The sequence below is a fragment of the Chelativorans xinjiangensis genome (genome assembly GCF_009812055.1).
Lineage (GTDB): Bacteria > Pseudomonadota > Alphaproteobacteria > Rhizobiales > Rhizobiaceae > Chelativorans > Chelativorans xinjiangense.
Window position 1 is genome coordinate 1 of sequence record NZ_WQNH01000027.1, and the last position, 54,235, is coordinate 54,235.

The following is a 54,235-nucleotide window of genomic DNA, read 5'->3' on the forward strand; positions in this document are numbered from 1 at the left end:
TGTCCCGACAGTCGGCCGATCACTCGGGCTTCCCGTTCTTCCCGGCTGCACCCAATTGGGGGCTTTGCCGGGCCGGACGAGAAGCCCTAGCGGCTTCTCCGCAATGCCGGCAACGCTGTCACCCAGCGCTTCCGGCACCGCCGGCCTGTCGCGGGCCCTCAGGCCTCCGGGTACCGAGCCCGAAGGGGGAGGTCTCCGCCGCTCTCCCTGATCCCCGGTCCGGACCCGGTTCCCGCGAGAGCGATGGGGAGGATTGTACGGGCAGGCTGGGCAGGGGGGCGTATTTTCCCGCGAAAAAGTTGGAGAAATTATTCCGAAGCGAAGGAAAACAATGGGTTGGTGGGGAAGAAAGAATTTTTGTCGCCACATTTTATCCCCGCGCAGGCGAGGCATCGCCGGCTGAGGTGAAGGGCGCCTGCCGCCTTTCCGACGCGCGTCATCCCCACCCGCGCGCGTCATCCCCACCCGCGCGCGCGGGTGGGGTGGGGATGGGCACGTAGTACGCGCATGTCGCCGCGGCGGGGATGACGCGCGGGTGGTGGGTTTCTTTGAAATGCTGGCGCCCCGTCGCGCCCCCCTCTGTCCTGAGCTTTGTCGAAGGGCCGGACATCTCCCCCACACGGGGGGGGGGGAGATCGGCCGTCATGACGGTTTTCGCCAATCATCTACGTCGCAGAACAGGCACCGGAGCAAACGGCCAGCGCAATCTCCCCCCGTGTGGGGGAGATGTCCGGCCCTTCGACAAAGCTCAGGACAGAGGGGGGCGCGACGGGGCGCGGGCTTGGCCGCTAACCTCGGTTACGGCTCCTCACTCCGCCGCCGCGTTCTCCCGCAACAGCCGTTCGGGCGCCCGGAGAGGAGGCGGGGGCTTTCTTGCCAAATGGCGGTGCGCGCGGCATAAGCTTGGGGGCGCCGAGAGGGTGCGGGCGGCGGTGATTGGCTGCCTGTGTGTCAAGGGCATGGCGGCATCCGGGGCGCGGATGCCGGGGCTGTCCACCATCACGTCCTGCTCATGGGGCGCGGAGAGCGCGCCGCCGACCCTGGAGGATGTGTTTGATCAAGGTTGTTGTCGCCGTTCTTGTGGCGCTTATCGGTTTTCTTCCGCCCGCGGCGGGGGCTTCCGAGCGCCTTACCATCTTTGCCGCCGCCAGCATGAAGGACGCGATGGACCGCGTGGTGCCTGCCTTTACGGCGGAAAGCGGGATCGAGGCCGTCGTTTCCCTTGCCGCGAGCTCCGTGCTGGCGCGCCAGATCGAGGCGGGGGCGCCGGCCGATGTCTATGTCTCGGCCGATATCGAGTGGATGGACTGGCTCACTGAGCGCGGACTGGTGCGCGAGGTGAGCGTCAAGAAGGTGGCGGGGAACGCGCTTGTCATCGTCTCGTCCGAGGCGGCGGCGGATAGCCGGCCGGACGCACTTCTTGCCCGTGGGCGCATTGCCATGGGCGACCCGAGCCACGTGCCGGCGGGGCGCTACGCACGGGCTGCCCTGACGCATCTCGGCCTGTGGGAAACGGTACGGGAGAGGGCCGTCTTTGCCGAGAACGTGCGCGTGGCGCTGGAGCTTGCACGGCGTGGCGAGGCGGCGGCGGCGATCGTCTACGCGTCGGACGCGAAGGCGGCGGGGCTTCCCCGCCTCTACACCTTCCCGCCAGAGAGCCATCCGCCCATCCTCTATCCCGCCGCCGCGACGGTGAAGGCGAAGCCGCAGGCGGAAGCCTTTGTCGATTTCCTGGCGGGCGATGCGGGGCAGGGGGTCTTTCGCGAACTGGGCTTTGCGCCGCCTGCTGCGAGGAAGGCGGGCGGGCGATGACGGAGACCGAGACGGCGATCATCCTCTTATCGGCTAAGGTGGCGATCGCGGCCACCTTGTGCGCGCTTCCGCCGGCTTTTGCCGTGGCGTGGCTGTTGGCGCGCCGGCGCTTTGCCGGGAAGGGGCTTTTGCAGGCGATCGTCACCCTGCCGCTGGTGCTGCCGCCGGTCGCCACCGGCTATGGGCTGCTCCTTCTCTTCGGCACGCAAGGTCCGCTCGGCCGGACCATGGAGGCCGTGTTCGGCCTCACCTTCGCCTTCCGCTGGACAGGGGCCGCGCTTGCCGCCGGCGTCATGGCCTTTCCGCTGCTCGTGCGGCCCATTCGCCTGTCGCTGGAGGCGGTCGACCGGGGGCTCGAGGAGGCGGCGGCGACGCTCGGGGCGCCGCGCGTCATCGTTTTCCTGACGGTGACGCTGCCGCTGGCATTGCCGGGGCTGCTGGCCGGCGCCGTCCTGGCATTTGCCAAGGCGCTGGGCGAGTTCGGCGCCACCATCACCTTCGTCTCCAACATCCCCGGCGAGACGCAGACGCTTTCGCTGGCGATCTACTCCCTCTTGCAGAGCCCCACCGGGGACGCCGCGGCGCTGCGCCTCATCGTCGTCTCAATCCTGTTGGCGCTCGGCGCGGTGCTTTTGTCGGAATGGGCGGGGCGGCTTATCCAGAGGGGCGGCGATGGGCGGGCTTGAGGTCGACATTGCCGGCAAGGCCGGCAGCTTCGCGGTTTCGGCGCGTTTCGAGGCCGAACCGGGCGTGACCGCGCTCTTCGGCCGCTCGGGGGCGGGCAAGAGCACGATCCTCAAGATGATCGCCGGCACGGCTAGGCCGGATGAAGGGCGCATCGTGGTGGACGGCCGCGTGCTCTTCGATGCGGCGGCCGGCATCGACCTGCCGGTGCGGGCGCGGGGCATCGGCTTCGTCTTTCAGGAGGACCGGCTGTTTCCCCATCTTTCCGTGCGGCGGAACCTCACTTATGCGCGCTGGGCGGGCCGGCGGGCGGCGGGAAGACCCTTGCCAGAGGTGGTGGCGCTTCTCGGCCTCGAAGACCATCTCGACCGCCTGCCCGGCACCCTTTCGGGCGGCGAGCGGCAGCGTGTGGCCATCGGCCGGGCGCTTCTTGCCGATCCGCGGATCCTCCTGATGGACGAGCCGCTCTCCTCGCTCGACCGGCAGCGGCGGGCGGAGATACTGCCCTATCTGGAGGCGGTCGCGGGCGAGACGCGCATCCCCGTCATCTATGTCAGCCACGAGACGGACGAGGTGGCGCGGCTTGCCGACAGGGTGGTGGCCGTGGAGGCGGGGCGCGTGCGCGCCGTCGGCTCGCCCGCCGAAATCCTCGGCGGAGAGGAGGGCGGGGAGATCGTCGCGCTTCTGGAGGGGCGGGTGACGGGCATCGACCCGCATTACGAGACGGCGACCGTGGATATCGGCGGCGCTACGGTGGAACTGCCGGCGCCCGGCCTGCCGGCGGGCGCCCGCGTGCGGCTCAGGGTGCGGGCTTCGGACGTCGCCATCGCCACCAGGCCGCATGACGGGCTTTCCATCCGCAACCAGCTTTCGTGCACGGTCGAGCGCGTGTCGGTGACGGGCTCAGTTGCCGAAGTCCTTCTTGCGCTTGGCGAACAGAGGCTCTTTTCGCGCATCACCGGCAAGTCCGCCGATACGCTCGGTCTTGCCGCCGGGCAGCGGGTGGTGGCGCTGGTCAAGGCGGTCTCGGTGGAACGGGCACGGCTGATGCGGCCGGACGAAGCGGTGGAGTAGCGCCGCCGGGCTGCCCACCTCCCCTCGTGGGGCAGGGCTATCGCATATGGAGTCTTTAGTTCGGCTTCGCCGGACCCCCACCCTCAATCCATCCCCTCAAGGGGGAGGGAAGCCGGTCGAGCACGCCATCGTCCCCCTCCCCCTTGAGGGGAGGGGTTAGGGGTGGGGGTCCGGCGAAGCCGAACAAAGACTCCATTTGCGATAACCCCCGGAGGGAGCCGCGTTGTAATATGGTAGCGGTTGTGAAAGGCGGCTCGTTTATCTATGCATTTCCCAGCCCATGGGGTATTCCTTGGCCGCGGGCTCAGGAACAATGACGAAAAGACAATTGAGGAGGAGTAGAGCCATGAAAATGCTTATAGGAGCGCTATCCGCCGTTGCGCTGACGACGCTGGCATCCAACGCCTATGCCCAGTGCGACGACGGCGAGATGGTCATCAAGTTCAGCCACGTGGTGGCCGCGAAGGGGCACCCGAAGGGCGATGCCGCCCAGCTGCTCGCAGAGCGGGTGAACGAGGAGATGAACGGCACGGCCTGCATGGAGGTCTACCCGAACTCGACGCTCTACGACGACGACAAGGTGATGGAGGCGCTGGTTCTGGGCGACGTGCAGTTGGCGGCTCCCTCGCTGTCGAAGTTCGAGGCCTACACGCTCAAGTACCGGCTGTTCGACCTGCCGTTCCTGTTCCCCACCCTCGAAGCGGTGAACGCCTTCAACGGTTCCGACCAAGGCAAGGAACTGCTCAAGGTGACCGAGGACGAGGGTTATACGGGCCTCGGCTACTGGATGTCGGGCCTGAAGCAGTTTTCGGCCAACAAGCCGCTCGTCGAGCCGAGCGACGCCAGCGGCCTGAAATTCCGCGTGCAGACCTCCGACGTTGCCGTGGCGATGATCGAGGCGATGGGCGGGTCGGCGCAGAAGCTGGCCTTCAACGAGGTCTACGGTGCGCTGCAGACCGGTGTCGTGGACGGCCAGGAAAACTCCTGGTGCAACATCTACACCCAGAAATTCTTCGAGGTGCAGGACGGCATCACCGAGACCAACCACCAGCTTCTGGCCTACCTGCTGGTGACGTCGACGGAATGGCTCGAAGGCCTTGAGCCGGAGGTGCACGACCAGTTCCTGTCGATCGCCGAGGAAGTGACGGAGGAGGCCAATGCGGCCGTCGCCGACAAGGAAGCGACCTGCCGCCAGAACATCCTCGACGCGGGAGGGGAAATCCGCGAGCTCACCCCCGAGCAGCGCGAGGAATGGGTGTCGACGATGAAACCGGTCTGGGAGCAGTTCGAGGGCGACATCGGCGCCGACCTCATCAATGCCGCCGCTTCGAACGGTTCCTGATCAAGCCAACGGCGCACCCGCTCCGGCGGGTGCGCTTCAGAGATCCGCGCAAAGAACGATAAGGCTCGAGCCTGGGGAACAGCGCGGCGATTTCCGCTCGGGAGGCTCCGATGACATTGCTATGGCCTTCGCTCGCGCTCGTCGCGCTGGTGGGCGTTCTGTTCGTCGCTGAAAGGCGTTATCCGGCCGGCGTCGGGCGCCTCGAGGAGAACGTCCTTTCCGTTCTCCTTGCTCTCATCACCTTCGTTTCCTTCACGCAGGTGGTTGCCCGCTACGGCTTTAACCGGGGCTGGGGCGGGGCGCTGGAGTTCACGCGTATCCTCTTTGCCTGGATGATCCTGTTCGGCATGAGCTACGGCGTGAAGCACGGCATCCATCTGGGCGTCGACGCCTTCGTGCGGCTGATGCCGAAGCCGCTGTTCCGGGCCGCCGCCATCTTCGGCGCCGTCTGCACGTTTCTCTATGCCTTCATCCTGCTTTACGCGGGCTGGCTCGCCTGGCTGGGCGCCGACGTTTCGACCAATTGGCGCCAGACGGGCGCCATCGGCTACTGGACCTTCATGTTCGACCGCGGCACGGGGCTCGACGACCTGCGCTATCCCTTGTGGATGCAGGAGACGTTCGGCCTGCAGGAGCGGATGCAGCGGTGGATCGCCTATCTCATGCTGCCGGTGGGGCTCGGGCTGCTCGCCTTCCGGGCGCTGGAAGGCGTCGTCGCCATCGCCACCGGCGAGCGCGATGTCATCATCGCCGGGCACGAGGCGGAGGACCTCGTCAGCGAAAACCGCGATGTGGTGAGGGACTGAGCGATGGAGCCGCTGATCCTCATGATCCTCGTCCTGACGCTGCTTTTTCTCGGCGTGCCGGTGGCGGTGTCGCTGGGGCTGTCGTCGCTGATCGTCATCGCCTTCTTCTCGAACGATTCCGTTTCGTCGGTGGCGCTGCAGCTCTTCACGGCCTCGCAGAACTATACGCTGCTTGCCATTCCCTTCTTCGTTCTCGCCTCAGCCTTCATGTCGACCGGCGGCGTGGCGCGGCGGATCATCCGTTTCGCCATCGCCTCGGTCGGCCATTTCCGGGGCGGGCTGGCGATGGCCTCGGTGCTCGCCTGCATGATGTTCGCGGCCCTTTCCGGCTCCTCGCCGGCGACGGTGGTCGCCATCGGCACCATCGCGATCGCCGGCATGCGGCAGGTGGGCTACACGAGGGACTTCTCGGCCGGCATCATCGCCAATGCCGGTACGCTCGGCATCCTCATCCCGCCGTCGATCGTCATGGTGGTCTATTCGGCGGCGACGGACGTCTCGGTGGGCCGCATGTTCCTTGCCGGCGTCGTGCCGGGCCTGGTCGCGGGGCTCATGCTGATGATCGCCATCTATATCATGGCCCGGGTGAAGGACCTGCCGGCGGAGAAGTGGAAGGGCATCCACGAGATCGTCGAGGGCGGCAAGCAGGCGGGGTGGGGCCTGTTTCTCATCATCATCATCCTCGGCGGCATCTATGGTGGTGTCTTCACACCGACGGAAGCCGCGGCCGTGGCCGCCGTCTACGCCTTTGCGGTGGCGCTTTTCGTCTACCGCGACATGGGGCCGATGAAAGGCGTTCCGTGGGTGAGGGGCGATGATCCCAGAAGCGCGCGCACCGGCTTCTCGGCGACCGTCTATGCCGTCGCCTTCTTCTTCGTTTGGATGATCCTCACCTTCTTCCTGACGGCCGATTGGGAATGGGTCAGCCTGCGCGGGCGCACGTTGGTGGGGCTGGCGCTTTCGCTCTGCGTCATGGCGGCCTATGCGGTGTGGCGCGACGAGGAGACGGACCCGCGCAACATCCCGGCCTTCATCGGCGCGAGCCTGCCGGTCTGGCGGCGCAACCTTGCGCTGATGGGCCGCAACTTCTTCAGGGCGTTCTTCAATGACGACACGCACAAGGTGATGGTGGACGCCTCGCGCACCACGGTGATGCTGATGTTCATCATCGTCAACGCGCTCCTGTTCGCCCATGTGCTGACGTCCGAACGCATTCCCCAGGCGATCACCGGGCTGATGGTGGATGCCGGCTTCACCTGGTTCACCTTCCTCATCGCCATCAACCTGCTTCTCCTGCTCGGCGGGCAGTTCATGGAGCCCTCGGGCCTGCTTTTGATCGTCGCACCCGTGGTCTTTCCCATCGCCATGGAACTGGGTGTGGACCCGGTGCATCTGGGCATCATCATGGTGGTGAACATGGAGATCGGCATGATCACGCCGCCGATCGGGCTCAATCTGTTCGTGACGTCCGGCATTACCGGCATGAGCCTGATCCAGGTGGTGCGGGCCGCGCTTCCCTTCGTGGCCGTCCTGTTCCTGTTCCTGATCCTGATCACCTACACGCCGGTACTTTCCACCTGGCTGCCCTATAGTCTGATGGGGCCGGAGATCGTGGCGCGGTGAGGGGGTGGCGCGGTTAAGATTTCGTTAACCATTTCTTAACGTTCGGGGCGCAGGCTGATGTCTTCGGATCGGCTTTCCTCCTCCCAAGCACGGTTCGAACAGGGGCGGCGCTCCTGGTGCCGCCCCTTCCGTTTGGGTGGGGTTTGGCATTCGGGCAGCCGGTTCGGCTAAACGAAACGCTGCTGCCGCTTCGCACCCCCTTTGCCGTGTCGGACATCTTCTTTCCGCGCGTCATCCCGGACAGCCTCCGCTATCGCTCCGGCTTCCGGGATGACGACGGTGACGCTGGCGCCTCCCTACCGCTCGGCCAAAAACGCACGGATGCGCTCGATGGCGCGTAGGATGTTTTCTTCCGAGTTGGCGTAGGAAAGCCTGATGTAGCCCTCGCCGAGGATGCCGAAATCCGGACCGCCGATGAGTGCCACGCCGGCTTCCTCCAGAAGGGCGGAGGCCAGCGCCTTGGCCTTCCAGCCCGTCCCGCCGATGTTGGGGAAGGCGTAGAAGGCGCCTTTCGGCGTCAGGCAGGTGATGCCGGGAAGGCCGTTCAGCCCTTCGACGACGATCCGCCGCCGCGCGTCGAAGGCGCGCATCATCTTTTCCACGTCGTCCTGCGGACCGTCGATGGCGGCGATGCCGGCATATTGCGCCGGCGCGTTGACGCAGGACCAGCAATTGACGGCGAGCTTGCGGACCTTGTCGTAAAGGTCGTTCGGCCATATGGACCAGCCGAGGCGCCAGCCGGTCATGGCCCAGGTCTTCGACCAGCCGTTGAGGACGATGAGGCGGTCGCGGATTTGCGGGAAGGTGAGGAGCGAGGTGGCCTCCTCGCCGTCATAGGTCATGACGTCGTAGATCTCGTCGGAGAGGATGGCGACATGCGGATGCGCCTCGAGCCTCTTCACCAGCTTTGCGATCTCTTCGCGCGGGGTCACGCCGCCGGTGGGGTTGGCGGGCGAGTTGAGGATCAGGAGGCGGGTCTTCGGGGTGATGAGCGACAGCGTCTCCTCGGCGGAGAAGGCGAAGCCGTTCTCCTCGCGGATGGGCACCGGCACGGGCGTTGCGCCGGTGAACTCGATCATCGAGCGGTAGATGGGGAAGCCCGGATCGGGATAGAGGATTTCCGCGCCCGGCTCGCCGAACATGACGATGGCGGCGTACATGGTGGGCTTGCCGCCGGGCAGGATCATCACATTGTCGGGCGAGATCTCGACGCCGGTGGTCATGAGCGTGCGGCGGACCACCGCCTCGCGGGCGGGGAGGATGCCGGTGGCCGGCGTATAGCCGTGGTGGCCGTCGCGCAGTGCCTTCACCGCCGCCTCGACAATGTGCTCCGGCGTGCGGAAATCGGGCTGGCCGATGCCGAGATTGATGATATCGCGCCCCTGATGGGCGAGTTCCGTCGCCCGCGCGAGAACGGCGAAGGCGTTTTCCTCGCCGATGCGGTCGAAGGCGGGCACTGTTTGGAGCATTTCAGGACGTCCATCTGGTTCTGTTATGGTGCGGCGCTTTTGTGAAGCTTCGCGCGGGAAACGTCAATTGAAGGAGAGGGCGGTGGTGAAGGAGACGGCGGTGGGCGACCTGAAACACTGGACCGCGAGACCGGCGCCCGCCCGCGCGCCGCTTGCGGGGCGTTATGTACGGCTGGAGCCGCTGGAGCCGGCGCGCCACGGCGACGGGCTCTTTACCGCTTCGAGCGTGGCCGACGCCGAAGAGCGCTTCCGCTGGCTGGGCAATCTCCACCCTCCCAGAAGCCGGGCCGAATTCCAGCCGTGGCTGGAGGAAGCGGCGGCGAGCCGCGATCCGCTGTTCTTCGCCGTCATCGACAAGGCGACGGGCGCAATTGGCGGGCGGCAGGCCTTCATGCGCATCGACGCCGCCAACGGCGTGGCGGAGATCGGCAATATCTATTGGGGGCCGACGATCGCCCGGACGCGCCTGGCGACGGAGGCGCTTTATCTCTTCGCCCGCCACATCTTCGACGATCTCGGCTACCGCCGGTTCGAGTGGAAGTGCAACGACCGCAACGAGGGCTCGAAGCGCGCCGCACTGCGCTTCGGCTTCCGCTTCGAGGGAATTTTCCGCCAGCATATGGTGGTCAAGGGCGAAAACCGCGACACGGCGTGGTATGCCATGCTCGACCATGAATGGCCGACGATGAGGGCGGCGCTGGAAGCCTGGCTGGCGCCGGAGAATTTCGACGGTGACGGGCGCCAGGCAAGGCGGCTCGAGACGATCAGGGAGACGATGGGTGCGGGGACGGTTTGAGGGAAGACGAACGGCGAAGCTTGATGCGGGCGGCGCGCCGTCATGAAGGAGAACCGCGAAGCCATCATCGCCGCGGCCGTTATTCTTGTAGGGTTCGGCCTTGCCGCCTTCTTCCTGCCGCGTGTGATGATCGCCGTCGGTGACATTTCGACGGTGGCTGCCGTGGTGGTGGCGATCCTTTTCGTGGCAGGATTCTTCCTGATTTTCTGGCTGCGGGCGCGTAGCCAGAGGCGGAAGGGGAAGTGAGGGGGGCGCGAAGGGGCGCTCAGCTGACCGGAAAGCAATGCTGCTACGCCGCCAGGCTCGCCGCCAAGAGCGTGAGGCCGAGGAGCAGCACGAGGGCGGCGCCGGCGATTTCGATGCCTGTGTGGATGCGGGCGCTCCAGGTGCCGCCTCCGGCGACCGCAACCGCCCAGTTCTTGGCCGTCACGGCGAGCGTCGCCAGGATGGAGACGGTGATGGCCGTGCCCAGCGCCATGGCGAAGACGGAGACGATGCCGCCCAGCCAGAGCGCGTTGAGGAAGGAGAAGGTGAGGACGATCAAGGCGCCGGAGCAGGGCCGCAGGCCCACCGCCGCTACCGCCGACCAGCCCGTCTTCCAATCGAGGCGGTCGCCGGCAAGACGTGTGGGATCGGGCGCATGGGCGTGGCCGCAGGAGGGGCAGACCTCGCCCGGCGCGTGATGGTGGTCGTGGTCCTCGTGGTGGTGGTGATGCCCGTCCTCGTGCGGGTGGTGGTGATGGTCGCCTCCCGCATGGGCGGCCGACAGGCTGTGCATGGGCTGCGACGGTCCCTCACGCGCGGTGAGCTGGCGCAGCTTGCGCCACAGGAGCCAGGCGCCGAAGGCGGCGATGAGGGCGAAGCTGGCGCTTTCGAGGAACCATGTCGCGTTGGTCATGGAGACGGCGGTGCCGCGCAGCGCCAGAAAGACCGCCGCCATCAAGAGGATCGCCGTGACCGCCTGCAACATGGCGGCGGCGAAGGAGAGCGCGACGCCGCGCCTCAGCGCCACTTCGTTGGCGACCATGTATGAGGAGATGACTGCCTTGCCGTGGCCGGGGCCGGCGGCGTGGAAGACGCCGTAGGCGAAGGAGAGGCCGACGAGCATCCAGACCTGCGAGCCGTCCTCGCGCATCGCCTTCAATGCGCCCGTCAGTGCCCGGTAGAAGGCCTGCTGCTGGACGTTGACCCATTGCAGGAGGCCGGCCAGGGGGCCGCTGGGAGCCATCGACGGTTCGGCCGCGCCGATGCCCAGTGAGCTCTGGGCATGGGCGGCGGGGAGGAGGATGAGCAGCGTCGCCGCTGCAATGAGCGCGAGTTTTGTCGAATTGCTGAAGCCGGGTAAGAGCGGCGCCCTTTCGCGCCCCCCTCTGTCCTGCCGGACATCTCCCCCACGAGGGGGGAGATCAGGCTTCGCCACTGTTTTCGCCAATCGCAAGCGTTGCAGGACAGGTGTCGGAGCAAGCGGCCGGCGTAATCTCCCCCCTCGTGAGGGAGATGTCCGGCAGGACAGAGGGGGGCGCGAAAGGGCGCAGTCTTCACTCATTTTATCCATTGGCGCTGCACTGGATCTCGAGCTTGGTTGCGAAGATCTTGCTGAGGTCGTTGCCGCCCGGTTCGTTGAAGAAGGCGTCCGTGAGCGTTTGCTGGTTCTGGGCGATGGCTTCGTCGGGGTCGGGGCGGATTACCTCGCGGCTACAGCCTTGCGGCAGGTTCTCCACCGCCATGTAGCTGTCCTCGGTGAAGTCGATGGCGGTGTAGAAGGTCGGGTCGTAGACGCCGAAATCCAACTTGCCTTGAAGCTCCAGAGGCTCCTTCGGCCGCGATTCGAAGAGGATGATGAGCTGGTTGTCGGTGAAGTCGGCGATGAGCTTTTCCGGCGGTTCCATGGCCACGTCGCGGCCGTCGGCAGTGACGATCTGGAAATAGTCGAACTCGGCGAGCGATTCGTGGACGACATTCGCGACCTCCTGCAGCTCGTCGGCGTCGAGCTCAAGGTCCTGGTTCTGGTCGAACTCGACGAGCACGGTGCTGGAGAAGAGATCGTCGAAGCGCCAGACGTGGCGCAGCGCCTCAACCTGGCTGTCCTTGGAGACGGCGACATCCAGCCGAGCCTCGGCGAAGACGTGAGGGTGCGCCAGCGACGGAGCGCTCGCGGCGGACAGAACGGCGACCGTCCCCATCGCCGTTGCTGTTCTCTTCCAAGAGTGCATGCGCTGCTGTCCCCATCGGTATCGTGAGAGAGGTGCGTTATCTATCACGAAGCCGGCGAAAATGGGACATCACAAACGATCTTCAGCGCTGCAATTCTCCTTCAGCCACTGGGCCAGGAAATCGACCAGGGCGCGCACCTTCGCCGGCAGGTAGCGGCGGTGGGGATAGACGGCGAAGATGCCGGCGCCGTCGGTGATGTGCTCCTCGAGGACGGTGACGAGCCGGCCGGCGGCGACCTCCGGCGCGGCGATGAAATCCGGCTGGAAGGCGAAGCCGAGCCCGGCCACCGCCGCCGCGCGCACGGTCAGCGGGCTGTTGACCTCGATGCGCGGCGACACGGGAACGGTGAACGCCGTGCCGTCGGCTTCGCGGAACGGCCAATTGTGGCGGTGGCGGCTGTTGGTGTCGACGATGCAGGGCAAGGTTGCCAAGTCGCGCGGATGCTTTGGCCGGCCCACCTTCTCGACGAGCGCCGGCGATGCGCAGAGGGGGACGCTGAAGGGCGCCAGGCGCCGGGCGATCAGCGAGGAATCGTCGAGCTTGGTGATGCGGATGGCGAGGTCGAAGCCTTCCTCCACCAGGTCGACGAAGCGGTCGTCGAGCTGGATGTCGAGTACGATATCGGGATGGGAGGCGGCGAACTCGATCAGCGAGCGGCCGATCGGCGCGTCGGCAAAGGTGCGCGACGCCGACAGCTTGATACGGCCCTTGATGTCGCCGGAGGTCTCGCGGACGGCCTCCGAGAGGCTGTCGATCTCGCGCACGATCTCGACCGCCCGCTGGTAATAGGTGTGGCCGGTCTCCGTCAGCGAGAACTGCCGCGTGGTGCGGTTCAGGAGCAGGGCGCCCAATTCGTCCTCCAGCTCGCGCACATATTTCGACAGAAGCGCCTTGGAGCGGCCGACCTTGCGGGCGGCGGCGGAAAAGCCTTCCGCCTCGACCACGTCGATGAAGGCGCGCATGCGGGTGAGCGTGTCCATGAAGCTCTCCCGCCTAAGAAAGGATGCTTGCGGCGAGACGGATCAACTGGCGGTCGCTGCCGGCGGGGCCGAGGAGGGATATGCCGAAGGGCGCGTCGTGCACCTTGCCCAGGGGAATAGTGATCTGCGGCCAGGCGAGCAGGCCAGCGACCGATGTCAGCGTCAGCGCCTTGGCACGATAGGTCTCCAGCTCGGCCTGGGTGGCGATCTTCAGGGGCGGCGCGGAAGGCTGCGTCGGCATGACCACCACCATGTTCGGGTCCATGAGGGCGGCGAAATCGGCCTGGAAATCGCGCTGGCGCCGGCGCGCCGCCTCCACCGTCTCCGTGCTTATGGAGCGGGCGTAGGCGAAGCGCTCCTTCACGCCGGGGCCGAGGTCGCGGTCCTTCTTCTTGAGGAAGGGCCCGTGCACCTGCCAAGCTTCGTATGCCTGGATTTCCCTGAAGCGCTCGAAGAGCTCGTCCGGCTCGCCGGGCAGCGCCATGAAGCTCGGTTCGCGCCCGAAGCGGTCGAGGACACGGCCGAGCATGGCGCCGTAGGCCGCGCGTTCCTCCTGTCCGAATAAAAGCGCCTCCAACTCGGCGATGCGCACCGGGCGGCGGAGCGTCTCGCCATGCGTATCCTCGCCCAGAAGCACTTCGCCCACTGCCGTATAGGCGGCGGCGTCGCGGGCGAACCAGCCGAAGGTGTCGAAGGAAGGGGCGAGCGGCATGGCGCCTTGCATCGAAATGCGGCCATGGGTGGTGCGCAGGCCGATGAGGCCGCAGAAGGAGGCGGGGGCGCGGATGGAGCCGTTGGTGTCGGAGCCTATGGCGATATCGGCGAGCCCGCCGGCCACCGCCGCTGCCGAGCCGGAGGAGGAGCCGCCGGTGACCCTTTCGCGCGCCCGCGGGTTCACCGGCGGGGGGAAATGGGCGTTCATGCCGATCATGGAGTAGGTGAGCTCGTCCGTCTGCGTCTTGCCGGCGAAGCGGGCGCCGGCGTCGAGCAGCGCCTGGATAGCGGGGGCCGTGGCCTCGGCATTGCCGCTTTCGGCCTCCTTCTGCGGGTTGCCGCCGCCGGTCGGATAACCGGCCACATCGTAGATATCCTTGACGGCGAGGGTGAGGCCCATGAGGGGGCCGTCCGGGGCCGAGGGCACGGGGGTCTCGGGATAGTCCAGAAACGCGTTCAGGGGGTCCCGTGTCGCCGTCATTTTCGCTCCTCGTGGCACTTCGGGCCGACAATCGGCGCTCGGTCGATTTTTTTCAAGCTCATGCAGATTTTTCATTGATTGTGACAGACAGGGCGACTATATCGCGCCTGCCCAAAGTCGCACGTGCCTGTGGGTGTCCGCCGAACCTCGGAAATGGCGAGGAACTCGGTAAGGTACCTGGAACTAACCCCTCCAGTCGGTTTCGCGGCCAACCACGAAATCGAGGACATCTTGAAGCAACGACGGTGCGGGCCTTTCTGGTGTCTGCCGGTTGTCCAAAAACCGGGGTTACTGAAGAGGCACACCTTCATTGCCGGCAGTGCGGATGGGGTCTCCCATACCAAAGCTGAGGCAGACAAAGCAGAGCATTCGCCGCGAGGCGGGAGCTTATCGTCATGCGTTAAACGCATCCGTGGTTTCCGGTGATTTCCACCCTCCGGCCCATCGATCCGTTCATCGCATCCTTTGTCCACCGCGGGCAGACCAAGCCCGCTGAGCTTGAGCTTTGATTGAAGCGGCTTCGGCCGCCGAAGGAGAGACCCCGATGGCCACCCAGCGCATCCTCGACTTTCTCGCCACGCGACGCCCCGACGGCCCCTGCCTCGTCGTCGACCTCGACGTCGTGCACGACAACTACCGCGCCTTCGAGAAGGCCTTGCCGGATTCGAAGATCTTCTACGCCGTAAAGGCCAATCCCGCGCCGGAGATCCTGAAGCTCCTGGCGAATCTCGGCTCGTCCTTCGACACGGCTTCCGTGGCGGAGATCGAGATGGCGCTCGATGCGGGGGCGACGCCCGACCGCATCTCCTTCGGCAACACCATCAAGAAGGAGCGCGACGTCGCGCGCGCTTTCGAGCTCGGCGTGCGTCTTTACGCTGTCGACAGCGTGGAAGAGGTGGAGAAGATCGCCCGTGCGGCGCCCGGCGCCCGCGTCTTCTGCCGCGTGCTCACCGACGGGGCGGGCGCGGAGTGGCCGCTGTCGCGCAAGTTCGGCTGCGTGCCGGCGATGGCGGTGGACGTGCTGCGCCAGGCGAAGGCGCTGGGCCTTGCTCCTTACGGCGTCTCCTTCCATGTCGGCTCGCAGCAGACGGACCTTTCCGCCTGGGACCGCGCGCTGGACGACGCCCGTTTCGTTTTCCAGACGCTGGCCGAGGAGGGCATCGTCCTGAAGATGGTCAACATGGGCGGCGGCTTTCCGACGCGCTACCTGCGCGACGTGCCGGCCGCGCAGGCCTACGGGCAGGCGATCTTCACCGCGCTCAGGAAGCATTTCGGCAACCGCTTGCCGGAGACCATCATCGAGCCCGGCCGCGGCATGGTGGGCAATGCCGGCGTCATCAAATCCGAGGTGGTGCTGGTGTCGAAGAAGGCGGAAGACGACGAGGTGCGCTGGGTCTATCTCGACATCGGCAAGTTCGGCGGGCTCGCCGAGACCATGGACGAGGCGATCCGCTATCCGCTGGTCACCCGGCACGATGGCGGCGCGACGGCGCCTTGCGTGCTGGCTGGCCCGACCTGCGATTCGGCCGACGTGCTCTATGAGAAGACGCCGTATCCGCTGCCGCTGTCGCTTACCATCGGCGATGAGGTGCTGATCGAGGGGACGGGCGCCTACACGACGACCTACGCCTCGGTTGCCTTCAACGGCTTCGAGCCGCTGCGTGCCTACGTGATCTGACGGCTGCTTTCTTAGCCAGTTGTCGCCGGTATGAAACCTGCGAGTGCGGGATTTTTCGAAATGAGTTTGTCGTCTTATGCCGATGGTCGTGGGGTGCGCTCTACGTTGCCCCCCTCTACCCTGAGCTTTGTCGAAGGGCCGGGCATCTCCCCCACAAGGGGGGAGATCGGCGGTGGTTATGCCTTTGCCATCACCCCTGAAGCCGCTGCGGACGCTGCCGCGCGTGAGGCGCTGCTCGACCGGGCCATGGGCCCGAAGCGCAAGCGCAAATCGTCGGAGAAGCTGCGGCGCGGGCGTTTGCCGGCGGAGGGGTTGGCGTTTGTCGCGCGCGGTCCGGATGGTTCTCTCGTGGGAACCGTGCGGTTGTGGGACGTGCGGCTCGGCGAGACGGGTGTGCCTGCCTTGCTTCTCGGGCCGCTGGCGGTCGACCCGGCAATGAAGGGTGAAGGCATCGGTACGGCTTTGATGGGCCATGCGGTTGGCGAAGCGAAACGGCGCGGCCACGGCGCTATCCTGCTGGTCGGCGACGCGCCGTACTATGCACGTTTCGGCTTCTCGGCGGAAAAGACCGGCCGGCTTTCCATGCCCGGCCCGTATGAGCGGGAGCGCTTTCTGGCGTTGGAGCTTGTCGGCGGGGCGCTTGATGGGGCGCACGGAGTGCTGAAGCCCGCGAGGCGGAACATCCGTTCGGAGGCGTTGGCGCGCGCGGCGTGACGCGCGCGCCCTTGATATCAGAGTACCTGGGATATCAGAGCACCTGGCTGAGCTGCATGGCGACCGACATGTTGCCGTCGACCCTGAGCTTGCCCTGCATGAAGGCCGCTGTCGGCTCCAGATCGCCGGCGATCATGGCCTCCAGGTCGTCCTTAGTGAGCGTGATGATGCAGTCGGCACCAGCGTCGCTCAGGGAAACCGTCTTTCCGTCGATCACGATGGCGCCGTCGGCGCCGCAGTCGAACTTCACCGAATTTGCGAAGTCCGAACCGGCCACGCGCTCCTGCATCTTGGCGGCGATCTCATCCATTCCCATAGCTACTCCTCGTCGCGGCGCTTGGTCGAAAAGCAGGGCCCGCTTGCCTGCGCCCGCCGCAAGGAAAGCCGATGCGGGAGGCGCAGAGGGAATAGCAATCGAATTACGTTTACGTCAATGTGGATCGGTCAACATTGGATTTCCGCCGCCGGCCGAGGTGCCGAGCAGGCGGTCCAGAAGCTCGGTCAGCCGCTCCAGATTCTCCCTGCCGCCGAGGCGGCCAATCATGCGGTTCTCGTGTTCGTGCCAAAGTGCCGTCATGCGCTCGACGTAGCGCTTGCCTTCCTCGGTGAGATGCAGCGAGTGCGAGCGACGGTCGGCGCGGCCCTTGCGCCGCTCCGCCAGGCCACGAGCCTCGATGCTGTCCATCAGGAAGACGAAGTTCGCCCTCTTGATGCCCAGTCCCTCGGCGATTGTGGTCTGTTTCTGCCCGGGATATTTGGCGATCATGGCAAGGACGGAAAATTCCGCCGGGCGCAGTTTCAGCTTCGCCAGGGTGGTGGCGAAATCGTGGAAGACCAGAAGCTGGGCGCGGCGCAGCTTGAAGTCGAGAAGCGAGGTGATACAGGGCAGCTGGATCTGCCCGTCGGTCGCCTCAAACGGCGCCTCCGAGGGGGAGCGGTTGCCTTCGCAAGGTTTGTCGGATTGGCCCGCGGGTAGTGTCATGACACCTCCAAAATGCCGTGCCTGACGTCGAGCATTGGTTGCAGAGGAGGCTGAAGTGGCTCCGGAAATGACCGCGAGCCAACGCATTGCACGAACCGCAACGGATATGCCGGCGCAAAAAGCACGCCCGATTGATCATCAAAATATAGCGAGCCAGGTAAACAGCCCGCTCCTCGAAAATATGATCGAAAACAATAACCGGCATAGGACGAACAAGGGAGGCGTCCTGCTCTGAATACGACGTTTACTATTTCATAACCGTCATTCGCCGGGTCCGATACGGCGGCGGATGGCGTTGTCGCGTATCTCGGCCTTGGAAAGATAGTCGACCTGCTCAACCATGACCTCGTGGACCAGCTTCTCACCCGCACGCTCGTTTATGCTGTCCCGTATGCCGTTCCGGAGCGCGTCCAGGTCGACGCCGTTGCGATCGGTGAAGTCGATTTGCGGGTTGGCGTAGAGATAGCTGTGCAATTCGTCGACCAGAAGCGCATCGGCCGGCAGCGACAACGCCTTCAGCTTCTCCGGCTCGGCGGTGAAGACGAGGCGGGCGAGGAAATAGCCGTTCACCTGCCTGTCCTTGACGACGGGCACGGAGATCACCGGCGTGCGCACGTAGTCGAGCCCGCCGAAGAAGGGGGGCAGGGGGGTGGCGTTCCTCGCCGCCTGCGACGTCTGGAACGAGTAGAACACCGCGCCGAGGGTGGCGGCGCTGACCCAGACGGCGACCAGGAGGACCTTGAACATCGGGCCTACCGACCGAATTCGCGGACGGTATAGGTGCCGTCCGCCTGCGCTTGCTCGATGGCCTTTTGCAGGAGGGCGGCGACCTCGCCGACGGCGCCCAGATGCGCCTGGATCGTCGCTTCGTTGGCGGCCAGCTTGCCGCGCAGGCGGAGCACCGCCTCGCGGTGGTCGAGGCCGAGATCCTCCGGCACGATGCCCTTGAAGGCCTTGCCGAGCTCGTGGAGATGGCGGCTCTTGCGGGCGTTCGAGGCCTTGATGTCGTATTTCGGATTGGTGCGGATCGCGGCCGTCTCGGCCTCGATCGCATCGGTGATGCGCCCGATGAGGGCGAGCAACGCGCCGGTGCGTCCGTCTGCCTTTGTGGTTTCAGCAACAGGGGCGGCGTTGGTGGTGGGTTTCAGGTCGTGCATGGGGAGTGTCTGCATCCGCTCGGTAAAAAGGCTATTCTTCATGGGTGGAAGGCGGCAACGCATCGGCTGCGAGGGTCTTGGCCGTCTGCCGCTCGATCTCCTCGATCAGGCTGGCGGCGAGCGAGGCCTGGGTCGCCGCTTCCTCTGCCTCGGGGCCGGAGGAGACGCCGGCGACGGGCACCTTCCTGCCGTCCTGCAGGGTGTGATCGCCGAGCACGCGATCGGCGATGCCGATGCCGCCGCGCCTGGCCATGACGTTGCCGAGCTCCTGCGCCAGCAGGCCGCGCCACATCTCGCCGGAGAGGCCCTCGCCGTAGAAGGCGGCGGTATCCTCCGGCAGCATGTTCTGCAGGAAGCTCTGCAGCACCATGGACTCGAACTCCACGAAGTGCTCGGGCCTTCCGGCGGGCGCTTTCCGGGCGCGTGCCGCGGGCGCGGCGACCTCGAAGGCCGTGGCCGCATCGCCGGCATGGGCCTTCAGCCGTGCCCGCGCGGCCTCGACCTTCGCGGGGTCGGCCGCCTTCGCCACGTCCAGAAGAATGTCGCCGGGAGGTGAAATCGCCACGAGCGTCTACCGCGAACCGTTTTCAGTGAGCCGACTATGGCAGCGAAAGCTTGCGGCAGGCTTGCTCGGCGTGATTTGCCACTTAGATCGCGACCGCTCAGGGCTTGCGCTGCTGTTCCAGCATCTCAAGCACGGCCTTTTCCTCGGCCGCCCTTTCGTGCCTGCGCACCGCGCTCGTGTGGGCGCGCCCGGCGACATCCGCGCGCGCGCCGGCAGCGGCGATCATGGCGGCCTCTTCGGCGGCCCGCTCCAGGCACTTCTCCCGGCGGGCAAGGGCGCGGGCGATGCGGTCATGATAGAGCGCGGGAAAGAGGGCCGCCAGGCTGTCGGGCGCGTCCAGGCGCCCGGCGAGCTCCGTCGCCTCGGCTTCGGCCGCGGCCGCCTCCTTCAGATGCGCGGCGCGGCGCGCCTCGTGCAGTTCCTTGAGGCGCTCCTGCAGCTTTACGAGCCGTGCCAGCTTTTGCCGCCTGTCCGCCGTCATCGCCTCACCCGCCGATGGTCGTCGGGAAGAAGCCGTCGGCGAGGAGGCGCAGGAAGGTGCCGATGCCGAAGTAGAGGAGCAGCAGGCCGCCGGCGATGACGAAGGGGAGCGAGATGAAGTAGATGGGGATCTGCGGCGTCAGCTTGTTGATGAAACCGATGGCGAGGTTGACCAGGATCGCATAGGCCACGAAGGGGCTGCCGAGCCTGATCATCACCAAGAAGGCCTCGGAGAGCGTGTCGGAGAGGTCGACGAGCGCGGATTGCGGGTCGAACAGGGCGTCGACGGGCGCCAGCCGGTAGGAGGCCACCAGCGCCTGGATGATGGCGTGGTGGAAATCGAACACGAAAAGCAGAAGCAGTGCGGAAAAGGAGATGAGGGCGGCGACCGCCGGCTGCGGCTCGTTCTCCTCGACCGCCACGCCGCCGCCGGCCATGCCGTAGCCCATCATCATGGCCATGGCGGCGCCGATGAACTGGAGCGCCAGCACGTAGAGGCGCGCGAGGAGGCCGATCAGCGCGCCGATGAGGAGCTCGGAGCCGATGAGGACGAGCATCGCCTGGGGTTGGCGCGAGACATGCGGCACGATCGCCCCCCACAGATGCGCAAGCAGCGCCAGCGAGGCGCCGACGGCGACGAAGAGACGAACCTGCACGGGAACGCGGGCGCTGCCGAGCCCCGGCAGGAAGAGGAAACAGGCGCCGATGCGGCAGAAAGCGAGGAAGGCGGCGAGGATGGCGGTTTCCAGCATTGGTTACCGCGGTGCTGAGGGCGATTGAACAACGGGAATGGCAGCGCCCTTTCGCGCCCCCCTCTGTCCTGCCGGACATCTCCCCCACGAGGGGGGAGATTGGCCGTCGCTAACGGTTTCGCCAGTCGGTAACGTCTTACAATAGGTGCCGCCGCGAACGGCCGGCGCAATCTCCCCCCCTGTGGGGGAGATGTCCGGCAGGACAGAGGGGGGCGTGAAAGGGCTCGGCATGGGTGGCTAGGAAACCGACCCCAGGATGCTGATCTCCACGCCCTTGGCGATCTCGACGTGGCTCAGCACCGGCAGGGTTGGGAACAGGCGCTCGACGATCATGCGCACGTAGGGGCGGGCCTCGGGGGCCGTTACCAGCACGAAGCGCTCGCCGGCGTCGATGTGGTTGCGGATCGCCTTGCCAGCTTCCTGGCCGAATTCCTCGAGCTGGCGCGGGTCGATGTCGAACTCGCGCACTTCGCCCTTGGGGTCGCGCTTCAGCGCCTGGTGGAAGGCGAGGTCCCAGCGGTTGCCGAGCCTCAGGACCTTGAGGACGCCGCCCTCGCTCAAATCGCCGCAGATCTGCTGCGCCATGCGGATGCGCACGTGCTCGACGATCTGCTCCGTGCGGCGGATATGCGGGGCGATCTCGGCGATGGCCTCGATGATCAGGTGCAGGTTGCGGATGGAGATGCGCTCGGCCAGAAGCAGCTTCAAGACCGCCTGGAGCCCCGGATAGGTGATGTGGGAGGAGCATATCTCGTCGGCCAGCTTGCGGTACTCGGGGTCGAGCCGGTCGATCAGCGCCTTCATGTCCTTGTAGGAGAGAAGCTGCGGCAGGTTGTTGCGGATCACCTCGGAAAGGTGCGTGAGCAGCACCGACATGTTGTCGGCGTAGGCAAGCTGCTTGTTCTTCAGTTCCTCGGCGAACATGTCGGAGACCGAATAGGCGCGCAGGCCGAAGGCGGGCTCCTTCACCTCCTCGCCGGGCAGGTCGGGCACCGGCTTGCCGCCCAGAAGCACCATCAGCTCGCCGACGCGTAGCCGGTGCTCGGCCACGACCGTACCATGGATATTGATGCGGTAGCTCTTGGGCGGGATGGTGAAGTCGTCGGTGAGCCGCACCTCGGGCACGACGAAGCCGTATTGCGCGGCGAATTTCTTCCGCATCTTGTTCATGCGGAAGGCGAGTTCCTGGTGCGAGGCGATGAGCCGGGTGGAAAGCTGCTTGCCGATCAGAAGCTCGATCTCCGCCGTCTTGAGCGAGGATTTGACCGAGTTGCGCTCTTCCTCGACGGCGTCGAGCTTCTCGCGGCGCACGGCCTCGGCGGCGGCCTCCTCGCGCTGCCGCTCGCGGCGCGGCAGCATGTAGCCGAGCCCGGCCATGGTGCCGGCCAGCGCCAGGAAGGGGAGGGCCGGCAGGCCCGGCATCAGGGCGAGCACGGCAAGCAGCATGGCCGCCACGAACAGGGCGCGCGGATAAGCGCCCAACTGGTCGAAGACGGCCTTGTCGGCCGAGCCGCGCGTGCCGCCCTTGGAGACGAGCAGGCCGGCGGCGAGCGAGACGATGAGGGCGGGAATCTGCGAGACGAGGCCGTCGCCTACCGAAAGCCTGGTGAAAACGTCCGAGGCTTCACCGAGGTCCATGTCGTGGCGGGAATAGCCGATGGCGATGCCGCCGACGATGTTGATGGCGGTGATGATAAGGCCGGCGACGGCGTCTCCACGCACGAATTTCGAGGCGCCGTCCATGGCGCCGAAGAAGGAACTCTCCTCCTCCAGCTCACGGCGCCGACGCTGGGCTTCCTTGTCGTCGATCATGCCGGCGGACAGGTCGGCGTCGATCGACATCTGCTTGCCGGGGATGGCATCGAGCGTGAAGCGCGCGCCGACCTCGGCGATGCGGGTCGAGCCCTTGGTGATGACGACGAAGTTCACGACGATGAGGATCAGGAAGATGATCAGGCCGATGACGAAGTCGCCGCTCATCACCAGCTTGGAAAAGCCGCCGATGACATGACCCGCCGCGTTGGTGCCCTCGTGACCCTCGGACAGGATCATGCGCGTCGTCGCGATGTTGAGCGACAGGCGCATCATGGTGGCGATCAGGAGGATGGTGGGGAAGGAGGAGAAGTCGAGCGGACGCTGGATCCACAGCGCCACCATCAGGATGAGCACCGAGAAGGCGATGGAGAAGGCGAGGCCGACGTCGATGAGGAAAGGCGGGATCGGCAGGAACAGGATCGCCAGAATGATGATGACGCCGACGGCAAAGCCGATGTCCCGGCTGTGCTTGCGGGGCTCGCTGCCGACAATGCCTTCGCTCAACGCCATTCACGCCTCCATGTGGGGCGGGAGGATAGGGGGCGAAGCTTGTGCGAGGGCGGAGGGAGTGGGGGAAGGGGACTACCGGCTGGGGTGTGGTTCGCGGTCTTTGGCCGCTCGACCGTGACCCGCGACTCCATTATCTATAAAACCATGACGACAGCCAAATCAGACACCATCGCCACGCGGATCAGCAGGAGGCTTGCCGACCGGATCATTTCCGGCTCGATCGAGGCCGGAGCGAAGCTGCGCCAGGACCATATTGCCGAAGAGTTCGGTGCGAGCCATGTGCCGGTACGGGAGGCGTTCCGCCGCCTGGAGGCGCAGGGGCTCGTGGTCAGCGAGCCGCGCCGTGGCGTTCGCGTCGCCGGTTTCAGCGTCGAAGAAGTCCGAGAAGTAGCCGAGATGCGCGCCGCGCTTGAAGTTCTGGCGCTGCGCAACGCCGCGCCGCATCTGACCAAGGCCATTCTCGATCAGGCCGAAGATGCAACCCGCGCCGGCGACAGGGCCGGCGATGCGGAGGCGTGGGAGAAAGCCAACCGCGCCTTTCATCGGATTATCCTTGCACCTTGCGGAATGCCCCGGCTGCTCAAAGCCATCGATGATCTACACACGGCCAGCGCCCGCTTCCTCTTTTCGGGCTGGCGGGCTGAATGGGAGGCGCCCACCGACCGCGACCATAGGGCGATCCTCGCGGCGCTGCGCGCCGGGGAGGTCGAGGCGGCGGCCTCGGTGCTAGCTCGGCATGTGCAATGGACCGGCCACAAAGGCCAGAAATCCAGCCCTTTTCCCGCTGCGGCTCGGCGTTGAGGCGATAGCCCTTGCCAACGAGTGATTTCTGTGGAGTCTTTTAGCGATAGATTCCAGAAATTATCTATTATTCTGTCGCAAGGAAACCCGCATGAGCACCACAGCCGCACCGACCCTCAAACCCGTCTACAGCCCTCTCGATCTTCAAAACCGCTCCCTCGCATGGCAGGTTGGTGGAATTGTCGTCGGCACGCTCTTCCTGGCCGTATCGTCCTATATCGAAGTTCCGATGGTGCCCGTCCCGGTCAACATGCAGACCTTCGCCGTTGCGCTGGTCGGCGCTCTCTATGGCTGGCGCCTCGGAGCCATCACGATCATTGCGTGGCTCGGTCAGGCCGCCCTCGGCATGCCGGTCCTCTCCGGAGGCGCGGCCGGCGCACATCATTTCGTTGGACCGACTGCCGGCTATCTCTTTGCCTTCCCCCTTGCCGGTGCGCTCGCCGGTTGGCTGGCCGAAAGGGGCTGGAACGGCAATCGCCCCGTGCTTGCCTTCGTCGGCATGTTGCTGAGCAATACCGTCTGTCTCGCCCTTGGCGCGGCATGGTTGGCCGTCATGATCGGGCTGGAACAAGCGATCGTGCATGGCGTGACGCCCTTCCTCGCCGGCGCTGTTCTGAAATCCGCTCTTGGTGCCGCCACCCTCGCGCTGCTGGCGCGCGGCAAGGCGCGCTCGTCTGAATGACGATCCGGCTTCGGCCTCATCACCTGCTTTGCCTGCTGACCTATGCCGGCAAGGGCTACGGCCCCGCGTTCACCGCCAACTATGACGCGATCGCGGGGCGGATTTCCCAAGGGGAGGATATTCTGATCGTCGAGGGGCCGGACGACATTTGTGCCCCGCTCCTTGATGATCGCGAACCTCACTGCTGGCGGGACAGCGTGACGGAACGGGACCGGCTGGCGGCGCGCGATCTAGGGAGACTGCTGCTTGTTTCGATTCAGGATGGCCGCCGGATCATCCTGAATCGGCATCTCCTGGAGCGGATGCGTGAAGCTTTCTCGGCCGGTGATACGCGCAGCGCCTGCGAGGGCTGTGAGTGGCATGATCTGTGCAGCACGATCGCAGCAGGAGGCTATTGCGGGATCGCTATTCCGAGAGAACGATAGTGGAGTAGCTGCAAAGGGTCGAATTTTCGCATTCTCGTAGGCCGTTAAGGGTCGCTGGTCGCGAGAGGGCCTAACGCGGGCCCTCCGCGCCGGCCTTGCGCCCTTTCGCCTAGAAGCTGTTCTCGATCCGCTGGAAGATCACCGTCGTGAAAGACGATATCTGAGCGCCGACGAAGGGCCCGGAAAATGCCACGGCCAACAGAATGGCGACGATCTTGGGGACGAAAGTGAGGGTGATTTCCTGCACCTGGGTCAGTGCCTGGACGAGCGCGATGCCGATGCCGACGACCATGGCGACGATGACCGCCGGGCTGGCAGCGATCAGCACCGTCCAGATGGCGTATTGGACGATGTCGAGGGCGTCGGCCTCGTTCATGGGTCAGCGGATCACGACGCCGGGGCCAACGGTCACTTCCTGGCCGCCTTCGAGCTTGGCGACCACGCCGTCGCTGTAGAGCTTCACCTCCGACACGATGCCGGTCACCGAGCCGTCGGCCGAGGTGATCTCGCGGCCAACAAGGCCGCTTGCCTGGGAGAGCGAGGAGGCGGCGAGGATCTGTTCCAGCTTGTCGTTGATCTGCACGGACTGCTCGACCTGGGAGAAGCTGGCGAGCTGGGCCACGTAGTCGGTGGATTCCATCGGGCTCGTCGGGTCCTGGTTCTTCATCTCGGCGACGAGCAGCTTGAGGAAGGACTGGTAGTCCACGGCCTGCGGCGCGGCGGTGCTGGTCTGGTTCTGCGTGGTGCCGGTTACGGTCGAAACGTTCATGTCTATTCCCCTACGGCCTTGGCGAATGCGGTTTCCTCGTGCCGGCGTGGCCCTTCCAGGATTTCCTCTTCGAGCGGGTAGAGAGCGCGGATCGCCTTCAGCGCCTCGTAGACCTGGCCCTCGCATACGAGCGTGTCGACGTGCTTCAGCCCGGCCAGCACGCGCTCGTTGCGGAAGGTGGCAAGCAGGTTGGAAAGGGTCCGGCGGAAGAGTTCGTGCGCGCTGTCCCCGCCGTCGGGGTTCATCAGCATGATCTGCACGACGAAATAGAGCTGGCGCAGCGGCGTCTTCGCGTCCTCCGGCTGGAGGACGTGGTTCTGCAGCAGGAACTGCACGTCGTTCAGGAACTCCAGAGAAACCTTGCGGTCGACCTTGATGACGGCGCCGTTGACATAGATCTTCTCGCCGGCCTTGAGCGATATCTTCAGCGTGTTGGTCATTTCAGCCCGTCGCGGATGATCTGCGAGACCTCGATAAGCCCATCGAAATTGTCCGAGCGACCCTGGCGCACCTCCTCGCCCTCGCGCAAGAGCCACAGGCCGATGGAGATCAGGTTGGCGCGCAGCTCCTTCGGCAGCTCGTTGTCGGGGCTGCCCAGATCGCTGATGAGCGAGGTCCACACCCGGTTCATGAACAGGATGGCCTCGGTCGTCTCGCGCGCATTCGGCCCGGCGTCGCGCGCGGTGGCGAGAAGGTCGATGGAGCGCGTCAGCAACTGGCGCTCGCGGTCCTTCGCGTCGGCAACCGAATCCGTCTGAACCTCGCTATAGGAAAACTGGTACATGGGGTCTGAGGTCTCGCTTCCTGGTCGTCACGGATATGTCGTCACAGATATCGTAAGAGGCTGAGCTGCTGGATGCGGGCGGTCAGCGCGTAGGCGGTTTCGATCTGGGTCAGGAGGTCATTGACCTTCGTTGCGGCCTCGAACGGGTCGACGCCTTCGAGATCCGTGACCAATGTGTTGAACAGGTCGATCTGCGAGGAAATGCGTTCGCTGGCCTCCTCGACGCGGGTCTCGGCAAGGCCGACCTCGGATTGCGCGTACGCGAAATCGGCGACCGCCGCGCCGACCAACGCGGTGGCGCGCCCGTAGAGCGTCTGCAGCGCCTCGTCGTTAAGGGGTATCTGCATCAGGTCGGTGAGTGCCGCGGTGGCCATGGCAAGCCTGCGCATGCCCGGGCCGTTGGCAGTGGTCGAGGTCTCGGCCGTCTCGTTGAGGGTGATGCGGCTGGTGATCTTCTGGTCCGAGGCCTCGGACCAATCGCTCCAGCCGGCGCCCATGAAGCTCGCCTCCAGGTCATCGAAGAACGCAGCCATTTCCGCGGCGGTGATGTTCTCGGCGGCGGGGTCGGTCTGGGCAAAGCCGAAATGGGCGGAGAAAAGCGCATCGAACTGCGCCTTGTTGGGCGAAGCGGGGTCGGTGAAGTCGTTGAGCGGCTTTACGTCGGTGTTGATGCCGGCGAACAGGTATTCGCCGTTGAGGTTGCTGTTGAGGATGCTCGTCATCGCTTCCAGTGCCTGCTTGGCGCTGGCGCGGATGATCTCCGGATCGCTGTCCCCGGAAGACGCGGCGGTCAGCGCCTCCAGCATGTCCTGGGCGATGCCGCCGAGCTGCTCCAGACCGTTTTGGGTGGCGGAGAGCCGGCCGGAGGCCAGGCCGTTGGCGTCGATCAGGCTCTCCAGCCGCACGATGTCGCGCGTCATGGAGAAGCTGACGCCTGCGCGGGCGCCCAGCGTCACGCCGGGATCGGCCACGCGGCCGGTGGTGGCCTCCTGCTGGCGCTCGGCAAGTTCCACCTGCATGCGCATCATCTGGTAGCGGAGGGTCTGCGAAATGCTGGAGGTGGAGATGAAGGAGGTTTTCATGGCTAGCGCGCGACCTCCATCAGTGTGTACAGCATCTCGTCGACGACGCTCATCAGCCGCGCCGAGGCCTCATAGGCGTGTTCGAGGTCAAGCAGCAGTGCCATCTCCTCGTCGATGTTGACGCCGGTGGCGTTGGAAAGTGCCGTGGCGGTATGCGTGGCCAGCGCTTCCTTGGCCTCTACGCCGCTGGCTGCATCCTTCCTCAGGCTTTCCAGCCAGCCGATGGACTGGCTGGAGAAAGCGGTGAGGCTCAGCGTGGTACCGAGGCTGGCAGCCGGATCGAAGCCTGCCGGCTGGTCGAGCTTGGCGAGATAGGCGTTAAGGAGGTCGGAGTAGGACGCCCCGCCCTCGGTATTGTGGACATAGCCGGCGCCGTTGGCGCCACCGTCGCGCAGCAAGGTCGGGTCGGCCTCGAACGCTGTGTTGAGCACGATGTTGCCTGCCAGCCCGTCCTCCAGCGTGCCGGCTGCCGGCAGGCCGGGGCCACCGGGCCAGATGAACAGACCCGCCGCGTCGGCAAGAACGCCGTCGGGATCGGTCTCGGCGAAGGCGGAAATCAGACCGCGGGCGATCTCGTCGAGTTGGCGCTGCATGCCGACCGCCACCTCGTCGCGCAATTGCAGGTTTGCGGCCAGGCTGCCCGAGGCGGTCGTGTTGCCGCCGTTGCCGGCCGTCAGCGGCACACCATCGATGTAGATCGCATTGCCGGCCATGCCGGCGGTGTAGGTGCCGTTGGGGGTGAAAGTGACAGGGCGCGCGACGGTTTCGAACAGCGTCACGCCGTCGGCGGTGAGCACGACCATGTCGTTGTCGGCGCGGGTGATGGTGGAAACTGGCACATAGGCCGAGATCTTCTTCAAGAGCGCGTCCCGCCGGTCGAGCGCGTCGGAAACGTCGCGGCCGGTGCGGGTGCCCGAGGTCACCTCCTTGTTGGCAGCCTCGAACTCGGCCAGGAGCCGATTCAGCTCTTCCACGGAGATGGCGATCTCGCGGTCGACATCGGCGCGGAAGGACTGGACGGCGGCGGTTCCGTTATTAAGAGAGCGGACCACGCCGCGCGCTGCTTCGAGCGCGCTTTCAGCCACGGTGCGGTTGGAGGGCGCGGCGGCGTAGCTCTGCAGGGCCTCCTGCAGCTTGTTGAGCGCGGATGCCGGAGAGGTGGCGTTGTCGACGCCGTTTACCCGGATCTGCAGGCTGTCGAGGCCCCGCGACAAGGCGGACTGGCCCTCCCAGCCGGACAGGGCGGAAAGGTTCTGCCGGAAGAGGACGTCGTCGGTCGCCCGCTGGATGCCGCTGATGCGGGCGCCGGGCGCGGTGCTGGTCGTGATGCCGGAGCGGCGCACATAATCGGGGTTGGAGGCCTCGGCGACATTCCGCGAGACGATGCTGGTTTGGCGCGACGTGTTAAACAGCGCCGATTGGGCGGTACTCAGTGCGGACGTCAGCGACATTGCTTCCTTTCTCGACCCCTCTTCACATCAGTTACCTTTTCAGGTTCACCAGAAGCTCCATGAGGTCGGAACCGGTCTGGAACACTTTCGAATTTGCCGTGTAGCTGCGCTGGGATTCGATCATGTCGGTGAGTTCCTGGGCGATGTCGACGTTGGAGTTCTCCAGCGCCCCGGAGACGACCTTCCCAAACCCCGCCTCGCCGGCGAAGCCGATGCGCACGGCGCCGGAATCCGCGCCTTCGGCAAAGATGTTGCCCGAGACGACCTGCAACTGATCCGGGCTCGGCACGGTGGCGAGCGGGATGCGGTAGAGCGGGCGGAAGGAGCCGTCCGCATACTGCGCATAGACGATGCCATCGGTGCCGATCTCGACGCTTTCGATGCCGCTCGGCGGCGTGCCGTCCACCTTGGCATCGGCAACGGCGAAGGCGGAGTCGAGCTGAGTGAGGGTGGAAAGATCGAGCTCCAGATTGTCGCCGCCGGGGACCGGTATGGTGATGCCGGTGGCTGGGCCGGTGAGCTTGCCGGTCGTCGCGTCGAAGGAGAGGGTCTGCGTGGCCAAGGGCGCCGAGGCATAGGGGAAGGAGGTGTTGGGAGCCGCGTCGGCCCGGTCGAAGACGGCGACTTCCCACGTGTCGTCCGCCGTCTTGGTGAAATAGACGTCGAGCAGGGCCTCCTCGCCGCGGTTGCCATAGGCGACCAGCGAGGTCTTGGCCGAGTATTGCGCCGTTGCCGCGTTGTTCGACGGCAGGTCGGCAGCGGCGACGATGTCGGCGTCGAGCGGCAGATTTCCGGCGAAGATGCCGTTGCGCGACGGCGATGCCACGAGCTCCGCCTGGGTGATGGCGATGGGCTCCAGGCCTGCATAGCCGTTGGCTGTGGGGGCCGGCTCGCCGTTTGCGTAGCTGTAGCCCATCAATTGAAAGCCGGCCGCGTTGACAAGGCGGCCTTCGCCGTCGAGGACGAACGAGCCGGCGCGCGTCAGATAGGGCTGGCCACCGGAATCCTGAACGACGAAGAAGCCGTCGCCCTCGACCGCGAGGTCGGTTACCGAGGTGGTGTATTGCAGCACGCCTTGCGTGGAGATCGAATTGCGCACCGAGGTGGTGACGCCGCCGGAATTGTAGGAGCCGGACGTGCTCGGGACGACCAGCGTGGAGAACTCGGTCTTTGCCCGCTTGTAGCCGTTGGTGCTGGAGTTGGCGATGTTGTCGGCAACCGTGGACAATCGGTTGGCCTGTCCGTTCATGCCGGACACACCGGTTCTCATCATGCCATACAGACTCATCGCGGACCTCTCGTCGCTTTGCGCATTCGGGGCAAAGGCTAGCCGATGGGACTTGCGTGAAGCTGGTCTGCCGCCTGCGCGGTCTCAGGTGACCAGCCGATATCCGAGGTAGCGTTTGGATTCGATGGGATCGAAGCCCAGCCTGGTGCGCAGTTTCTTGCGCAGCTTGCTGATGTGGCTTTCCACGACGTTCTCTTCGACTTCCTCATCGAAGATGCCGTAGATGGCGTTGAAGATCTGCGTCTTGGTCACGCGGCGCGAGGCGTTGCCGGCGAGGTATTCGAGGATGCGCCGCTCACGGCGTGGCAGGGGCAGGGGCTCGCCCTCGATCTCCGGGTCGCGGCCGTCGGCGTAGATGCGCATCGGCCCGACCTCGGTGAAGCTCGTGTCCTGCTGCTGGGTGCGGCGGCTGATGGCGGCGATGCGGGCGAGGATTTCGCGCACATGCACCGGCTTGCGCACCACGTCGTCGACGCCGTACTCGAAGAGCCTCAGCGTGTCTTCGAGCGAGTTCTGCTCGCTCAACGCGATGACCGGCGCGTTCGACCTATCGCGGATGCTTCGCGCCGGCTTCTCGGGCGTATCGCATTGGCCGAGGAGGAAGGCGCTGACCGCCTTCAGGTCGTCTTCGGCCGCCGTTTCCACCCATTCGCCGAATTCACCGGGCCCGAAACCCGCGGTGGCAACGCCTTCCCGGCCGAAAAGTGATGTGTACCCATCGGTTACGAGTTCGCGCTCGTCCACAACGACAATCATCAGCCCGCCTCCGAATCAGTTACCCCACCAAGAGGTACCCGGTGAGAGGAATCTCGCACAACTATTTATTTTTGTAATAAATCTTTAGTGAGTTTTTGATCTATAGGCGCGAATCGCAATTTCAATCAGGAGTGGCAGAAGGAGCGCGCTTGCCGTGTCCACTCGCCGAAGCCGGTGGCGACCATGTTGGCGATGACCCGGCACAGGTAGCGCTTCTGCGCGGGATCGTTGTCGGGCCCGGCATGGTAGCGTGCAACGGCCATGGACCAGGTCCCATGTCGCTGCTTCAGCTGGGCGAGGAAGCGGGCCGCGTAGTCGACGTTGCGGCGCGGGTCGAGCATCTCGGCGAGGCTGCCGAACCGATCGCCGTGGTAGTGGTGGTTGATCTGCATGCAGCCGAGGTCGATCAGCCTGGCGCCGCGCTCTTGTGCCTTTGCGAATTCCGTTGCCGCCTCTTTGGCGGTGCGGGCGAAGACGGCCTTGCCCTCGATATTCAGCGCATAAGGCTGCAGGCTGCCTTTCACGCCGGTTTCCGTAAGGCCTACCGAATAGAGGATGCCGGGCGGAACGTCGTATTTGTGTGCCGCGCGCAGGATTTCGGCCTCGCACGGATTGGCCGTGGCGAGGGCGGTCGAGAGGAGCAGGCTAGATATAAAGGTCGCGGCCCGCATCAGCATCGCGATGGTCCTCGTCCTTTCCGCGGGCGCCGTGCCGTTCGCCGCTGCCGTCACCTCGGGTGCCTCCGCCTTGCCGTCCTTCGCCGGCGGCCGGCTGGAAGCCGGGTTCGCGGCCGCTCGTGCCGCTGCCCGTGTTGGCGTTCGTGCCGCCCGGAGTCTGCTGGACCGTCACGCGATCCACCTCGTAGCCGAGCGCACGCAACGCCCGCGTCATGGCCTCGCCGTCGGCATTCAGCTTCTGCCGGGCCTCCGTGGTCTCGACCTGCAATTCAACCAAAAGTTTGTCGCCGGAAATGCTGAGACGGGCCGTCACGGGGCCGAGTTCGGCCGGCTGAAGCTGGATTTTCAGGGTGTGCAGGGTTTCGTTTCCGCGCTGCGTGCCGGCGGCGAGGGCCTTGGCGGCTTCCGTCGCGGCCGATGCGAAGGCCGGGCTGGCCTCGAGCGTGGGGCTCGTGCCGAAGGGGGAGGCCGGTGCAGGGGCGGACTGGACGCTTACCACACGCACCGGCGGCTTGCCGCTCTCGGCGTCCTGGCGGCTGCCGCCGGAGGGGTTGTCCTGCGCGGTTCCGTCCTGCGCCGCCAGCGTTGGGGCGGCGCGTGTGTCGGTCTTTGCGGAAGGCTCGGCGCCGTCTGCGAGGCGCGGCGGTGCCGGCTGGTCGGCCCTGGGAAAAGGAGGGAGTTCCTGTGGGTTCTGCCGAGCGATCGCCTTGTCCGTGGTGGTTGTTGCGCTGGCTGGTGGTGCGCTGTCGCGGGGGATGGCTGTGTCTTTCGTATCCGGTGCATTGGGCGAAGGGGAGGTGGCGGCCGCCTTGCCGGAGCCTGCAGCCTCTCGCTGCGGCAGGGCCGTGCCTGCCCGCGCCGGATCCATCACGGCCGCGATTTCATCCTCTTTCGCTTCGTCGGTTGCGGGGGCGGTGTTGGTTTCTCCGTCCTCATGCTCCGGCGCTTCGGTGTTCTTCGTCACCGGCAGCACGTCGAGGGCTTTGTCTTCGCCGGATCCTTCTTCCCCCGGTGCGCCGGCTTCATGCTGCAAGGACAGGGAGAGCTTTTCTACGAGGTCGGCGAGGCGCCATGTTTGGCCGTCCGATTCCCGCCGTAGGGTCGGCATCTTGTTTCCATCCTCCAGCAGGGCATCGCTGAAGGCTGGTGCCTGCAGGGGAGACCCCTTGTAGCCGCGCGCGCCTTCCCGTGTGCCGAAGATGGCGGCGAGGCCAGCAGCTTTCACGGCCTCGGTCATCGTGTCTCCTCCTGAAGCAGCGCGTCGATCGCTTGCAGCCTTTCCAATGTTTCGGCGACGAAGGCGGTGTTCCCGGCATCCGCGGGCGGCGGTTCTTCTTGCGCCATAGTCTCCAGGGAAACCGGGCGCGCCACCACTCTTTCGGCGATCTCCGTCGCCGCCTTCAGCAATCGCCGGTCGTTCGCGGAAAGGCGCCGCACGTCGATACCCTTCAGCGTCTCCAGCACGTCGCCCGCATTCTGCGACGTCACGGAGGCGACGTTGGCGTAGAGGACGGCGCGCGGGTCGCTCTCCTCCGGTTCTCCGGCCACGTATTTCTCGGCATTGCGGGAGGCGAAGGCGAGCAGTCTTTCGTGGCCTTCGATGGCGCTTTGGCGGGCGATCCGCAGGTAGATGACGTGCGCCTGCTCGGCATTCATCTCCGCCGCCACCTCCTCGATCAGTTCGAGGTCGACCTCTTCGTGCAGGGTGATAATGGCGGAGACGAAGGCCTCGGCGAACTGGCTGGCGTAGGGCGAGTGCAGGAAGCGGCGGACATATTGCGACGCCGCCAGAGCAAAACGGTCCAGATCGTGCAGCGTCGCGCTGACGGCGATGGTGCGGCGCAGCGCTGCCTCCTCGATCAGCGTGCCGGGGCTCAGGAGCCGCGCCTCGTCGAACAGGCGGAGCGCGCCCGAAGGGTTTTCCTGCACCAGGAGCGAACCGATCACCAGCGCCAGCGGGGCCGACAGCTCGCCGTTTACTCCCAGCGGCTCGACGTCACGCAGGATCTCGCGTGCACCGGAGAAATCGCCGCGGGCGTAGCGCACGACGCCGTCGCCCAGCGTGCGCTCCGTTCCTTCCAGAGCGAGGCGCGAGACGGCCATGTCCAGCGTCGCGGGGTTGCCGCCGCTGGCGCCGTAGACGAGGAGGGCATGGAAGTTGCGCGGGTCGTCGAACTCCTCTGGCCTGGCTGCGCGCAGGCGTTCGTCGATGATGCCCAAAAGCTTGCGCTGCATGGGGAGGGCGGCGTGGTCGCCGTCGGCGATCCGGTCTTGCACGCGCTGCAGCGAACGCACCATCTGAAGGGGCTGCAGCCCGCCGGCCAGGGCCTGGCCGGACAGCATGGCGGCAAGGCCGACGGCGCCAAGGTACCGCTTCATCGCGGCACCTCCAAGAGGATGTCGATGCGGCGGTTGGCGTCGGCCAGCGGGTCGTCGGGCAGCTTCAGGCGCCGGTCGGCGAAGCCCGCCACTTCGGCGATGCGGCCCTCGTCCAGGCCGCCGCGCACCAGCATGTATTGCGCCGCATGGGCGCGGGCGGTGGACAGCCGCCAGTTGTCGTAATCGCCGCTGTTGAACGGCCGCGCGTCCGTGTGGCCATGCACGCGGATGGCGCCGGGGCGCTCAGCGAGCGTGCGGCCGATCTTTTCCATGGCCAGCACGAGCTGGCGCACCGGCACCGCCGAGCCGACGGCGAACATGCCGTTTTTCACTTCGTCGGTGACGGAGATCAGCACGCCGTCCTCTCCCGACGTCACGGTGACGGAGGTGCTGAGACCCTCGCTCTCCAGTGCTTCCATGATCTCGGTGCGCACCGCATCGGCGGTCTTCTCGCGCGCCTCGGTGGCTTCGGCCTCCGGCTCGGCGTCCTGGGCTTTTTCCTCGTCGCGTGCCTGCTCGGCTTCTTCCGGTCGGGCTGCAAGCGGCTCCACCTCAGGGACTGGCACGAGGGACGTGGCCTCTTCCCGCTGGTTTTCCAGCTCGATCTCCACGTCGGCGGCGGCGGCAAGCTGATGCTCGCCCGTCTCGGCAGCTTCGGCGTCGGCGCCGGCCGGCTGCTCGCGGGCCTCGTCGGGGTCGCCTTCCACGCCGATCTGCGGGACGGCGACCTGCTGCGACCAGAAGTCCGGCGCGAAGGGATCGCGGTAAGCTTCGCCGCCGGAGGCCCCGGAGGAGGGGCCGGCGTCCTGCTGGCCGCCCTCGCCCTTTTCGGAGATGTTCTGCTCAGTGCCGATGTCGGCGGCGATCTCGGCCAGCACGGCATAGGGGTTGGAGAAGAAGTTCTGGTCGGAATATTTGCGCGTGTCGGCGAGGTCGGCCGAGTTCTTGAAGGTCGAGGGGCCGGAGGTCTTGTCGTTTTCGCCGGCCGGGGCGTCGGTGATCTTTTCCGCATCCGTGTCGCTCGACGTTGCCTGCGGGCCCTGGCCGATCTCCTCCAGGCCCTTGCGGTTGGTGTTGCGGTCGATGAGCTTGACGGGGTTGAAATAGCTGGCGAGGGCGGCGCGCGTCTGCTCGTTGGCGGCGTTGATGAGCCACATGACGAGGAAGAAGCACATCATCGCCGTCATGAAGTCGGCGAAGGCGATCTTCCATACGCCGCCGTGATGGCCTTCGTCCTCATCGTCGCCGCCGCGGCGCACGATGATGATCTCGGGGTGGCGGTCCTCGCCGTCGGCCACGCTCATGACAGAACCTCGGCCAGCGCCTCGGACCATTCGGCAAGGCGCGTCTCGAACAGGCTTTCGTCTATCTCGGCGGTCAGGTCGAAGCCGGGCGCCTCGGCAAAGCCCACCTGTTGAGCGCGCTCGCCGAGCTTACCCTTCAGGGCGTCGCACAGAAGCGCGGTGCCGCGGATGCGGATGCGCACTGCCTCACGGTCGTCCAGCGCCGCCTCGACGATGCGCGCGAGCTCGTCGACGGCCCGCTTCTGCAGGTCTTCGCTAAGCACCACGCCGAGGATGCGCGCCGTCACGGCGCTGGTGAGCGCCACCACCTCCCGCTGCATTTCGGCGAAGCGGTCGACGACGGCGGTGCCGGCTTCCTCGCCAAGACGGGTCATCGCCTCTTCCATCTCGGCGGCGTGGCGCTCTCGCTCGGCAGTGAGCTTCTCCTCATGCTCGCGCTGCAGACGTTCGGCAAGCGCGGCCTCGGCTTTCGCAACGATCTCCTCGGTCGTCGGCCGGCGTTCCGCCGCAGACGTAGCTGGCGCCGGAGGCGTCTCCCGCAGCGTTCCGAAAGCGTCCGCGGCGGGTTTGCGCTTGCCGGGCGCGGGTGCTCCGGCGCCGAAATCCGGCAGCGCGTCGGCAAGGGCCACCACCGGCATCAGCCCGCGGCCTCCGCCTCGGCGCGTGCCCATTTGCGCAGGATGTGGGCCGTGCGTTCCTCGCTAAGGTCGACCATGCGGGCGAGGCGCGCCTGGGGTGCCGGCCTGACCTTCAACCGGAACTCCTCGTTCTCCTCCTCCATCTCCAGGCCGGCCGTCTCCTCATCGCCGGCGGCGGGCAGGCGCGGCTCGCCGGCGGGGTTGGGCAGTGAGCGTTGCGCGGTCGCCAACTCCGGCTCGCCGGCGGTCGCCGGCCGCATCAACGCGGTGCCGAGCGGCTTCAAGCCGAACCAGGTGACGAGGAAGGCAACGAGCACGAAGGCGGCGGCATTGATCAGCGTGCCGGCGTGCCGGTTGACGAAGGCCAGCGGGCCGGGCTCGGCGATCTCCACCCTGTCGAGCCCGTCGATGAATTCGACCGCGGTGACGTTCAGCACATCGCCGCGCGCTTCGCTGAAGCCGGTGGCCGAGGCTACGACCGTCTGTATCTCCTCGATCCGCGCCTGCACCTGATCGGGCGCGGCGCCCTCGCCGAGGATGGCGGCAAGGCGTGCCTCATTCACCACCACGGCGATGGAGAGCTTGGAGACCTGATATCCGTTGCTGGTGGTGGCGATGCGTTTCGTGTTGAGTTCGTAATTGGTGGTCTCTTCGCGCCGTTCGCTCTCCTCGGAGGAGCGGGGCAGCTCGGCTGCTGGCGTTTCCTCCTGCGGCAGGTTTTGCAGAACGGTCGTCGGCGTGGCCGCCGTCTCCTGGGTGGCGTTGTCGCTGGAGCGCACGATTTGCACGGAGCGCTCGACGCGCGAATCCGGGTCGTAGATGATTTCCTCCACCTGGCGGGCGTCGGTGTTGACCTCGGCCTTTACGCTGGCGCGGAAGTTGTCGGGGCCGAGATAGGGTGCGAGCGCGCGGCGGATGTTCTCTTCCACCTGGGTCTCCACCGTGCGTTCGATGCCGATGGAGCGCTGGGCGGTGTTGTTGGCCGGATCGTCGCCGGCGGCGAGCAGCGCGCCGGAGGAATCGAGCACGGTCACCTTCTCCGCCTCCAGTCCCGGCACGGCGGCGGAGACCAGGTAGCGGATGGCGGCGGCCTTGTCGGCGCCGTCGAGACGGGAAGCGCGGATGACGACGGAGGCAGAGGGCTCCTGCTCCTCGCGGCGGAAGTTGCCGCGCTCGGCCATGACGATATGTACGCGCGCGGCCCTCACCCCGGAGATGGACTGGATGGTGCGGGCGATCTCGCCCTCCAGCGCCCGCACGCGGGTCACCTCCTGCATGAAGGTGGTGAGCCCCAGAGAGCCGACATTGTCGAACAGCTCATAGCCGGCATTGGTGCTGGTCGGCAGGCCCTTTTCGGCGAGCAGCATGCGCGCCTGTGCCGTCTTGCCGGCCGGCACCAGCACGGCCGTGCCGTCCGAAACCACGTCGAAGCCGATGCCCGCCTCGCCGAGCACGAGGCCGATCTGGTTCACGTCCGAACGCTCCAGGCCGATATAGAGCGTCTCGTAGGCGGGGCGGTTGAGATAGACGGCGCCGGCGACGATGACGGCCATGACGAGCGCCAGGACGCCGCCCATCATGGCGAGGCGCCGCGGCCCCAGGCTTTTCAGATTTTCGACGACGGTCTGAAGCTGCTCCGGCAACGTCCCGATACTCCCAGCAATGAACCGGGGCGAGACTAGCGGTCGAAGCTTGTGCGAAAATGAAATGGGGCCGCACGAGGCGGCCCCACCTTCCTGCTTGGTGGTACTGTCCCTCTGGATTATCGGAACAGCGACAGGATGCTCTGAGCGTTGGAGTTGGCGATCGACAGCGCCTGGATGCCGAGCTGCTGCTGGGTCTGCAGGGCGGCGAGGCGGGTCGATTCCTCGTTCATGTCGGCATCGACGAGCTGGCCGACGCCGCGGTCGATGGCATCCATCAGCGCCGAGGTGAAGCTCGTCTGCAGATCGATGCGCGACTTGGCGGCACCGAGCGAGGCCGCGCCGGTGGAGACGTCGCTGAGGGCAGCTTCAATGCCGGTCAGCATGTCGTTGAAGTCCGTGTCGTCCAAGTTCGCTGCGGTAACGTCGAGCGTCAGGACGGAAGCCGTAGCGGCACCGGCGCCGGTGGTCGTGAACGTGGTGTCGAGGATGCCGGTGTCGCCAACGCTGTCGATCAGCCGGATGTCACCTAGCGCGACACTGATCTGGCCGGTTGTCACGGCGCCGGCTGCATCACGGCTATAGGAGGAGATGACACTGAAGCTGGTTGCGCCAGCCGGATCGGTCGTAAGAAGGCTGGAACCGGCGTAGCTTGCTGCGGCGGTCTCGGTGAGCTGCGCCTGCAGAGCCGTGATCTCGCTCTGAATCTTGGTGCGGTCCTCGGTGCTCGACGTCTTGGCGAGCAGGACCTTTTCCTTGATCTGGTCGACCACGTCCTTGGCCGAGTCCATTGCCGTGTAGGCGGTATCGACCTTGCCGGCGGCGAGGCCGAGGGCGTCTTGGACAACGGAGTTGGCCTTGTTGTCCGAACGCATCGTCGTGGCGATCGACCAGTAGGCGGCGTTGTCGGAGGCCTCGTTCACGCGCAGACCGGTGGAAATGCGGTTCTGCGTGGTGGCGAGGTCCTTGTTGATGTTGGTCAGGGTCTGCAGCGCCGTCATGGCGGACGCATTGGTCAGAAGACTGGACATAGGAAGTGCCCCTTTGATTCGAAATGGAGGTTTTTGAGGGACATACCGGGCGATCCGGTATGGCGGGACGGCATCATGCCCGTGAACTCTCGTTCGAGATCAGCCCGCCATGCGTTCGGCGCCCTTTATGGCGGGAACTTCCTACCAAATCGTAATCAGGTGAAATTTTCTGTGATGCTGGAACAGGTCATCGTTTCATGGAATCGATGACCTGTTCTAACTCTTTGTTTTGTAGCAATTCCGGACGGAAAACCGGTTTCCACTTTTCCTGGAATTGCTACGCGAACGAGCGCACGAGGCTGCCGACGAGCAGGTTCCAGCCGTCGATAAGCACGAAGAACAGTATCTTGAAGGGCAGGGAAACGACGGTCGGCGGCAGCATCATCATGCCCATGGACATGGTGATGGTGGCGACGATCAGGTCGATGACGAGAAAGGGCAGCACGACGAGGAAGCCGATCTCGAATCCGCGGCGGATCTCCGAGATCATGAAGGCGGGGATGAGGACGCGAAGATCGGCCGTCTGAGGAGAGACCTCAACGCCGCCGCGCTCGGCTGCCAGGTCGGCGAAGAGGTTGTAGTCGGCTTCCCGCACATTGCCGGCCATGAAGGCACGGAAGGGCTCAGCGATCCGCGCCACCGCCACTTCCTCGGAAATCTCGTTGTCCATCAGCGGGCGCATGCCGTCGTTCCATGCCCGGTCGAAGGTGGGTGCCATGACGTAGAATGTCATGAAGAGCGCCAAGCTGATGAGGATGAGGTTGGCCGGGGTCGTCGGCAGGCCCATGCCGGCGCGCAGGATGGAGAAGGCGATGACGAAGCGGGTGAAGCTCGTCACCATGATGAGGAGCCCGGGGGCGATCGACAGCACAGTCAGAAGGCCGAAGAGCTGGATGATGTAGCCGACGGTCGTGCCGTTCGCATCACCGGCGAGGGCACTGAGGTCGAACGTCTGCGCGGCGGCGGGAGCCGCGGCGGCGATAAGGATCGCTATGGCGAGGCGGACGCGCTTCATTCGTAGATGAAGGTCATGACGAGAATGTCGCTGACGCGGCCCTCGCTGCGGATGCGGGCGCGCTCGCGCAGGTCCGCCTTGAGGTACTGGAAGCCGCTGGCGCTTTCGATCTGACGCAGCTTGACCGTGCGCATATAGGCGAAGAGGTCCTGATGGATCGTCCGGGCGAGCGCCGGGTCCGGCTCGCCGTCGAAGACGACCGCCAGCTCCATGCGCACCCATATCTCCGTCGGGTCCGCGAGATTGGTGGTGATCGGATCGAGGACGGTGACGCTTGGCGCCGGTCTGGCCTCGCCCTCCACCTGCTCTTCCTCGCTCTCGGCGCGGCCCTGGTCCTTGATGGTGCCGGGTTCGGAGACCGGTGCCTGATGGCTTTCCAGATAGCCCCCCGTGTACCATCCCATGCCGACGGCGAGCGCGGTCACGACCAGGAGTGCGGCCACCTGGATGATGGGCGAGGGGCCTTTCTTCCGTTCTTCCTGGGAGACCAGCGCCATGTTCCTTGCCTCCTAGAACGGCAGCACGGTGTCGAGGATCTGCTGCCCGTAGGGGGGCTGCTGCACCTCGGTGAGCCGGCCGCGGCCGCCATAGGAGATGCGCGCCTCGGCAATGCGCTCGTAGGAGATCGTGTTGTAGGGGCCGATGTCGGCGGGGCGCGCGATGCCGGCGATGGTGAGCACCCGAAGCTCGGCATTGACGCGCACTTCCTGGGTGCCGGAGATGCGCAGGTTTCCGTTCGGCAGCTTCTCCGTCACGATCGCCGCCACCACCAGCTTGATGTCCTCCGAACGTTCGGTGGCGCCGGTGCCGGTGGTCGAGGTGCCTGAGCCGATCTCGCCTTCGGCTTCGGCCGCGCCGCTGGCCCTGCCGGTGCCGAAGGAGCCGGCGAGGCCGAGGCTGCGGCTTACCTGGCGCGAGCGCTCCGACTCGTTCTTGAACCGCGCCTTGTCGTTGATGACGATCTCGACGGTCAGGATGTCGCCAACCTCGAGGGCGCGCGGGTCGGTGAACAGGCGGCTCTGGCGGTCGCTCCATAGCGAATAGCGGGTGATGGGCCGTCCCTGCTTTCCGGCATAGTGATAGGCCGGCAGCATCGTCGGCTCCGCGCCGGCGCCGACGGGCGAGAGGGCCGGCGGCCTGCCCAGTTCATCGGTCGAGGCGCAGCCGCCGAGCGCCAGGGCGACGGTGAGGAGCGAAATGCCCACGGTCTTTTTCATGACGGATCCTCAGGACGGGCCGCGCTTGCCATGATGGTGGTCAGGGCGGCGGCGTCCTTGCTGTTCATCTCGTTGAGGATGACGCCCGCCATGCGTGGCTCGAGCTTCATCAGGATGGCCGCCGCGAGCTCCGCCCGCACCTCGGCCAGGCGCTCGGCGGCGGCGTCGGGCCGCATGTTGGAGTAGATCTGGACGAGGTTGCCCTCGGCCCTGGCGAGGAAGGCGTCGCGGCGCGCGAGCCAGGCTTCGTATTCGGCGCGCTTCTCCTCGAGGGCGGCGATGCGCGCGTCGACCTCGCCGCGCAGCCCGTCCAGCTCCCGCGCTTGGAGCGCATAACGCCGGTCGCGCGCGGCATCGGCGATGTTGGTGCAGAAGCGCTCCACCTCGTCCTGGGGTGCGTTCGCCGTATCGGCGGCGCGGGCGCCGGGCACGGACAGGAGAACGGCGGCGAGAGCGGCCAGCGGCAGCCTTGCCCGTCCTGCCGGCAATGCGGGTCTTGCGCAGAAGCTCCTCTTCATCGCTCGCTCCTATTGCAGCACAAGCTCGGCCTGCAGCGCGCCGGCGGATTTGATGCCTTGCAGGATGGCGATGATGCCGTCCGGCTTCACACCGAGCCGGTTGAGGCCGGAGACGAGGGTTTGCAGGTCGGGCCCGTCGAGCAGGGCCACATTGGCGTCGGGCTGATCGGCCTCGATGACGGTGAAAGGCTCGATTTCCGTCTCACCGCGCGAGAAGGGCTCGGGCTGGACGACGCGTGGCATCTCCGTCACCCGCACGGTCAGCGCGCCGTGGCTGATGCCGACGCGGGAGATGCGCACGTCGTTGCCTATGACGACGGTGCCCGTGCGCTCGTCGACGACGACGCGCGCCGGGGCATCGGCCTCCACCATGAGGTTTTCCAGCTCCGCGTAGAAGCGGGCGGCGGAGACGCCCTTCGGCTTGCGGATCACCACGGTTCGCGAGTCCTGCTCGGCGGCGAGGCGGGCGCCGAAGCGCCGGTCGGTGTACGCGTTGATGGTGTCGGTGATGCGTACGGCAGTGGAAAAATCCGGGTTGCGGAGCTGCAGAGTGAGCAGCAGCATTTCATCGAAGGAGGCGGCGACGTGGCGCTCGATGATGGCGCCGTTGGGCACGCGGCCGGCTGTGGGCACGCCTTGGGTCAGCGTCTCGGCCTGGCCCTCGGCGCTGAAGCCGGAGACGACGACCGGACCCTGCGCCACGGCGTAGATATCCCCGTCGGCGGCGCGCAGCGGGGTCATCACCAGCGTGCCGCCGGCCAGCGACGTGGCATCGCCCAGCGAGGAGACCGTGGCATCGATGCGCGCGCCGGACTGCACGAAGGGCGGCAGGTTGGCAGTGACGATGACGGCCGCCACGTTTTTCGCCCGCGCCCTGCCGCCTTCCGTGGCGATGCCAAGGTTCTGCAGCATGGCGCGGATGGACTGCTCGGTGAAGGGCGCGTTGCGCAGGCTGTCGCCGCTGCCGTTGAGGCCGATCACGAGGCCGTAGCCGACGAGCTGGTTGTCGCGCGAGGCTTGAAGCTCGGCCACGTCCTTGATGCGCGAAGCGGCCGCCGCGGGGAAGGCGGCGGCAAAGAGGCCAAGCGCGAGAACGAGGCCGCGCAGCATCATGACGCGCCGACCCTGACGGTGCCGTCGCCCATGACGATACCGGTGATGACGGCGCCGCTGTCGGCGTTGCGCAGCTTGACGAGGTCGCCGGCGGCGCCTGATTGCAGCGATACGGCCAAGAGGGAAATCGTCAGCGCGCCTTCGGTGAAGACCACCGTTACGGCTGCCCCCTGCTCCACCAGATAAGGTTCACGCACGGAGGAGAGCGGCACCAGCCGGCCCGGCAGAAGCGTGCGGCGCGCCACCTTGCCGTCGAGATCCTCGGGCAGGCGGGCGATGGGCGCCATGCTTTTCGGGGGGCGGCGCAGCAATACTTCGTCCAGCGCGTCGGCGGAGACCGTCTCGCTGGGATAGATCACGCGGACGGGGACGACCACCGTCTCCTGGGCAGCGGCAGGGGCGGAAAGGAGCGGCAGGGTCGCAACAAGCCCCGCCAGCCAGACACGCCGTTTGAGAAAGCCGCCGCGCATCATCGCCCTACCGCATCGACTGGGTCACGGTGGCCGCCATCTCGTCGGCCGCGCGGATGACCTTGGAGTTCATCTCGTAGGCGCGCTGGGCGGAGATCAGGTCGGTGATCTCTTTCACCGGGTCGACGTTGGAATCTTCCAGATAGCCCTGCTCGACGGTGGCGAAGCCGGGATCGCCCGGCACGCCGACATTGGCGGGGCCGGAGGCCACGGTCTCGCGGAAGAGATTGTTGCCGATGGGGGCGAGGCCGGCTTCGTTGGAGAAGGCGGCGAGCGTCAGCTGCCCGAGTTCCTGCAGCTCGTTCTGCCCGTCGATGCGGGCGAAGACCTGGCCGGATTTATTGATGATGACGTCCACCGCCTCTTCCGGCACGACGATGGCCGGCATGACGGGGAAGCCGTCGACGGTGACGAGCTCGCCGTTGGCGTTGGTGTTGAAGGCGCCGGCGCGGGTGTAGAGCGGCTCGCCGTCCGCACCGCCGATCTCGAACCAGCCCTTGCCGACCAGCGCCACGTCGAATTTGTTGCCGGTGTTGTTGAGCGATCCCTGGATATGCACGTTGCGCACGGCGGCAGTCTTCACGCCGAGGCCGATATTGGCGCCTTCCGGGACGATGTTCTGGTTCGCCCGCTCCGGCACGCCCTGAAGCCGCTCCACCTGGTAGAGCAGGTCGGAGAACTCGGCGCGGGCGCGCTTGAAGCCGGTGGTGTTGATGTTGGCGATGTTGTTGGCGATGACTTCCAGGTTGGTCTGCTGGGCGTTCATGCCGGTGGCGGCGATGGACAGGGCTTTCATGGGCTTGCTCCTCAGATCGCCATGCGGCTGATGTCGAGATAGGCATTGACGATCTTGTCGCGGATGGCGATGGCCGCCTGCAGTGACTGTTCGGCGCTCATCACCGCGTCGACCACGGCGCGCGTATCGGCCTCGCCCTCGAGCGCCTCGAGCGACAGGTCCTCGGCGTTTTCGAGCCGCGTAACCGTGTTGGTGGCAAGCTGGGTGACCATGGCCGAGAAGGCATCCCCGGTGGCGGCCTCTGCCGTTCTCGTTTCGGGGAAGATCGATTGCGTGCCCGAAAGCGGGGCGATGTTGCCGATGCCGGTGATCATGAGTTGCTCCGCAAGAGGTCGATGGTCATGGAAATCATCTCCCGCGCCTGCTTGATGGTTTGCAGGTTCGCCTCGTAGCCGCGGTTTGCCTCGCGCATGTCGGCCATCTCGACCAGCATGTTCACGTTGGGCATCTTGACGTAGCCGAATTCGTCGGCGGCCTCGTGGCCGGGCTGGAACTCGACCGGGAAGGCCGTCGGATCGCGGGCGATCGCCGAGACCTCGACCATGCTGCCGCCGGTTGCGCGGTCGAGCTCGGCGGAGAAGCTGACGGTCTTGCGCCGGTATGGATCGCCGCCGGGGATGTCGCTGGTCGATTGGGCGTTGGCGAGGTTTTCGGAGACGATGCGCATGCGCTCCGACTGCGCAGTGAGGCCGGAGCCGCCGACTTTCAGGGCGGTGGAAAGGGCGTCGACCATCCCTCTAGCTCCTCGTCGTCATGGTCATCATGCGGTGGAAGGCCTTGACGATCGCCGTGTTGAGTTCGAAAGCGCGGCGAATCTCGCCGGACTTGACGAGTTCCTCCTCCAGCACGACGCTGTTTTCCGACGGCAGGAGCTTCGGGTCTTCCTGCTCGTTGAGAGCGAAGGAGGCCGCGGTGGCGCCGGTCTTCTGGTGTACGGCGTGGGTCGCCTGCATGGCGACGCGGCTGTTGGTGAGCACGTTCTCGAAAGGCTCGACGTCGATGGCCTTGTAGCCGGGCGTGTTGATGTTGGCGATGTTGCCTGCCACCGCCGCCTGACGCACCGACAGCCAGCGCGCCTGCTGCGTGGCCAGATCGAACAGGTTGACGGGTTGCATGGCGACTCCCACGGAATTTGTATCCGAGGCTATGTCGCCAGTCTTGCGTGGGCCTTGCGTCCGTCAACGTGGCGCACCGGCCCGGTTTTCGGGCCGGTGCTCAGGTTCGATAATTGCAGAGTTCTTTATGTCCCGAAAGGGGCACGGCGCTTTAGGCCAGGGCTTACCCGCGATCGAAGCGGATGCTGCAGCCTTTCTTGCGCGCCGCGGCCTCGATCGCTTCCTTCTCGCCCTTTAGCTGGCCAAGCTCGGCGGCGAGATGGTCGTTGCCTTTGGTGAGGAGGAGCACGGGCCAGAAGACGACGACGCCTGCCCCCACGATCCACTTGTCATTCGTGGCGCGTCTATCCTGCGTGCCGGAAAGCTGGGCCGCCTTGGCGGAAACGGCCCTTGCCTCTTCCGCAAGCTGGGCGCAGCTATAGTTCTGGTACTGAGTGGCCGAAACATAATTAGCAGCAATATCTGTCGATTTCGTCGCGCATCCCGCAGCAAGTGCGAGACAGGCAAGAAGCGCAAGGTGGTTCTTCATTAAAATTATTCCAATACGTTACGTTTATAACGTACTCTAAATTGCATAGTATGGTAAGTAAATCAATGGTATATTGGTATTCTCCCTCTTGTCCCTGCGCTTAGCGTGAAAGGGCGATTTCCGCCTTATTGGAAGTAATTAGCATCCAGGTCCCCTCGCGCTCCAGAATTTGCGCCACGTGGCTGCCGTCGGGAAGGGGAGAGCCGCGCTCGACGATCCAGAAGCCGTCCTCGTCCTCGATCATCGCCCGGCCGTTACCCGCCTCGACAAGTCGGAAGCTTTGCCGGTCGCCGGGGTAGGGTTGCTCCGGCGGGTTGTCGTTGTCAAACGCCGGGGTGGCGGGCACCGTGCCGGTGGGGATGAAGTCGAGTTGCGGGAAGCTGTCCACGGATAGAGGGATGCGCTCGCCCACGAGATCGCCTCGCGCCGCCAGACCGGCGGCGTCGAAGCCGCCCGGTCGCCCGGAGAACTGCAGCGGCCTTATGCCGAATGCCTCCTGATTGAAGAAGATGTACCAGGGAAACAGCGCGCAGACGACCGCGAGCCCGATGCCGCAACCGATGGTGAGCCAATCGCGGCCTTCACCGACGGCACCGGAGGGCTTTCGTCGGCCGAAGCGGGCCTTTCCTTTGCTTTTCGTGGGCTGCTCCACCGGCTCTTCCACGGGTGTCGCGTCGGGCAGCACGAGGCCGGCGAGCTTATCCATCACGGGGCGCCTCCCTGGCCTTCAGTTGCGTGGCGAGTTCGGCGAAGGGGTCGGCCGCCGGCGGGTCCTTCGGGCCTTGCCGCAACACATCGTAGATGACGGGCACCTGGCGCACGGCAAGGTCCAGCTCGGCATCGAGGCCGGCCTGGAAGCCGCCCAGAAGCCGGATGTCGCGGGTTTCCTCGAAGCGGGCGATCATGGCCTTCAGGCGCTGGATCAGGAGGCGCTTGTCGTCGCCCCAGGCGCGGTCGGCCAGGCGGGAGATGGAGGCGAGCGGATTGACCGGCGGATAGCGGCCCTGCTCGGCGATCGTCCGGTCGAGCACGATGTGCCCGTCGAGGATGCCGCGCACCGAATCCGCCACCGGGTCGTTGTGGTCGTCGCCGTCGACGAGGACGGAGAGGATGGCGGTGATGGAGCCGCGGCCATCTTCGCCCGGCCCGGCGCGTTCGAGGAGCTTGGGCAGGTCCGTGAAGACGGAGGCGGGGTAGCCGCGTGCGATCGGCGGTTCGCCGGCGCCGGTGGCCACCTCGCGCGCGGCGTGCGCGTAGCGGGTGATGGAATCGAGGATGAGCAGGACTTTTTCGCCGCGGTCGCGGAAGCTTTCGGCCGCGCGCATGGCGGCGTCGCCGGCGCGGCGGCGCATCATGGCGCTTTCATCGCTGGTGGCGACAACGGCGACGGTCTTCCTCATGCCGGCTTCGCCGATGGTGTCTTCCAGGAACTCGCGCACCTCGCGGCCGCGCTCGCCGATCATCGCCACCACCACCGTGTCGAAGGCGTCGGCCCTTGCCAGCATGGCAAGCAGCGTCGACTTTCCGACGCCGGAGCCGGCGAAGATGCCCATGCGCTGGCCATGGCAGAGCGGGGTGAACAGGTCGATGACGCGCACGCCGGTGAGGAAGGGCGTGGCGACGCGCTGGCGGCGCAGCGCTGGCGGCGTGCGCGGCTTCTTGCCGGCTGCCGTGGCGGGCGGGCGGATGAGCGGCGGGCCATCGTCCACCGGACGTCCCAGCGCGTCGATGACGCGGCCGCGCCAGCTTTCGTGCGGGACGATGTCGAGCGGGCCGGCGGTGAAGACCGGCTGGCCGAGGCTCGCCTCGGCGTTTCGCTCGAAGGGTGCCACCAGGACGTCCTCGGCGGAGATGCGCACGACCTCGCCGCGTTGCTCGGCGCCGTGGCCGCGGTAGGCGACGACATCGCCCAGGCGCGCCGCCCGCGACAGGCCGCGCACCCGGTAGTGCACGGGGGTGACCTCGGAGATGCGGCCGCCATGCTTGACGATGTGGCTCGGGTCGTGGAAGCGCAGATAAGCGGATTCCAGGGCCGTCAGGGCGTCGCCGCCCGTGCGCTCGGCACCGCTGCCCATCAGGAGCCCATCGTCTTGATGGCGTCCTTCAACGAGGTGTCGCTGTCGCGCATCAGCGTGGTGACCTGCTCGAAGGCGCGCTGCACCTGGATCAGGCGCATCATCTCCTGAACGGCATTGACGTTGGAGTCCTCAAGGAAGCCTTGCGCCACACCGACATCCGGCTGGTCGACCACCGGCTGCGGCTGCATGCCGGGCAGGAAGCCGGAGTTGCCGTAGCGCTGGGCGTTGGGGCCGGGCGTGAAGGCGAAGAGGCCGATGGCGCCGAGAAGCTGGCCGTTCTGGCGCAGCGTGCCGTCGGCGCCGGCCTCGGGCGGGCCGGCCTCAGGGTCGAGCACCAGCGGCGCGCCGCCGGCATCGAGCACGGGGTGGCCTTCCAGCGTGACGAGCTCGCCCGTCTCGAGCATGGTGAAGCGGCCGTCGCGCGTCATCATCGGTCCGGCCGGCGTCTCGACGGCGAACCAGGCGTCGCCCTGCACGGCGAAGTCGAAAGGGTTGCCGGTCTCCTGAAGGCCGCCGGCGCGCGTGTCGTAAAAGTCGTCGCCGGCGGAGACGAAACTTACCGACTTGTCAGTGAGGCCGCTCATCACGTCGTCGAAGGTGATGCCGCCGGCGCGGAAGCCGACGGTGCCGGCGTTGGCGACATTGTCGGCGAGCGTGGTGAGCCGCCGCTCCAGCGCCATCTGAGAGGACAGGGCGACGTAGAGTCCGGTCTGCACGGTCTATTTCCTCATCTGGGCAATGGTCAGGAGGACGTCGGTAGAGATGCCGAATTCGGCTGGCTGGGTGAACAGCGCGGCGATGGAGCTTTGCGCGTTGTTGCTCTGGTTTTCGACTTCCCAGAGCGCGGTGAAGCGCTTGAGAAACTCATCGAGCTTCTCGGGGTCCTTGAAGTCTTCGAGGTCGATCCGGGCCTTGAACATCTCCACCTGCTTGTCGATGTCGGCCTGGGCAAGCTCGTCGGGAAAGCCGAGCGCGGTGCGCACGACCTGCGACATGGCGGGGTCGGCCAGCACCTCGTAGAAGGATTTCAGGCTGCCCGCCTTGCGCTCGAAGTAGAGCGCCAGGCGCACACCTTCGTTCCGCGCGCCGGCGTCCTCCTCGAGCGATTGGCGCAGGTATTTGTCGACGGTGCCGGTCGTGGGGCTATAGAAGGTGGTCGTCTCCTCGCCGTAGCGGGCGAAGTTGAAGGTTTCCACGAAGTCCTTGTAGCGCTTGTCGGTCAGCTTGTTGGCAAAGCTGTCCTTGTCGTCGACGCCCTCTTCCATGGCCTTGACCATCAGGGCCTTGGCATAGGCCATGTCGTCCAGCCCGTGCGCCTTCATGGCGTAGCGGAAGAGGCGATCGTCGGCGACGAACTCCTCGATCGATTTCACGTTCTCGATATTGGCACGGTAGTACTCCGTCTCGCGGCTCACAATCGGCTGCGCCTCGATGCGGCTGATGGACTGCGCCATGTCACGCGTTATCAGCTGATAGCTCGTGTAGGTGTTGATCACGCCCGACTCCTGCAACTTCGTAGGGTGACGCTAGCGAGCTTGGCTTGTGCGAAGCTTTCTTCGGGCCGTTCGACCCCTTTCAAGCCTCACGCAAGCCACGGCGGCTACTTCGGGGGAGTTGTTCTTCATACGAAGGTCGTGACGTGGGCATTCTCATCGGACTGGTTGTCACCTTTGGCTGCGTGATCGGCGGGTTCATGGCCATGGGCGGGCACCTGGACGTGCTCATACAGCCGTGGGAACTGGTGATCATCGGCGGCGCGGCGCTCGGCACCTTCCTCGTTGCCACGCCGATGGCGACGGTGAAGGACACGGGCAAGGCGTGCCTCGAGGCGTTCAGGCACGCCGTGCCGAAGCAGACGGAATATCTGGAGACGCTCGGCGTGCTCCACAGCCTGATGCGCGAACTGCGCGCCAAATCGCGCAGCGAGGTGGAAGCCCACATCGACAACCCGGACGAATCGGCGATCTTCCAGGCCTTCCCCACGGTGCTGAAGAACCGGGATCTGATGAACTTCATCTGCGATTATTGCCGCATCATCATCATCGGCAATGCGCGGCCCTTCGAGATCGAGGCGCTGATGGACGAGGAGATCCAGACCATCAAGCGCGACAAGCTGAAGCCTTATCACGCGCTGACGGCCGTGGCCGACGGCCTGCCGGCGCTCGGTATCGTCGCGGCGGTGCTCGGCGTCATCAAGGCCATGGGCGCGCTCGACCAGTCGCCGGAGATCCTCGGTGCGCTGGTGGGCGCGGCGCTCGTCGGTACTTTCCTCGGCATCTTCCTGTCCTACGCCGTCGTCGGCCCCATCGCCACGAAGATCAAGATCGTGCGCGAGAAGAACAACCGGCTTTACGTGATCGTCAAGCAGACATTGCTTGCCTACATGAACGGCTCGCTGCCGCAGGTGGCGCTGGAGTTCGGACGCAAGACCATCTCCGCCTACGACCGCCCGTCCATCGACGCGGTCGAGCAGAACACGCTGGCGCCGGGTGCGCCGGGCGATGCGGAGAAGAAGGCGGCGTGAGCGAAATGAAGGCGCAGGTCGAAAATCCGGAGCTGATGCGCAAGCTCATCGTCGAGCGGCTGGTCGGCGAGACGGGCGACCCGCGCCATGTGGTCGAGGCGGCGCGTGCCACGGCGATGCGGGCGTTGCCCATCGTGGCCGATACATTCAGCGAAAAGTTTCCCACGCCGATGGCGGTCGACGTTGCGGGCATCGACGTTGCCCGCATGGCCGAACTGAAGCCGGAGAAGGATTCGCTCGACGCGCTGGTGGTGGTTCCCGCGACGACGTCGCGCGATGCGCTGACCATGCGGCTCGACCCGCAGGCGCTTTCGCTGCTCGTCAGCACGCTGTTCGGCGGCGATCCGGACATTCCGCCGCCGCCGCTCGACAGGGTGCCGTCGAAGATCGAGCTCGACGTGGCGGCGATGGTCTTCGAGGCGTTCGCGCAGGCCCTCAACGGCAATGGGCCGCGGGCGCTGGGCCTGCGCCTGCCGGTGCCGCAGCCGCTTTCCGGCGTGAGCGACTTCAAGCGCTTCGTCGTTCGCGACGGGCCCGGCGTGCGCATCACCTTTTCCCTCGGCGCGGGCGACGAGGTGGGGCTTCTGACCGCCTGGATGCCGCAGCGCGTCCTCCTGGCGCGGGGTGCCGCCCTTCCGGACTCGGCCGAGGAGCGGGTACAGGCGGTCGCATGGCGGCAACGCTTCAACGACGAGGTCCTGCGCTCCAATGTCGAGCTGACGGCGACCATCCCGCTCATGAAGATGCCGCTCAAGGCGCTGGCGGGGCTCAGGGAGGGGCAGGTGCTCGAACTGCGTGAGAACGCGCAGGCCGAGACCCGGCTTTCGGTGCGCGGCCGCACGATCTTCATCTGCGAGTTCGGGAGGCTGGGGCAGCATTACACGGTACGGGTGAAGCAGCCCTTCGATGCCAGGCAGGACGTCCTGGACGGGCTATTGGCCGGCTAATCAGGAGGGACCGATGGGCAAGAGCGATCCGGCGACCGACGAGAGCGACGACGAGCAACTCAACAAGGCGATCGAGGAGTTGCGCGACGTGCTGCAGGACGAGGCCGCCCCCGGGGCAGCCACCGGCAATGCCGGCTTCGTCATGAACATCCCCGTCGAAGTGCAGATCGTGCTCGGCAGCGCGGAGATGCCGGTTTCCGAACTGATGGCCTTGCAGAAGGGCTCCACGGTCTCGCTCGACCGGCGCATCGGCGAGCCGGTGGACATCATCGTCAACGGCCGGCGCATCGCGCGCGGCGAGATAACCCTCCTGGAGCACGATCCGAGCCGCTTCGGCGTGCGCCTGACCGAGATCGGCGGCGCGGCGGGTAAATGAAGGGTTCCGTTCCTCCCCCTCCGGCTACGATCGGAGGCAGTCGATGGGGTTGCCGGTGAAGCTCACGCAGGCACAGAAGGCGGCGGCCATCCTCGTCGCCATGGGCAAGCCCTCGGCAGGAAGGCTCCTGAAGTTCTTCAAGCAGGAGGAGTTGAAGGCGCTGATCGAGGCCGCGAGGCTCCTGCGCACCATACCGCAGGCCGAGCTGGAAAAGGTGGTGCGGGAATTCGAGAACGAGTTCACCGAGGGGGCAGGCCTGCTCGATTCGGCCGACAGCATGGACAGGATCCTGACGGACTCGCTGTCGCCGGAGGAAGTCAGCGTGCTGATGGGATACAGCGAGCCGCCGCCCGTCAGCATGGAGGAGGTCTGGCGCGAGCTGGAAAAGCTCGACGCGGACCGCCTGGCACAGGTGCTGGCGCGCGAGCACCCGCAAACCGTGGCGGTCATCCTCGCGCATATGGCGCCACAGGCCGCCTCGAAGGTGGTGCTCGTCCTCAAGAAGGCGCAGCGCGGCGAGGTGATGCGGCGCATGGCTTCAATGGGGCAGGTTCCGCCCGCCGCACGCACCGTCATCGAAAAGCGCATCGCCGAAATCCTGCGTGCGGAGGCCAACGGCAGGGACGCCTCCGCCGGCCAGGCACGGGTAGCAAGCGTCCTCAACGAGATGGACAAGGCGCAGATCGACGAGGTCATCGGCGATCTGGAGGAGGCGGGCTCCGAGGATGTCGAGGCGATCCGCGGGCGGCTCTTCACCTTCGAGGAGGTGGTTCACCTGCCGCAGAAGGCGCAGGTGGCGCTGTTGGACGGGCTGGCCACGGATCTCGTCACGCTCGCCCTGCGCAATGCGCCGACGGACCTCGCCGAGGCGGTTCTTTCAGCGCTCGGCGCCCGTTCGCGCCGCATGATCGAGGCCGAACTCGCCATGCCGGCGGACGGCATACCGGCCGAGGAGATCGCCCAGGCGCGCCGCCGTATCGCCGCCGCCGCCGTGGCGCTTTCCCAACAGGGCCTGTTCGAGCTGCCGTCGGCACAGAAGGCGGCGTAGCGGGCCGGAGCGGGAATGGCTGAAGAGCCGGACAAGGAAAGCAAGACAGAAGAGGCCACGGAGAAGAAGGTCCGCGACTCGGTCGAGAAGGGGCAATTGCCGTTCTCGAAGGAGGCGCCGGTCTTCGCCTCGTCTCTCGCCATCCTTGCCTTCGTCATGTTTTTCGCCCGCGACAGCGCCGTGGATCTCGGCCACTTTCTTTCCATCTTCATCGAGCGGGCGGACGACTGGTCGCTCGAGACGCAATCGGACGCGATCGCCCTTTATCGCATCGTCTTCCTGGAGATCGCAAAGGTGGTCAGCACGGTCATGCTGCTCCTGGTGTCGGCCGGGATCGCGGCTTCCGTGCTGCAGAACATGCCGCGGTTCGTGCTCGAACGCATACAGCCGAAAGCCTCGCGCATCTCGCTCGCCAAGGGGTGGTCGCGCCTCTTCGGTCCGCGCGGGCTGGTCGAGTTCGCCAAGTCGCTGGGCAAGCTTCTGGTGGCGGGCACCTTTGTCGCCTTCATGCTGCGCGCGGCCGACACGCGGCTGCTCTCCGGCATGGTCACCCATCCATTTGCCTTCACGGTCACCATCCGCGACATCGCCATCGACATCCTCGTCGCCGTGACGCTGGTCATGGCGCTGATCGCGGTGGCGGACGTCGTCTGGTCGCGCTTCAACTGGCGGCAGGACCTGCGCATGACGCGCCAGGAGGTGAAGGACGAGCACAAGCAGACGGAAGGCGATCCGATCGTCAGGGCCAGGCAGCGCTCGCTGGCGCGCGACCGGGCACGGCAGCGCATGATGGGGGCGGTGCCGCGCGCCACGCTGGTGATCGCCAACCCGACGCACTACGCCATCGCCATGCGTTACCAACGCGACAAGGACGCCGCCCCCGTGGTCGTCGCCAAGGGGCAGGATCTCATCGCGCTCAAGATCCGCGAGATCGCGCGCGAGCACGACATTCCCATCTTCGAGGAGCCGGCGCTCGCCCGCTCCATGTACAAACAAGTTTCGGTGGATAGCATGATCCCGCCTGAGTTTTACAAGGCTGTGGCCGAGCTTGTGCGCCGCGTCTACAGGCTGGCAGAGGGAGAGAGAAGGGCGACATGAGATGAACCGGCAGCCGCATTCCGCCGCCCGCGAGATCGTCGTGGCAAACGCCATCCAGGACGTTGCCAACGAACTGAGGCTTATCGAATTGGCCGACTACGTGGCCTTCATCCGCCTGGAGAGCATGGCGAGCATTGCCGATATCGTGGAATCGGCGGCCGAGCTCTACTTCATGCCGGGCACGCTCAGGCTCGGCCATGGCTGCGAGGCGCATGTCGGTTGGACGGAGACGCCGCGTATCGCGCTCGATCTGGAATTGCGGCCGGAGGGGGCGACGGTCTATTTCACCCTGTCGCTGAGCGCACTGCAGGCGGCCGTGGAGGTAAGCTATGTGGCGTTCGACCGGCCTTCGGACGATCCGGAGGACAATTCCGCCTTCCTGGAAGCCGCGCTCGCCAAGGCGCGCATTCGCAGGACACTGCCGAGCTGCGTCTGACATTGCAGTTGTAAGTTGGAAATCAAGAAGGGGGCGCGAGGGGTGCGGCGGTGAATCGCAACTGTAAAGCTAAGCTATCGTCCGCATCAGGTGAAAGGCTTGCGCGCCCCATTCGAGGCCGGCCTCGTGTAAGGTGCGCAGCGGCCGCGGGCGGGGCGGGGTGACGGGTAGGGGCAGGTCTGCCTCCGGGAGCGCGCCGAGAATGTGCTGCGCCAGGACTTGGCCAAAGACCGTGCCGGGGGCGATGCCGCGGCCGTTGTAGCCACTGAAGCCAACGATATTGGGCGCCAGGCGGTGGAATTTTGGCAGGTGGTCATCTGTCATGCCGATCATGCCGTACCAGGCGTGGCTGAAGGAGACATCTTCCAGTGCGGGGAAGAGCCGGCGCAGGGTGCGCCGCGCCCATGCGGCATGCACCTGGCGCCCGGTGCCGCGAAGCGCGCCGATGCTGCCGCAGACGAGCCGGCCCTGGCGGTCCATCCGGAACGAGGTCAGTATCTTGTTCGTGTCCCAGGCGCCTTGGCGCCCGGGCAGGATGCGCTTTCGCAGCGCCTCGCCGAGGGGCTCCGTGGCGAAATTGAAATAGGGCATGCGGAC

At 66.0% G+C, this 54,235-nt stretch carries 63 protein-coding genes (1 of these 63 cut by a window edge); 19 read left to right on the plus strand and 44 right to left on the minus strand.

Annotated features, from left to right (window positions below):
- The first annotated feature begins 1,053 nt into the window (after positions 1-1,053).
- The 6 genes from modA to GM910_RS16310 all read left to right on the plus strand — a co-directional run bounded on the left by modA (position 1,054) and on the right by GM910_RS16310 (position 7,341).
- Entirely contained in the window at positions 1,054-1,812 is a 759-nt protein-coding gene (gene modA / locus GM910_RS16285) for a molybdate ABC transporter substrate-binding protein (protein WP_246226187.1), read from the plus strand.
- Positions 1,809-2,498 (plus strand): molybdate ABC transporter permease subunit, encoded by a 690-nt coding sequence (gene modB, locus GM910_RS16290; RefSeq protein ID WP_159589065.1) that lies wholly within the window; start codon positions 1,809-1,811, stop codon positions 2,496-2,498. Before modA ends, modB begins: the two co-directional genes overlap by 4 nt.
- Complete coding sequence (gene modC, locus GM910_RS16295) at positions 2,485-3,570, plus strand: molybdenum ABC transporter ATP-binding protein (protein WP_159589067.1); 1,086 nt, start codon at positions 2,485-2,487, stop codon at positions 3,568-3,570. The genes modB and modC overlap by 14 nt, the downstream gene beginning before the upstream one ends.
- Positions 3,571-3,916: 346 nt before the next feature.
- Complete coding sequence (locus tag GM910_RS16300) at positions 3,917-4,912, plus strand: DctP family TRAP transporter solute-binding subunit (protein ID WP_159589069.1); 996 nt, start codon at positions 3,917-3,919, stop codon at positions 4,910-4,912.
- Positions 4,913-5,022: 110 nt separating this feature from the next.
- Positions 5,023-5,718, plus strand: a complete 696-nt coding sequence (locus GM910_RS16305; protein ID WP_159589071.1) for a TRAP transporter small permease — start codon at positions 5,023-5,025, stop codon at positions 5,716-5,718.
- A 3-nt stretch (positions 5,719-5,721) separates the two neighbouring features.
- A complete protein-coding gene (locus GM910_RS16310) occupies positions 5,722-7,341 on the plus strand; it encodes a TRAP transporter large permease (RefSeq protein WP_159589073.1) in 1,620 nt (539 codons plus the stop codon).
- Between the two features lie 296 nt (positions 7,342-7,637).
- Here the strand turns inward: GM910_RS16310 and GM910_RS16315 are convergent, their stop codons facing one another.
- Complete coding sequence (locus GM910_RS16315; protein WP_159589075.1) at positions 7,638-8,810, minus strand: pyridoxal phosphate-dependent aminotransferase; 1,173 nt, start codon at positions 8,808-8,810, stop codon at positions 7,638-7,640.
- A 67-nt stretch (positions 8,811-8,877) separates the two neighbouring features.
- Between GM910_RS16315 and GM910_RS16320 the strand changes: the two genes are divergently transcribed.
- Positions 8,878-9,606 (plus strand): GNAT family N-acetyltransferase, encoded by a 729-nt coding sequence (locus tag GM910_RS16320; RefSeq protein ID WP_246226188.1) that lies wholly within the window; start codon positions 8,878-8,880, stop codon positions 9,604-9,606.
- 42 nt (positions 9,607-9,648) lie between these two features.
- Positions 9,649-9,852, plus strand: a complete 204-nt coding sequence (locus tag GM910_RS16325; RefSeq protein WP_159589079.1) for a hypothetical protein — start codon at positions 9,649-9,651, stop codon at positions 9,850-9,852.
- Between the two features lie 43 nt (positions 9,853-9,895).
- Here GM910_RS16325 and GM910_RS16330 read toward each other — a convergent pair whose 3' ends face one another.
- From GM910_RS16330 to GM910_RS16345, 4 genes are all read right to left on the minus strand, one after another.
- Positions 9,896-10,915 (minus strand): nickel/cobalt transporter, encoded by a 1,020-nt coding sequence (locus tag GM910_RS16330; RefSeq protein WP_484482036.1) that lies wholly within the window; start codon positions 10,913-10,915, stop codon positions 9,896-9,898.
- 238 nt (positions 10,916-11,153) lie between these two features.
- Positions 11,154-11,819: a DUF1007 family protein gene (locus tag GM910_RS16335; protein WP_159589081.1), complete on the minus strand. Its 666-nt coding sequence runs from the start codon at positions 11,817-11,819 to the stop codon at positions 11,154-11,156.
- A 69-nt stretch (positions 11,820-11,888) separates the two neighbouring features.
- The gene (locus GM910_RS16340; protein ID WP_159589083.1) at positions 11,889-12,800 is read right to left on the minus strand and encodes a LysR family transcriptional regulator; all 912 of its coding nucleotides are present in this window, start codon (positions 12,798-12,800) and stop codon (positions 11,889-11,891) included.
- Between the two features lie 13 nt (positions 12,801-12,813).
- Entirely contained in the window at positions 12,814-13,995 is a 1,182-nt protein-coding gene (locus tag GM910_RS16345; protein WP_159589085.1) for an amidase, read from the minus strand.
- A gap of 544 nt (positions 13,996-14,539) precedes the next feature.
- Here GM910_RS16345 and odc2 point away from each other — a divergent pair.
- Entirely contained in the window at positions 14,540-15,673 is a 1,134-nt protein-coding gene (odc2, locus tag GM910_RS16350) for an ornithine/lysine decarboxylase (protein ID WP_159589087.1), read from the plus strand.
- Between the two features lie 60 nt (positions 15,674-15,733).
- Entirely contained in the window at positions 15,734-16,387 is a 654-nt protein-coding gene (locus GM910_RS16355; protein WP_159589089.1) for a GNAT family N-acetyltransferase, read from the plus strand.
- 34 nt (positions 16,388-16,421) lie between these two features.
- Here the strand turns inward: GM910_RS16355 and GM910_RS16360 are convergent, their stop codons facing one another.
- The 8 genes from GM910_RS16360 to flhA form a co-directional block, all read right to left on the minus strand.
- The gene (locus GM910_RS16360) at positions 16,422-16,697 is read right to left on the minus strand and encodes an SCP2 sterol-binding domain-containing protein (protein ID WP_425482698.1); all 276 of its coding nucleotides are present in this window, start codon (positions 16,695-16,697) and stop codon (positions 16,422-16,424) included.
- Positions 16,698-16,817: 120 nt separating this feature from the next.
- Positions 16,818-17,369: a MarR family winged helix-turn-helix transcriptional regulator gene (locus GM910_RS16365; RefSeq protein ID WP_159589093.1), complete on the minus strand. Its 552-nt coding sequence runs from the start codon at positions 17,367-17,369 to the stop codon at positions 16,818-16,820.
- Positions 17,370-17,630: 261 nt separating this feature from the next.
- Entirely contained in the window at positions 17,631-18,116 is a 486-nt protein-coding gene (locus GM910_RS16370) for a hypothetical protein (protein ID WP_159589095.1), read from the minus strand.
- A gap of 5 nt (positions 18,117-18,121) precedes the next feature.
- Positions 18,122-18,526: a hypothetical protein gene (locus GM910_RS16375; RefSeq protein WP_159589097.1), complete on the minus strand. Its 405-nt coding sequence runs from the start codon at positions 18,524-18,526 to the stop codon at positions 18,122-18,124.
- 31 nt (positions 18,527-18,557) lie between these two features.
- Positions 18,558-19,091, minus strand: a complete 534-nt coding sequence (locus GM910_RS16380; RefSeq protein ID WP_159589099.1) for a rod-binding protein — start codon at positions 19,089-19,091, stop codon at positions 18,558-18,560.
- Positions 19,092-19,188: 97 nt separating this feature from the next.
- Complete coding sequence (locus GM910_RS16385; RefSeq protein ID WP_159589101.1) at positions 19,189-19,572, minus strand: hypothetical protein; 384 nt, start codon at positions 19,570-19,572, stop codon at positions 19,189-19,191.
- A gap of 4 nt (positions 19,573-19,576) precedes the next feature.
- A complete protein-coding gene (gene fliR, locus GM910_RS16390; RefSeq protein WP_159589103.1) occupies positions 19,577-20,323 on the minus strand; it encodes a flagellar biosynthetic protein FliR in 747 nt (248 codons plus the stop codon).
- Positions 20,324-20,560: 237 nt separating this feature from the next.
- Positions 20,561-22,648, minus strand: coding sequence for a flagellar biosynthesis protein FlhA (gene flhA, locus GM910_RS16395; RefSeq protein ID WP_159589105.1), 2,088 nt, complete (start codon positions 22,646-22,648; stop codon positions 20,561-20,563).
- 144 nt (positions 22,649-22,792) lie between these two features.
- On the opposite strand from flhA, the gene GM910_RS16400 reads away from it, so the two are divergent.
- From GM910_RS16400 to GM910_RS16410, 3 genes are all read left to right on the plus strand, one after another.
- Complete coding sequence (locus tag GM910_RS16400; protein ID WP_159589183.1) at positions 22,793-23,449, plus strand: GntR family transcriptional regulator; 657 nt, start codon at positions 22,793-22,795, stop codon at positions 23,447-23,449.
- Between the two features lie 91 nt (positions 23,450-23,540).
- Positions 23,541-24,131 carry a biotin transporter BioY gene (locus GM910_RS16405; RefSeq protein ID WP_159589107.1) on the plus strand — a complete coding sequence of 197 codons (591 nt, stop codon included), beginning with the start codon at positions 23,541-23,543 and terminating at the stop codon, positions 24,129-24,131.
- Positions 24,128-24,556, plus strand: coding sequence for a DUF1284 domain-containing protein (locus GM910_RS16410; RefSeq protein ID WP_159589109.1), 429 nt, complete (start codon positions 24,128-24,130; stop codon positions 24,554-24,556). The genes GM910_RS16405 and GM910_RS16410 overlap by 4 nt, the downstream gene beginning before the upstream one ends.
- Before the next feature lie 109 nt (positions 24,557-24,665).
- Here GM910_RS16410 and fliQ read toward each other — a convergent pair whose 3' ends face one another.
- The 30 genes from fliQ to GM910_RS16560 all read right to left on the minus strand — a co-directional run bounded on the left by fliQ (position 24,666) and on the right by GM910_RS16560 (position 48,705).
- Positions 24,666-24,932 (minus strand): flagellar biosynthesis protein FliQ, encoded by a 267-nt coding sequence (gene fliQ / locus GM910_RS16415; RefSeq protein WP_159589111.1) that lies wholly within the window; start codon positions 24,930-24,932, stop codon positions 24,666-24,668.
- A gap of 3 nt (positions 24,933-24,935) precedes the next feature.
- Positions 24,936-25,325 carry a flagellar hook assembly protein FlgD gene (gene flgD / locus GM910_RS16420; RefSeq protein ID WP_159589113.1) on the minus strand — a complete coding sequence of 130 codons (390 nt, stop codon included), beginning with the start codon at positions 25,323-25,325 and terminating at the stop codon, positions 24,936-24,938.
- A gap of 2 nt (positions 25,326-25,327) precedes the next feature.
- On the minus strand, positions 25,328-25,765 hold the full coding sequence (gene flbT, locus GM910_RS16425) for a flagellar biosynthesis repressor FlbT (protein WP_159589115.1): 438 nt from the start codon (positions 25,763-25,765) through the stop codon (positions 25,328-25,330).
- Positions 25,762-26,109, minus strand: coding sequence for a flagellar biosynthesis regulator FlaF (gene flaF, locus GM910_RS16430; protein WP_159589117.1), 348 nt, complete (start codon positions 26,107-26,109; stop codon positions 25,762-25,764). The genes flbT and flaF overlap by 4 nt, the downstream gene beginning before the upstream one ends.
- A gap of 41 nt (positions 26,110-26,150) precedes the next feature.
- The gene (locus tag GM910_RS16435) at positions 26,151-27,191 is read right to left on the minus strand and encodes a flagellar hook-associated family protein (protein ID WP_159589119.1); all 1,041 of its coding nucleotides are present in this window, start codon (positions 27,189-27,191) and stop codon (positions 26,151-26,153) included.
- 2 nt (positions 27,192-27,193) lie between these two features.
- Complete coding sequence (gene flgK / locus GM910_RS16440; protein WP_159589121.1) at positions 27,194-28,642, minus strand: flagellar hook-associated protein FlgK; 1,449 nt, start codon at positions 28,640-28,642, stop codon at positions 27,194-27,196.
- 31 nt (positions 28,643-28,673) lie between these two features.
- Positions 28,674-29,930, minus strand: a complete 1,257-nt coding sequence (locus GM910_RS16445) for a flagellar hook protein FlgE (RefSeq protein WP_159589123.1) — start codon at positions 29,928-29,930, stop codon at positions 28,674-28,676.
- A gap of 84 nt (positions 29,931-30,014) precedes the next feature.
- Positions 30,015-30,686, minus strand: coding sequence for a response regulator transcription factor (locus tag GM910_RS16450; protein WP_159589125.1), 672 nt, complete (start codon positions 30,684-30,686; stop codon positions 30,015-30,017).
- Positions 30,687-30,811: 125 nt separating this feature from the next.
- Entirely contained in the window at positions 30,812-31,357 is a 546-nt protein-coding gene (locus GM910_RS16455; RefSeq protein WP_159589185.1) for a lytic transglycosylase domain-containing protein, read from the minus strand.
- Complete coding sequence (gene fliK, locus GM910_RS16460) at positions 31,332-32,600, minus strand: flagellar hook-length control protein FliK (RefSeq protein ID WP_159589127.1); 1,269 nt, start codon at positions 32,598-32,600, stop codon at positions 31,332-31,334. Before fliK ends, GM910_RS16455 begins: the two co-directional genes overlap by 26 nt.
- Positions 32,597-33,742, minus strand: a complete 1,146-nt coding sequence (locus GM910_RS16465) for a chemotaxis protein (protein ID WP_159589129.1) — start codon at positions 33,740-33,742, stop codon at positions 32,597-32,599. The genes fliK and GM910_RS16465 overlap by 4 nt, the downstream gene beginning before the upstream one ends.
- Positions 33,739-35,046, minus strand: a complete 1,308-nt coding sequence (locus GM910_RS16470) for a MotB family protein (RefSeq protein WP_159589131.1) — start codon at positions 35,044-35,046, stop codon at positions 33,739-33,741. The genes GM910_RS16465 and GM910_RS16470 overlap by 4 nt, the downstream gene beginning before the upstream one ends.
- Complete coding sequence (locus GM910_RS16475; protein ID WP_246226190.1) at positions 35,043-35,684, minus strand: hypothetical protein; 642 nt, start codon at positions 35,682-35,684, stop codon at positions 35,043-35,045. Before GM910_RS16475 ends, GM910_RS16470 begins: the two co-directional genes overlap by 4 nt.
- Positions 35,684-37,327 (minus strand): flagellar basal-body MS-ring/collar protein FliF, encoded by a 1,644-nt coding sequence (gene fliF / locus GM910_RS16480; protein ID WP_159589133.1) that lies wholly within the window; start codon positions 37,325-37,327, stop codon positions 35,684-35,686. Before fliF ends, GM910_RS16475 begins: the two co-directional genes overlap by 1 nt.
- Before the next feature lie 119 nt (positions 37,328-37,446).
- Positions 37,447-38,358 (minus strand): flagellin N-terminal helical domain-containing protein, encoded by a 912-nt coding sequence (locus GM910_RS16485; protein ID WP_159589135.1) that lies wholly within the window; start codon positions 38,356-38,358, stop codon positions 37,447-37,449.
- 277 nt (positions 38,359-38,635) lie between these two features.
- Positions 38,636-39,373 (minus strand): flagellar type III secretion system pore protein FliP, encoded by a 738-nt coding sequence (gene fliP, locus GM910_RS16490; RefSeq protein WP_159589137.1) that lies wholly within the window; start codon positions 39,371-39,373, stop codon positions 38,636-38,638.
- Positions 39,370-39,870, minus strand: coding sequence for a flagellar basal body-associated FliL family protein (locus GM910_RS16495; RefSeq protein WP_159589139.1), 501 nt, complete (start codon positions 39,868-39,870; stop codon positions 39,370-39,372). Before GM910_RS16495 ends, fliP begins: the two co-directional genes overlap by 4 nt.
- A 12-nt stretch (positions 39,871-39,882) precedes the next feature.
- Complete coding sequence (gene flgH, locus GM910_RS16500; protein WP_159589141.1) at positions 39,883-40,590, minus strand: flagellar basal body L-ring protein FlgH; 708 nt, start codon at positions 40,588-40,590, stop codon at positions 39,883-39,885.
- Positions 40,587-41,108, minus strand: coding sequence for a MotE family protein (locus GM910_RS16505; protein ID WP_159589143.1), 522 nt, complete (start codon positions 41,106-41,108; stop codon positions 40,587-40,589). The genes flgH and GM910_RS16505 overlap by 4 nt, the downstream gene beginning before the upstream one ends.
- Positions 41,109-41,117: 9 nt before the next feature.
- On the minus strand, positions 41,118-42,218 hold the full coding sequence (locus GM910_RS16510; RefSeq protein ID WP_246226192.1) for a flagellar basal body P-ring protein FlgI: 1,101 nt from the start codon (positions 42,216-42,218) through the stop codon (positions 41,118-41,120).
- Entirely contained in the window at positions 42,218-42,691 is a 474-nt protein-coding gene (gene flgA, locus GM910_RS16515) for a flagellar basal body P-ring formation chaperone FlgA (protein ID WP_159589147.1), read from the minus strand. The genes GM910_RS16510 and flgA overlap by 1 nt, the downstream gene beginning before the upstream one ends.
- A 7-nt stretch (positions 42,692-42,698) precedes the next feature.
- On the minus strand, positions 42,699-43,487 hold the full coding sequence (gene flgG / locus GM910_RS16520; RefSeq protein ID WP_159589149.1) for a flagellar basal-body rod protein FlgG: 789 nt from the start codon (positions 43,485-43,487) through the stop codon (positions 42,699-42,701).
- A gap of 11 nt (positions 43,488-43,498) precedes the next feature.
- Entirely contained in the window at positions 43,499-43,801 is a 303-nt protein-coding gene (fliE, locus tag GM910_RS16525) for a flagellar hook-basal body complex protein FliE (protein ID WP_159589151.1), read from the minus strand.
- Positions 43,798-44,220: a flagellar basal body rod protein FlgC gene (gene flgC, locus GM910_RS16530; RefSeq protein WP_159589153.1), complete on the minus strand. Its 423-nt coding sequence runs from the start codon at positions 44,218-44,220 to the stop codon at positions 43,798-43,800. Before flgC ends, fliE begins: the two co-directional genes overlap by 4 nt.
- A 4-nt stretch (positions 44,221-44,224) precedes the next feature.
- Positions 44,225-44,602, minus strand: coding sequence for a flagellar basal body rod protein FlgB (flgB, locus tag GM910_RS16535; RefSeq protein ID WP_159589155.1), 378 nt, complete (start codon positions 44,600-44,602; stop codon positions 44,225-44,227).
- Between the two features lie 163 nt (positions 44,603-44,765).
- On the minus strand, positions 44,766-45,131 hold the full coding sequence (locus GM910_RS16540; protein ID WP_159589157.1) for a hypothetical protein: 366 nt from the start codon (positions 45,129-45,131) through the stop codon (positions 44,766-44,768).
- 100 nt (positions 45,132-45,231) lie between these two features.
- A complete protein-coding gene (locus tag GM910_RS16545) occupies positions 45,232-45,837 on the minus strand; it encodes a hypothetical protein (protein WP_246226191.1) in 606 nt (201 codons plus the stop codon).
- Entirely contained in the window at positions 45,830-47,206 is a 1,377-nt protein-coding gene (fliI, locus tag GM910_RS16550; RefSeq protein WP_159589161.1) for a flagellar protein export ATPase FliI, read from the minus strand. Before fliI ends, GM910_RS16545 begins: the two co-directional genes overlap by 8 nt.
- On the minus strand, positions 47,206-47,925 hold the full coding sequence (flgF, locus tag GM910_RS16555; RefSeq protein ID WP_159589163.1) for a flagellar basal-body rod protein FlgF: 720 nt from the start codon (positions 47,923-47,925) through the stop codon (positions 47,206-47,208). Before flgF ends, fliI begins: the two co-directional genes overlap by 1 nt.
- Before the next feature lie 3 nt (positions 47,926-47,928).
- Positions 47,929-48,705 (minus strand): DUF1217 domain-containing protein, encoded by a 777-nt coding sequence (locus GM910_RS16560; protein ID WP_159589165.1) that lies wholly within the window; start codon positions 48,703-48,705, stop codon positions 47,929-47,931.
- A gap of 143 nt (positions 48,706-48,848) precedes the next feature.
- On the opposite strand from GM910_RS16560, the gene motA reads away from it, so the two are divergent.
- The 6 genes from motA to GM910_RS16590 are packed head-to-tail and all read left to right on the plus strand — an operon-like array spanning position 48,849 to position 53,638.
- On the plus strand, positions 48,849-49,733 hold the full coding sequence (motA, locus tag GM910_RS16565; RefSeq protein WP_159589167.1) for a flagellar motor stator protein MotA: 885 nt from the start codon (positions 48,849-48,851) through the stop codon (positions 49,731-49,733).
- Between the two features lie 5 nt (positions 49,734-49,738).
- Positions 49,739-50,680, plus strand: a complete 942-nt coding sequence (locus GM910_RS16570; RefSeq protein WP_159589188.1) for a FliM/FliN family flagellar motor C-terminal domain-containing protein — start codon at positions 49,739-49,741, stop codon at positions 50,678-50,680.
- Between the two features lie 13 nt (positions 50,681-50,693).
- Entirely contained in the window at positions 50,694-51,056 is a 363-nt protein-coding gene (fliN, locus tag GM910_RS16575) for a flagellar motor switch protein FliN (RefSeq protein ID WP_159589169.1), read from the plus strand.
- 43 nt (positions 51,057-51,099) lie between these two features.
- On the plus strand, positions 51,100-52,104 hold the full coding sequence (locus GM910_RS16580) for a flagellar motor switch protein FliG (protein WP_159589171.1): 1,005 nt from the start codon (positions 51,100-51,102) through the stop codon (positions 52,102-52,104).
- 15 nt (positions 52,105-52,119) lie between these two features.
- Positions 52,120-53,202 carry a flagellar biosynthesis protein FlhB gene (flhB, locus tag GM910_RS16585; RefSeq protein WP_159589173.1) on the plus strand — a complete coding sequence of 361 codons (1,083 nt, stop codon included), beginning with the start codon at positions 52,120-52,122 and terminating at the stop codon, positions 53,200-53,202.
- A gap of 1 nt (position 53,203) precedes the next feature.
- A complete protein-coding gene (locus tag GM910_RS16590; protein WP_159589175.1) occupies positions 53,204-53,638 on the plus strand; it encodes a hypothetical protein in 435 nt (144 codons plus the stop codon).
- 69 nt (positions 53,639-53,707) lie between these two features.
- Here the strand turns inward: GM910_RS16590 and GM910_RS16595 are convergent, their stop codons facing one another.
- On the minus strand, positions 53,708-54,235 hold the end of the coding sequence (locus GM910_RS16595) for an NAD(P)/FAD-dependent oxidoreductase (RefSeq protein WP_159589190.1). It continues 756 nt past the right edge of the window; 528 of the gene's 1,284 nt are visible here — the last part of the coding sequence; its start codon lies beyond the right edge, outside the window — the gene reads right to left on this strand; the stop codon is at positions 53,708-53,710.

Bases quoted from the DNA above. Each gene is read 5' to 3' on its own strand.
- GM910_RS16410 (WP_159589109.1), top strand. From the start codon at position 24,128: ATGACGATCCGGCTTCGGCCTCATCACCTGCTTTGCCTGCTGACCTAT.
- GM910_RS16340 (WP_159589083.1), bottom strand. From the start codon at position 12,800: ATGGACACGCTCACCCGCATGCGCGCCTTCATCGACGTGGTCGAGGCG.
- odc2 (WP_159589087.1), top strand. From the start codon at position 14,540: ATGGCCACCCAGCGCATCCTCGACTTTCTCGCCACGCGACGCCCCGAC.
- fliN (WP_159589169.1), top strand. From the start codon at position 50,694: ATGGGCAAGAGCGATCCGGCGACCGACGAGAGCGACGACGAGCAACTC.
- GM910_RS16375 (WP_159589097.1), bottom strand. From the start codon at position 18,526: ATGCACGACCTGAAACCCACCACCAACGCCGCCCCTGTTGCTGAAACC.
- GM910_RS16495 (WP_159589139.1), bottom strand. From the start codon at position 39,870: ATGGCGCTGGTCTCCCAGGAAGAACGGAAGAAAGGCCCCTCGCCCATC.
- GM910_RS16455 (WP_159589185.1), bottom strand. From the start codon at position 31,357: ATGCGGGCCGCGACCTTTATATCTAGCCTGCTCCTCTCGACCGCCCTC.
- GM910_RS16400 (WP_159589183.1), top strand. From the start codon at position 22,793: ATGACGACAGCCAAATCAGACACCATCGCCACGCGGATCAGCAGGAGG.
- GM910_RS16580 (WP_159589171.1), top strand. From the start codon at position 51,100: ATGGGGTTGCCGGTGAAGCTCACGCAGGCACAGAAGGCGGCGGCCATC.
- GM910_RS16505 (WP_159589143.1), bottom strand. From the start codon at position 41,108: ATGAAGAGGAGCTTCTGCGCAAGACCCGCATTGCCGGCAGGACGGGCA.
- GM910_RS16450 (WP_159589125.1), bottom strand. From the start codon at position 30,686: ATGATTGTCGTTGTGGACGAGCGCGAACTCGTAACCGATGGGTACACA.
- flgC (WP_159589153.1), bottom strand. From the start codon at position 44,220: ATGGTCGACGCCCTTTCCACCGCCCTGAAAGTCGGCGGCTCCGGCCTC.
- flhB (WP_159589173.1), top strand. From the start codon at position 52,120: ATGGCTGAAGAGCCGGACAAGGAAAGCAAGACAGAAGAGGCCACGGAG.
- flhA (WP_159589105.1), bottom strand. From the start codon at position 22,648: ATGGCGTTGAGCGAAGGCATTGTCGGCAGCGAGCCCCGCAAGCACAGC.
- GM910_RS16385 (WP_159589101.1), bottom strand. From the start codon at position 19,572: ATGACGGCGGACAGGCGGCAAAAGCTGGCACGGCTCGTAAAGCTGCAG.
- flgB (WP_159589155.1), bottom strand. From the start codon at position 44,602: ATGCAACCCGTCAACCTGTTCGATCTGGCCACGCAGCAGGCGCGCTGG.
- GM910_RS16445 (WP_159589123.1), bottom strand. From the start codon at position 29,930: ATGAGTCTGTATGGCATGATGAGAACCGGTGTGTCCGGCATGAACGGA.
- GM910_RS16370 (WP_159589095.1), bottom strand. From the start codon at position 18,116: ATGTTCAAGGTCCTCCTGGTCGCCGTCTGGGTCAGCGCCGCCACCCTC.
- fliQ (WP_159589111.1), bottom strand. From the start codon at position 24,932: ATGAACGAGGCCGACGCCCTCGACATCGTCCAATACGCCATCTGGACG.
- flgA (WP_159589147.1), bottom strand. From the start codon at position 42,691: ATGCGCGGCGGCTTTCTCAAACGGCGTGTCTGGCTGGCGGGGCTTGTT.
- modC (WP_159589067.1), top strand. From the start codon at position 2,485: ATGGGCGGGCTTGAGGTCGACATTGCCGGCAAGGCCGGCAGCTTCGCG.
- GM910_RS16300 (WP_159589069.1), top strand. From the start codon at position 3,917: ATGAAAATGCTTATAGGAGCGCTATCCGCCGTTGCGCTGACGACGCTG.
- GM910_RS16470 (WP_159589131.1), bottom strand. From the start codon at position 35,046: ATGAGCGTGGCCGACGGCGAGGACCGCCACCCCGAGATCATCATCGTG.
- fliP (WP_159589137.1), bottom strand. From the start codon at position 39,373: ATGAAGCGCGTCCGCCTCGCCATAGCGATCCTTATCGCCGCCGCGGCT.
- GM910_RS16360 (WP_425482698.1), bottom strand. From the start codon at position 16,697: ATGGATGAGATCGCCGCCAAGATGCAGGAGCGCGTGGCCGGTTCGGAC.
- GM910_RS16435 (WP_159589119.1), bottom strand. From the start codon at position 27,191: ATGAAAACCTCCTTCATCTCCACCTCCAGCATTTCGCAGACCCTCCGC.
- GM910_RS16335 (WP_159589081.1), bottom strand. From the start codon at position 11,819: ATGCACTCTTGGAAGAGAACAGCAACGGCGATGGGGACGGTCGCCGTT.
- flbT (WP_159589115.1), bottom strand. From the start codon at position 25,765: ATGACCAACACGCTGAAGATATCGCTCAAGGCCGGCGAGAAGATCTAT.
- GM910_RS16540 (WP_159589157.1), bottom strand. From the start codon at position 45,131: ATGAAGAACCACCTTGCGCTTCTTGCCTGTCTCGCACTTGCTGCGGGA.
- GM910_RS16310 (WP_159589073.1), top strand. From the start codon at position 5,722: ATGGAGCCGCTGATCCTCATGATCCTCGTCCTGACGCTGCTTTTTCTC.
- GM910_RS16305 (WP_159589071.1), top strand. From the start codon at position 5,023: ATGACATTGCTATGGCCTTCGCTCGCGCTCGTCGCGCTGGTGGGCGTT.
- GM910_RS16355 (WP_159589089.1), top strand. From the start codon at position 15,734: ATGAGTTTGTCGTCTTATGCCGATGGTCGTGGGGTGCGCTCTACGTTG.
- flgK (WP_159589121.1), bottom strand. From the start codon at position 28,642: ATGTCGCTGACGTCCGCACTGAGTACCGCCCAATCGGCGCTGTTTAAC.
- GM910_RS16590 (WP_159589175.1), top strand. From the start codon at position 53,204: ATGAACCGGCAGCCGCATTCCGCCGCCCGCGAGATCGTCGTGGCAAAC.
- GM910_RS16510 (WP_246226192.1), bottom strand. From the start codon at position 42,218: ATGCTGCGCGGCCTCGTTCTCGCGCTTGGCCTCTTTGCCGCCGCCTTC.
- fliI (WP_159589161.1), bottom strand. From the start codon at position 47,206: ATGGGCAGCGGTGCCGAGCGCACGGGCGGCGACGCCCTGACGGCCCTG.
- fliE (WP_159589151.1), bottom strand. From the start codon at position 43,801: ATGATCACCGGCATCGGCAACATCGCCCCGCTTTCGGGCACGCAATCG.
- flgH (WP_159589141.1), bottom strand. From the start codon at position 40,590: ATGAAAAAGACCGTGGGCATTTCGCTCCTCACCGTCGCCCTGGCGCTC.
- flaF (WP_159589117.1), bottom strand. From the start codon at position 26,109: ATGTACCAGTTTTCCTATAGCGAGGTTCAGACGGATTCGGTTGCCGAC.
- GM910_RS16545 (WP_246226191.1), bottom strand. From the start codon at position 45,837: ATGGATAAGCTCGCCGGCCTCGTGCTGCCCGACGCGACACCCGTGGAA.
- GM910_RS16570 (WP_159589188.1), top strand. From the start codon at position 49,739: ATGAAGGCGCAGGTCGAAAATCCGGAGCTGATGCGCAAGCTCATCGTC.
- GM910_RS16475 (WP_246226190.1), bottom strand. From the start codon at position 35,684: ATGCCGGTGGTGGCCCTTGCCGACGCGCTGCCGGATTTCGGCGCCGGA.
- GM910_RS16365 (WP_159589093.1), bottom strand. From the start codon at position 17,369: ATGACACTACCCGCGGGCCAATCCGACAAACCTTGCGAAGGCAACCGC.
- modB (WP_159589065.1), top strand. From the start codon at position 1,809: ATGACGGAGACCGAGACGGCGATCATCCTCTTATCGGCTAAGGTGGCG.
- fliR (WP_159589103.1), bottom strand. From the start codon at position 20,323: ATGCTGGAAACCGCCATCCTCGCCGCCTTCCTCGCTTTCTGCCGCATC.
- GM910_RS16485 (WP_159589135.1), bottom strand. From the start codon at position 38,358: ATGTCCAGTCTTCTGACCAATGCGTCCGCCATGACGGCGCTGCAGACC.
- GM910_RS16405 (WP_159589107.1), top strand. From the start codon at position 23,541: ATGAGCACCACAGCCGCACCGACCCTCAAACCCGTCTACAGCCCTCTC.
- GM910_RS16315 (WP_159589075.1), bottom strand. From the start codon at position 8,810: ATGCTCCAAACAGTGCCCGCCTTCGACCGCATCGGCGAGGAAAACGCC.
- GM910_RS16465 (WP_159589129.1), bottom strand. From the start codon at position 33,742: ATGAAGCGGTACCTTGGCGCCGTCGGCCTTGCCGCCATGCTGTCCGGC.
- flgG (WP_159589149.1), bottom strand. From the start codon at position 43,487: ATGAAAGCCCTGTCCATCGCCGCCACCGGCATGAACGCCCAGCAGACC.
- GM910_RS16325 (WP_159589079.1), top strand. From the start codon at position 9,649: ATGAAGGAGAACCGCGAAGCCATCATCGCCGCGGCCGTTATTCTTGTA.
- GM910_RS16345 (WP_159589085.1), bottom strand. From the start codon at position 13,995: ATGACGGCGACACGGGACCCCCTGAACGCGTTTCTGGACTATCCCGAG.
- flgD (WP_159589113.1), bottom strand. From the start codon at position 25,325: ATGAACGTTTCGACCGTAACCGGCACCACGCAGAACCAGACCAGCACC.
- fliK (WP_159589127.1), bottom strand. From the start codon at position 32,600: ATGACCGAGGCCGTGAAAGCTGCTGGCCTCGCCGCCATCTTCGGCACA.